We start from the raw sequence: 55,785 nt of genomic DNA, 5'->3' as shown, positions 1-55,785 counted from the left end.
CCCTGGACAGCCAGAAGCTGAACGGCAGTTGGGCCGACTTGCCGAACGCGGCCGCGATGACGCCGGCGGTGATGACCGTGGACCAGGTGCCGGTTGCGTCCGGGAGGTCGTCGAGGGCGAGGGAACCGGCCTGCCCGCTCGCCAGCGCCGCTCCGGCGGCGAGGTAGAGGCCGAGGTCGGCGGCGCGGGTGGTGAGGAAGGCCGTGTTGGCGGCAGCGCCGCGCTCGGGGTCGCGCCACCAGTAGCCGATCAGCGCCCAGGAGGTGGCGCCCATGACCTCCCACGCCATCAGCAGGACCGGCAGTGTGGTCGCGGTGACGGTCGTCAGCATCGCGCCGCCGAACAGCAGCATCAGCCCGAAGAAGCGGGCGCGTGCCTCGCCGGGTCCGATGTCCGCGACGCTGAACAGCAGGACGGCAGCGGTCACCGCCGTGACGGTCACGGCCATGAGGCCCGACAACCCGTCGACCGCGAGCCCGGCGGGAAGCCCTTCGAGCAGCGGCGCCTCGACCCGCGGGTGCTCGAACGCCACGGCGACGGCGAGACCGAGCGCGGCGACGGCCGTACCGACCGCAGCCATCGGGGCGTACCGGTCCGCCGGGCGGCCGACAACCGCGAGCAGCGTCCCCGCGGTCAGCGGCAGCGCGACGAGCGCCCACAGCAGCGCGCTCACTCCTTCAGCTCCGCCGCCATGTCGGTCATGTCGACCTCACGGGACCGGAACAGCGCGGTGACCACGGCGAACCCGATGGCCATCTCCACCGCCATGACCGTGACTGCCAGGACCACCAGCACCTGCCCGTCGGCGGCGGCCGGGGCGATGTAGTGCCAGACGGCGGCGGCGCCGACGATGATGCCGCCCAGCATCAGCTCGAGCCCCATCATGAGCATCACGATCGACTGCTGGGTGAGCGCGCCGAACAGGCCGATACTGAACAGCGCGGCGGCGAGCAGCAGGAACAGCTCCAGGCTCATCGGCCCGTCCCTCCCCGTACCGGGTCGTCGGCCCTGCGCGCTTTCAGGTCGTCGCCGAAGCGGTCGTAGCGGCCCCGGCGGGTGGCCAGGACGACGGTCGCGACGATGGTGGCGAACAGGGCGAGCCCCAGGGTCATCATGGTGAGCATCTGAGGACCCATCAGCGACAGGCCCAGATCCATGGTGGGATCGTCCGGTGGCCTGCCGCGCCGGGACGGCCACGGGGCGAGCAGGATCCCCGCGGCGAGTACGGCGAAGACCACCGCGCTGATCGCGGCCGCACCCTGCTTGTTGTGGACCATGGTCATCGGCATGAGCCCGGCCGGGTTCATCATGTACATCACCATGAATACGGCCATGATGGCCATCTCGATGGTCATCATCAGCACGATCACGACCCCGAGGTAGTCCAGCCCGAGCAGCAGCACCTCGCCGCCCACGCACAGCAGCGAGGTCAGCAGCGCGTACGTGGCCCGGGCCATGGAGTCGAACCGGAACACCATGACGCCACTGGCCACCGCCAGCAGGGCCGGCACCCAGAAGATCACGTCGTCGGGCAGGGCCCTCACCTCCTCATCGATTCAGGACGACGACGGCCACGAACAGCGCCTGAAGCAGCGTCAGCGGCACCAGCACCATCCACGCCAGCTCCATGTACCGCTCCATCCGCAGCGTGGGCAGCAGCCGGCGCCCGGCCACCAGCAGCGCCAGCACCGCCGCGGTCTTCAGCAACGTCCACGCCCAGCCCGGCAGCAGCGGTCCGTGCCCTCCGCCGAGGAACAGCGGCACGCTGAAGCCGGCGGTCACCACGAGCAGCAGCCACCGCCCGCCCAGGAACACCAGCCGGTCCACACCCGCCAGCTCGGCGGCGGCCCCACCGGCCGCGTCCCGCGACAGCGGATGCGCGAACGGCCCCCAGAACGCCATCGCGAGCGCGCTCAGCAGATAGACGACGAACGCGGCCGGCATCCACACCGCGAACCACAGTCCGTCCTGGGCCGCGACCACGTCCCCGACCCGCAGGGACTCGGCGCCGAGGGCCGCGGTGGTGATCGCGAACATGTGCGGAAGTTCGTACGCCAGGCCCTGCGCCAGGAACCGGTACCCGCCGATCAGTGACAGCGCCGAGTTCGCTCCCCAGCCCGCGAGCCACACCGCCGCCCAGGCCAGGGCCTCCATCGCGTTGAACCACACCACGCCGACGGACGGATCGCTCACGGCACGCGAGCCCCACGGCAGTACGGCACCCGCGAGCACGGCGGCCACCGGGACCAGCACCACGCCCAGCCGTCCGAGCAGCCGGTCGGCGGCCGTCGTGCGGCGCGGCTGCTGCACGAGCAGCCGCAGGGCCTCGCGCAACGGACCCGTCGCCCGCAGCCCGGCCTCCCGGAGACTCCCGGCGGGACCGCGCTCGGCCGACCCGGACAGCACCGCGTCGAACCCGGCGGTGACCACGGCGGCCACGGCCAGGGCGACAGGAAGGACGAGGGCCGCCCACAGGGGCGCTGCGTCAGGCATGGGCCGCTCCGGGCTCGGGCGCGAGGGCGAGTTCGTCGAGGTCGGGGTCCAGGCTGGCCAGGATGACCCGTGCGCAGGCGAACTCGGCGCCGGTCAGGAGTTCGGGGAGGACGTCGAGCAGCGCTTGCGACGGCGGCTGTGGTCCGTCCAGCCGGCCACGTGGGCCGGTCCGGTCATCCGGTGCCAACGGCCGTGCGTCGTCGAGCTCTTCGAGGCCGCGCTCGGCCTCGCTCAGCCACATCAGCAGCCGGTCGTACGCGTCCCCGTCCGCGGTGAGCGCCGGTCCGGTCACTCCGGCAGCCCGCGCCCTGTCCGCCGGCAACTCCCCCAGTCCGGCGATCGACCAGCGCAGGGCCCTGGACCGCCCGGCTCTCCGCACCGTCCTGCGCACAGCGCCGCCGATACCCTCGCGCGACGCCCCCGACAGCAGCTCGTCCCGCAGCCGGCGGCACCGCACGGCGGCGTCGTCCCAGCCGGCGACGGCGAGGAGCCGTCCCGCACTGTCCAGATGCGCGGCACAGCGTCGGCGTACCGCGCTGCCCCTGGTGACCTCCTCGCCGTGTGCGGCCCGCAGCCACGGCTCGTCCCAGAACGGCAGTCGATGGCCTGACGCCACGGGGAGGTGGTCCACCTCGACGTCCTGTACGACGTCTCCTTGCAGGGTGAGACGGAGCAGGAGCCCCGCCGGCCAGTCGCTCAGCCCGGGACCGAACGGCACGTGCAGCTGGTCGAGCCGCAACTCGTCGCGGTCGTCCGCCCGTTCGGCCATCGGCAGGCCTGCCACCTCCATGGCGTGCATGTCATGACCCGAGTGATCCAGATGGCCGCCATGCCCTTGGTGATCCGTATGGTCCATGTGCGCCGCTCGGTCAGCGGGTCGGTGGGGTCCGTGCCCCTCGTGGCCGGAGGGAGCGGCATGGCCATCATGGCCGTGGCCCATGCCGTGGTCGTCATGGCCTCGGCCGTCGGCCGCTGCGGGCGGCGAGCTGTCGTGGTGCGCGCCGTGGCCGTGCTCGTCCCCGTGTCCTTCGTGCTCGCCGTGCTCATGGCCGTCGGGCTCGCCCGCCCGGGCTTCCGACGGGTCGTCCCCATGTGCGCCGCGCGGAGTCACCGCCCTGTCGGTCAGGTCCCTGTGCGCCACGCCGAGGGCGTGTGCGACCTGCCCGCTCTCCCCCACCACGATGCGCACGGCGGGCTCCGGCATCGACCGCTCGATGCGGTCCAGCCACTTAGCGTCCTCCGGCGCCGGAACGCCGCAGACCACCAGCAGATCCGCGGCGGCCGGCGCGCCGGCCACGGGCCATCCCCGCCGGCGTACCTCCGCCTCGGCCTCCAACCGGAGTTCCGTCGCTCCGGGCAGCGCGACCGCGAGCACCGCCGGGCGGCTCATCGCCGTACGCCGCACAAGGCCCCTCAGGTCCACCTCAGAGCCCCCTCACGCCAGGCGTACGCCACCGCCGCGAACAGGATGCCGAGGAAGAGGAACATCTCCACGACGGCCGTGGTGCCCACCTCCGAGACGACCTTCACCCACGGGTACATGAAGAGCATCTCCATGTCGAAGGCCAGAAAGATCATGGTGACCGCGTACCAGCGCACATGGAACCGGGACACGGCGTGCTCGCCGGGCTCGAGGCCTCCTACGAAGGGGCCGGTTTCGAGGGGAGCCCGCGCCGCCGCCAGCCACAGGCCCAACCCGTACAGGCCTGCCAGCCCCGCCCCGACCACCCCGAGGAGGACCAGCATCGGCTGCCATGCGTCCATCCCGCCCGACCTCCTTCTCGGCGTCCTACCGCTCATGGTGCGCGACCGGCTGGTTCGGGCCCTGGAGGCGGGGCCCGAACCATCGAGAACCATCCTGCCCAGAGTTCGTGTTACCCCCTAGGGGTATTTTGATGCCTCCCTTCCAGGGCGCCGAAGCCACCCCGCGGCGCCTTGCTCGAAGCCGGATGCCGAGATGGTCGAGACGACGGCCACGCCGATGTCAGCGGGATGGTCCCGGCGGCCGCGACGGCCATACCGGCGACGGCCGTCGGGCGGCTGCCGATCCGGCCGACGAGCCGGGACCCGAGGTGGGCGCCGATGCCGGTGGGCCGCAGCCCTGGGACGGCTCGGGGCGGACGCGGCCCTGAGGGGGCATCGCCCCTGAGCACGTGATCACCGAGGTCATGCCGCAGGACAAAGTCGACGCTGTCAAGCGCCTGCAGAGCGAGGGCCGTTCGGTCGCGATGGTCGGCGACGGCGTCAACGACGCGGCCGCGCTGCCACTGGCCGCCGCCGGCCTGCTCAACCCGGTGATCGCCGGAGCGGCGCAATGAGGGGTGCCATACGATGTGAGGCACCTCGGCGACGGGGAAGAAGAGGGGGAAGGGTGCGACGGCTGGGTGACCTGGAAGCCGAAATCATGGACCGGCTCTGGCGCTGGGGCCGGCCTGCCACGGTCCGGGAGATCGTCGACGACATCAACCACGTGCGTCCCGTCGCCTACACGACGGTGATGACCGTCGCGGACATCCTCCATCGCAAGGGCCTGCTCCGCCGCGAGAAGGCCGGGCGCGCCTGGCTGTACGAACCCGAGCGCAGCCGTGAGGAATACACCGCCGCCCTCATGCAGGACGCACTCGGCAACACCGAGGACCGTCAGGCCGCGCTGCAGCGATTCGTCGAGCACATGTCGCCGGAGGACGTGTCCGCGCTGGATGCCGCACTGCGCGCGATGGGCCGCGTGCCTGGCAGTGCCGAGGAGCCCGGAGCACCCTCGTGACCGTACTCCTCGGCTACTCAGGCGAGTTGCTCGTTCCCGGCCATCATGTGCTGCCGCCGCTGACCATCGCCCTGGTGGTGGGGGTGCTGATGCCGAGGGCGCTCGCCCGCAGCCACTGGGCGCATCGAACACCCCGGCTGGCTGTCACGGTGTGGATCCTGCTCGGGCTGACCCTCATCGCCTCCGTGTCCCTGACGGCCCTGCAACTACTGCTTCCGACAGCAGGCAGCCACCACCTGTCCCGCTTCACCGGGGCCTGCGTCGTCTCCGGCGGCGCGCAGTGCGGGTCCCTCCTTCCGAACGGCCTGGCGGGCGTGGGCACCCGGGTGTGGGCGGCCCTCGTCGCGGCGGCCTCCGTGCCCGCCGCCTTCGCCGTCACGTTCGTACGTGAACTCCTGAGCGCGAGACGTCGGCGCGCACGTCACGCCGGCCTCCTGCGCCTCGTCGGCAGCAGGCGACCGGACCTGGGTGCCACGGTGCTGGAGCATGACACCCCGGCCGTGTACTGCCTGCCGGGCCGCGGACCTCAGGTCGTGGTCAGTTCGGGGGCACTTGAGGTCCTGACCCCGCAGCAAGTGACAGCGGTGCTGGAACACGAGCGGGCGCACATCGCCGGCCGCCACCATCTGCTGGTGGCCGCAGCCGGGGCCTTCGGTGCCGTCTTCCGTGAACTGCCCCTGGCCCGGCTCGCTCGCACCGAGGTACCGCTGTTGCTCGAGATGGCAGCCGACGACCGGGCGTTGCGCCGGTGTTCGCGGGACGCACTCGCCACCGCCCTGTACGCGGTGGCATCCGGTCAGGCACCCGACATGGCCTTCGCGGCGGGCGGACCGTCGGCAGTATTGCGCATGCGCCGCATCCTCACACCGCACGCCGCATGCTCTCCGACACTGCGGACCGTGTTTGTGGCACTCACCGCGGCGGCAGCCCTGACTCCGCTCGTCCTGGCTTGCTGTTCCGTTCCGGGCATCGCGATCGACTGATCACCGTGCCGCCGGGCAGCGGCCGACAGACCGGGTGTTGCGGGCGGCCTGGACCAGCGCGTCGAACAGGCCGTGCTGGGCCCGGTCCTGGTCCGCGGTGTCCTCGGGGTGCCACTGCACCGCCGTGAACCACGCCGCGTGTCCGGGCAGTTCGAGCCCCTCCACCGTGCCGTCGGCGGCCCGCGCGGTGGGCTTGAGCCCGGCACCGACGCGGTCGACGCGCTGGTGGTGGTAGCAGGAAGCGTCCGTCTTCTCGGCGCCGGTGGCCTGTTCGAGCAGGGTGCCGCGCCGGATCGCGACCGGGTGCACGATGTGCCGGTGCTCGCGGTCCGCGCCGCCCATGTCCTGTTCCAGGCTGCCGCCGAGGGCGACGTTCACCACCTGCAACCCACGGCAGATCGCCAGCAGGGGCAGGCCCGAGTCCAGTGTCCGCCGGGCGACTTCGAGGTCGAACACGTCCTGGAGGTCGTCGACGTCGTAGACGCTGTCATGCGCGTCGGTGGCTCCGTAGCGGTGCGGGGCCAGGTCTCCGCCGCCCGGGAGCAGCACGCCGTCGAAGCGGGCGAGCCGCTCGGCCACGTCGGCTCCGGCCGGGTCGGCGGGGTGGATGCTCACCGGCTCACCCCCGGCCCGCCACACGGCCTCGACCAGCGCGCGGGCGTTCACCTCGGCGGCGTAGCGGAGCGCGGACGTGGTCGCGGCGAACCGGGCCGGAATCGCGATCAGGGGTCGCGGGTGCGTGCGGGTCACAGCTGGATCCAGGTGGTCTTCAGTTCGGTGTACTTCTCGATGGCGTGGGCGGACTTGTCGCGGCCGTTGCCGGACTGCTTCATGCCGCCGAAGGGGACGGTCAGGTCGCCCTCCTCGTAGCAGTTGACCCAGACCGTCCCCGCCTTCAGTGCGCGCGAGACCTTGTGGGCGGTGGACAGGTCGGAGGTCCACAGCCCCGCGGCGAGGCCGTACTCGGTGGCGTTGGCCAGGCGTACCGCCTCGTCCAGGTCGTCGAAGGCGAGGACGGACAGGACGGGGCCGAAGATCTCCTCGCGGGCCAGCCGCATGCCGGGGGCGACGCCGTCGAACACGGTGGGCAGCAGGTAGCTGCCGCCGGTCTCGGCCAGGGCGCGGCCCCCGCCCACGCGCAGCCGGGCGCCCTCGTCCAGGCCGGAGGCGACGTGTTCCAGGACCCTGCCGAGGTGGGTGTCACCGACCAGCGCGCCCATCTCCGTGGCCGGATCGAGCGGGTCGCCCACCCGCAGCTCGCGCGCCCGCTCCACGACCGCCTCCGTGACCTGTTCGGCGATGGACGAGTGGACCAGCAGCCGGGAGGGCGCGGTGCACATCTCGCCCTGGTTGAAGAAGATGCCCCAGGCCGCGGTCGCCGCCGCCTTATCCAGGTCCGGGGCGTCGGGCAGCACGATGTTCGGTGACTTGCCGCCCAGTTCGAGCCAGACGCGCTTGAGGTTGGAGTCGGCGGCGTAGCGCAGGAAGTGGCGGCCGACGGCGGTGGATCCGGTGAAGGCCAGGACATCGACGCCGGGGTGGAGGCCGAGCGCCCGGCCGGCCACCGGCCCGTCACCGGTCACGACGTTGAGGACACCCGGCGGCAGTCCGGCGTCGGTGGCGACGCGGCCGAGCAGGAGGGCGGACAGCGGAGAGGACTCCGACGGCTTCAGGACGACCGCGCAGCCGGCGGCGAGCGCGGGAGCGACTTTCCAACTCGCCAGCGTGAGCGGGAAGTTCCACGGCACGACGGCGCCGACGACGCCTGTCGGCTCCCGGGTGACCAGGGCGAGCGAGTCCGGTGCGGTACGGGGAGACTCGTCGGTCAGTTTGTCGGCGAGCTGCCCGTACCAGCGGAAGGTGTTGATCGCGGCGCGCAGCTCGATGGCGTACGCGTCGGTGATCGGTTTGCCCATCTCCAGGCTCACGGTCAGCGCCAGTTCCTCGCGCCGCTCCTCCAGCAGCTCGGCGATCCGCAGCAGGACCCGGCCGCGCTCGACGGGCGCCAGGTGCGGCCACGGCCCTGTGTCGAAGGCGCGGCGCGCCGCCGCGACGGCGAGATCGACCTCCGCCTCCCGCGCGTCGGCGACCTGGACCAGGGTCTGACCGTCGCGAGGGGAGATCACGGCGAACGATCCACCGTCACCGGCTTCGTCCTTGCCGTCGATGTGGTGCTGCGTGGGCAGATCGAGTCCCTTGGCGCGGCGCAGCAGTTCCTCATGGGTGGCGTTCAGCACGCGCTCTCCATCTCCGTTTTATCCGTTTCATCCGTTTCATTCGATGCCGAACGACGCACGCCGTTCGGCAAAGGCCCGATACGGCCGGGGCGCAGGCTCCGGCCGTATCGGTGAGGGATCGCGTGGTCAGTCGGTGGTCTCCGCCCTGGACCGCGTCAGCCGGGCAGCGGCGACGCCGAGGATCAGCACCACCGGAACGGCGGCCTGGAGCCATAGCGCCGTGGTCCGGTCGCCGCCGATGAGCGTCGTGAAGTTGGCGACGATGAGCCAGATGGCACCGGCGATGCCGAGCGCGCCCAGGACGGGGGCGATCAGGGTGTTCCAGGGGCGGGTGTCGGCGCCCGAGCGGCGGAAGAACACGATGACCGAGACCGAGGTCAGGAAGTACAGCAGCATGATGCCCAGGACCGCGACCCCGCTGAACCAGGAGAAGAGGGTCAGCACCGGGTCCTTGCCCAGGACCGCGAAGGGCACCACGAGCAGCACCGCGACCGCGGTCTGCACGGTGCCCGCCACCCAGGGCGAGTGACGCCGGTTGATGGCGGTCAGTCCGTGTGGCAGGAGCCCTTCGCGGCCGAGCGAGAACAGGTAGCGGTTGGCGGAGTTGTGGAAGACCAGGAGGCCGGCGAACAGGGACGTGGCCAGCAGGACCGGCAGCACGTCGTTGACCCAGCCGCCGAACTGGGCGGCGATCGGCGCGAAGACGAACGCCGTGGCGTCGCCGCTCCCCAGGGCCTTGCCCGCCTCGGCCGTCGCCCGGGACGCGCCGTGCGCCGAGACCAGCATCCACGAGGTGAAGGCGAAGAAGCCCGTGATCACAGCCACCGACAGGTAGGTGGCACGGGGGACGGTCTTACGGGGTTCGCGGGCTTCCTCACCGTAGATGGCGGTGGCCTCGAAGCCGAACATCGACGCCACGGCGAACATCAGCGCCACGCCGGGAGCGCCCTGGAGCGCGGCGGACGGCGAGAAGCTGTCGGTGAAGCCGAGTCCCTCGGGCCCGCCGCCCTGGAACAGGGTCACGAGGGCGAAGGCGACCAGGATGCTGAACTCCGCCAGCACGAAGACGGCAAGGATCTTCGCGCCCATCTCGATGCCGGAGGCGCCGAGGACCTGCACGATCGCCATGGTGCCGAGGGCCCAGACCCACCACGCGACGTGCGCACCGGTGTGGTACTCGACAAGGCCGCTCATGATGCTTCCGTACAGCCCGTACATGCAGGCTTGCACGGCACAGTAGGAGAAGAGCGCGACAGCGGCGCTGCCGGAGCCGGTCGAGCGGCCGAGGCCCTTGCCGATGTAGGTGTAGAAGGCGCCGGCGTCCACGACGTGGCGGCCCATGGCGACGAAGCCCACCGAGAACAGCAGGACGATGACGCCGGCCGCGAGATAGGCGGCGGGAGCGCCCGCGCCGTTGCCGATGGCGATGGCGATCGGCACGGCCCCTGCGATGCCGGTCAGCGGCGCCTGGGCGGAGAGAACGAAGAAGAGGATGCCGAGGACGCCGAGGGAGTCGGGCTTGAGTCTGCCTGCCATGGATGCGTCATGAGCGGTCTGCGTGGCGACCGCGGTCTGACTGTCCACTCGAATCACCTGCCGGGGAACGGGGAGGGGCGGAGGTTGTTTTAGGCCAAACGAGTTGCCTCATGCTGGGCCGGAACTATCCGTTTGGCAAGGGGTTGCGGGGAGATCCTTCAGGCGACGGGTTACGCGGCCATCGCCTCCACGCGCCGCATGACGTCCCGGCAGAAGGTCCCGACGCCGTCGGGGTCGTCGATGAACTGGTTCGGCTTGATGCAGAAGGTGGTGAAGCCGAGCTCCATCTGCTCGGGAACGGAGGCGAGGGCGGCGCCGAGGTCGGCCGGTGAGTGGTCGTCGGGGAACACGGCCTGGGTGCCGCCGATCATCTCCAGGTCGGCGATGTCGCGTCCGGCTCCGGTCATGGCGTCCCTGAGCTCCCGCAGGTCTTCGGGTGAGGGCCGTCCGAGCGGGTGGAAGCCGTGGCCGTACCGCACGAGCCGCCGCAGCAGCGGGCCGTGTACGCCCTGTCCGCCGAACCACAGCCGGGGGCCGTCAGGACGGTACGCCTTGGGCTCGAAGTAGACGTCACGGAAGGGATAGTGCTCGCCGTCGTGGGAGATCGGGGACGGTCCCCAGGCCTTCGCCCAGACCTGAAGGTGCTCGTCCAGCAGTCGCCCGCGCTCGGCGAACGGCACGCCCAGGGCCGCGTACTCGTCCCTGCTCCAGCTCACCGTGGGCTGCACCACGAGGCGGCCCTCGCTGAGCAGGTCGAGGGTGCCGAGTTCGCGGGCGAGCAGCAGGGGGTGACGCAGCGGTGCGACGACGGCCGCGGCGGCCAGCCGGAGGCGAGAGGTGACGGAGGCGATGGAGGCGAGCAGGAGCAGGGAGTTGGGCCAGGGCGTGTACGGGTCCTGGTTGCCCGGGAGGGCGTAGTCGCGGGGGTTTCCCATGACACCGGCGGCCCCGGCATCCGGTCCGAGCACGATGTGTTCGCTGACCATGATCGCGTCGAAGCCGGCGTCCTCGGCCTCGCGGGCCCACCGTACGGCGGTGGGCAGGTCCGCCCGGTCGCCGGTCAGCGTCCAGTTCTCGCTCAGGACGAGCAGCATGCGGGGAGGGGTGGGTGCGGGCACGGGCCCGGACGTCATCGGTGACATACCGCGTTCCTCGGGGGATCAGAGAAAACGGACGGGGAGGTGGGTGATCGTGCGCAGGAACTCGGCGTGCGCACAGGCGGGCTCGCCCGCCGGCTCGACACCGGAGCCGGCCGGCGGCGACCGGGCGGGCGTGGTCGAAGGTGTCGGGGTCGGGCCGCAGGATCTCGTCGATGATGCCCGGCCGTGCCTCCGGCTCGTCCCGGTAGGCGGCGAACAGCTCGGGGTGCTGCGTCATCAGCCGGATACCGTGATTGATCAGGTGCTTGACGGGGTCGCGGATCAGCCGGGCGATGTCCTCGTAGCGGGTGGCGGATGCGGGTCCGGCGGTGGTGACGGTCATGTCGTGGCACTCCTCGTATCGGCCGCGAGGCGGAGGCGGAGCTGGGGAGCGGAAGGGGGAGGGCGACCGGTGGCCCCGCACGTCAAGAATTATCCACTCGGATAATTTTGTGGACCTGCTGTTACGGCACGGCCTGCCTGCCTGCCTGCCGTATGGGTGACTACTCGGCGTCCCCACGCTTCCGGGTCAGCAGTGACCGCAGCTCCTTCAGCGCGGCCTCGGTGACGTCCGGCTCGTCGAAGATCAGCTGGTGCAGTACGAGCCCCTCCAGAGCGGCGAAGACGAGCCGGGTCAGGGCAGGGCTGGTGCCTTCGGGCAGGCTGCGGGACAGCTCCCTCTCCGTGGCCTCGAAGTACTCGTCGTACAGCGCGCGGATCTGCGGCAGCAGCTCGGGCCTGCGCCGGGACTCGAGCATGAGCTCGTACTGGAACGTCTGCATGGCCGGCTCGCGGGTGACCATGTCCGCCAGTCCCGCCGCGAAGTCCGCGATGTCGCCCGTACCGGGCTCCAGGGAACTCGTGCTCGCGCTGGTGCGCACAGCGTGTTCGAGTGCTGCCTCGATCAGCGCGTCCCGCGAACCGAAGTGGTGCACCACGAGCCCGTGCGTGACACCCGCTTCCTCCGCGACGGCGCGATAGGTGAGCTTCCGCAGCCCTCCTCGGGCCACGACGCGCACAGCGGCGTTGAGCAGGGCCTCGCGGCCGGTCCCGTAGTCCACGCGCTTGCGGGGCCTGGCGGGGGGCTTCCGGGAGGAATCGCTCATGAGCGCGACCCTACCCGTACCCCGGGACCGGCAGACCGCCGCAAGGCGTCATCGCTGCGGCGGACGGATCCCGCGGAACTCCCAGTCACCGCCGAGCGCGGTGGACAGCACCTCCTCCGATTCGGTGGGCTGGGCGCCGACGTCCGTGCGGATGGGGGTGGGGCCGGTGACGATGTGGTTGGTGAGCCGGCCGAGGCCCTCGACCTCGACCTCGACGACGTCGCCCGGCTGGACGGGACGGGAGTTGGCCGGGGTGCCGGACAGGAGGACGTCGCCGGGGCAGAGGGTGATGGTGCGGGCGATGTCGGCGACGAGGTAGTGCATGTCCCACTTCATCTCGTCGGTCGTGCCGTCCTGGACCACTTCGCCGTTGACGTAGGTGCGCAGGCTCTTGCCGTGGAAGTCCCAGTCGGTGACCAGGCCGGGGCCGAGCGGGCAGAGGGTGTCGGAGCCCTTGACCCGGAGCATGGAGCCCGCGTCGGTGTCGCGGAAGTCGTGGAGGCCGTAGTCGTTGGCGATCGTGTAGCCGGCGATGTACTCCCCCGCTTCGGCCGGGGAGATGTTGCGCGCGGTCCTTCCGATGACGATGGCCACCTCGCCCTCGTAGTTGAGCCACTTGCAGCCCTCGGGGCGGACGATGGCGCCCTGGTGGGAGTTGAGGGCCGAGGTCGGCTTGTGGAAGTAGGTGGGAGTGTCAGGGAGGTCGATCCCGAACTCGTCGACACGGCTGCGGTGGTTGAGGTGGACCGCGATCACCTTGGACGGCACCACCGGGGGCAGGTGCTGGGCGCCCTCGGTCTTGACCCGGCGGCCGTCCGCGGCGACGAGTTCGTCACCGTCGGCGGTGACCTGGACGGCGGCGCCGTCGAGGAGGATGCGGCGGTACTCAGGCATGGGCGGTCTCCCGGGAGGTCGTGGTCGGGCTGCCGGTCCAGCCGCCCTCCGGGCGGTCGAACCAGAGGTGCACCTGGCCGGTGCCGATCGAGTTCTCGTACTCGCCGTACTGACGGGCCTCGGCGACGCAGGCGCGCTCGCCGAGGGCGCCGGCCATCATCAGGTAGTGGAAGAACTTCGCCTCGGGCTTGTACTTCCAGAACTCGTCCATGGTGTCGAGGACCTTGTCGTGGCGGCCCTCCTTGAACCAGGCGATGCGCTCGTGGTCGGCCGCACGGGCCTCGGGTGTGAAGATGTGCACCGGGTCGCCGGCCTCGTGGTCGCGCAGCTCGCGCAGCGGCCAGAAGGTGTGCGAGAGGGCGCCGGAGGCGATCAGCAGGACCCGGCGGCCCGGGGTGGCGGCGATGCCGTCGGCCAGGGCGCGGCCCAGGCGCAGATGGTCCTCCATGTCCCCGGTCTGGCACACGCCGATGGTCACCCACCGCTTGTCCGGCAGGCCCTCTCCGAGGAACTTCCAGAGGTTGACGGTGGCGTAGTAGATCGGCAGGTACTCGTCGTCGATCGCGGTGATCCATGTGCCGTGCTTGTCGGCGAACTTCTCGATGTTGCGGGCGAGTTCGGGATCACCGGGGAAGTCGTACGGCATCCGGCACATCCCGCGCGGCAGTTCCTCGGAGGTGAACAGGCCGGCCCGGCGCTGCTGGGCGGTCACGACGAACTCGACGGTGGTCGCCCAGTGGGAGTCGAGGACGACGACGGTGTCGTAGTCGTCCCGCTCGAAGACGTCCGCGCGGAGCTGCCGGAGCCCGGTGACGAGGGTGATCTCCTTGCCCCCGTTGAGCTCCAGCCGGTCGGCCTCGGGCAGCACGATGGTGGGGACGTGGGCGAGGAGGCCCGCCCCGGTGATCTCACCCATGGTTGGTCCATCCGTTCGGTGCGGTCACGGTGTTCTTGAGGTCGCAGTAGAAGTCGAAGCTCCAGGTGCCGCCCTCGCGGCCGACGCCGGAGAGCCGGGAGCCGCCGAAGGGGGCCCGCAGGTCGCGGACGAAGAAGCAGTTGACCCAGACCGTGCCCGCGACGAGCTGCCCGGTGACGCGTTCGGCGCGCTCGGGGTCGCCGGTGGCGACGGTGGCGGCCAGCCCGAAGCGGGTGCCGTTGGCCAGCCGGACGGCCTCGTCCTCGTCGGCGAAGGTCTGCAGGGTCAGGACCGGGCCGAAGACCTCCTCCTGCACGATCTCCGAATCCTGGCCGACATCGGTGAGCAGGGTGGGCGCGTAGTACTGCCCGTCCTTGCGGTGGCCGCCGATCACCGCACGGGCCCCGGCCGCGACGGCCCGCTGCACGAACCCGTCGATCTTCTCCAGCTGGCGGGGGTGGATGTTCGGCCCGATGTCGGTGGCCTCGTCGCGCGGATCACCCTGCTTCAGCGCGCTCGCCTTCTCGACGAACCGGCGCGTGAACTCCTCGGCGACCGACTGCTCGACCAGCAGCCGGGTGCCCGCCAGGCACACCTGGCCGGCGTTGTCGTACTGCTCCACCGCCAGGTCGACGGCGAGGTCCAGGTCCGCGTCGGCGAACACCAACAGCGGCGACTTGCCGCCCAGTTCGAGACTCAAGGGCGTGAGGTTCGCGGCCGCCGACTCCGCGATGCGCCGGGCCGTGGGCACCGAGCCGGTGAAGCTGATCCGGCGCACGTCGGAATGCGAGGTCAGCGCGTCGCCGATCTCGGAGCCGTAACCCTGGACGACGTTGAGGACACCCGCCGGAAGCCCAGCCTCCGCCGCGATGTCGGCCAGCAGCGAAGCGGTCAGCGGCGACCACTCGGCGGGCTTGAGGACGACCGTGTCACCGGCGGCGAGGGCCGGCGCGACCTTCCAGGTGGCCAGCATCAGCGGGGCGTTCCACGGGGTGATCAGCACGCAGGGGCCCGCCGGGTCCCAGCTGACGTGGTTGGTGTGGCCACGGGTCTCGAAGTCCTCGTGCTCCAGCCGCAGCAGCCAGTCCGCGAAGAAGCGGAAGTTGTGCGCCACGCGCGGCATCACTCCGCGGCGGTGGGAGCGCAGCAGCGCTCCGTTGTCGGTGGTCTCGACGATCGCCAGCTCTTCGATCCGCTTCTCGACCCCGTCGGCGATGGCGTGCAGGATGCGGGCGCGTTCCGCGCGGGAGGTGGCCGCCCAGGCGGGGAACGCGGCCTTCGCGGCGGCCACGGCGGCGGCTGCCTCCATCGCCGTGCCTCGGGAGATGTCGCCGATCGTGCTGCCGTCGATGGGCGAGACGTCCGGGAACGTCTGTGCCGAGGCGACGCGCTCGCCGCCGATCCAGTGCCGGGTGTCGACGGCGACCCCGGCGACGGTGATGGTGTGTTCGCTCATGCTCTGTTCCTCCGGTCTCACGAGGTGGTGGGGTCTACTCGGCGCCGGAGGTGCCGGACTCCAGCAGCCGGCCGCCGTCCCAGACGACGCCGACCTGGCGGTAGTAGGCGGCGATCGGCTCGCGGATCTCCAGGCGGGCCAGTTCTTCGGTGGGCGCCTCGAACAGCTCCAGCTCGGCGTCGCCGCGCCAGGCCTGTCCCGCCTCGAAGGATGCGGCGCCCGACTCGATCAGCTCGTCCAGAGCGAGGCCCTTGCCCTTCTCGATGGAGGGCAGCCAGCGGTGGTGGGCCATCGGGTGGGCGTTGACGAAGCCGTTCGTCTCCGACGGCTCGCGCAGGGTGACCACGGTGTGGGCCAGGCGCCGGTCGGCGGCGGCGAGCGTGGCGCCGAAACGGGCCCCCGCCTCGATGCGCGGCGCGGGGCCGTACGGGTGCGGGCGGGTCTGGTGGATCGAGCCGAGCTTCTTCGGGTAGCCCTGGTGCAGCCCGCGGGCGATGGCGAAGTCCTTGTCGACCCAGATGTGGACGCATCGCGAGTAGGTCTGTCCCCGGTACTTGCAGCGGACGACCGCGAAGGCCTCTTTGTACTGGGAGAGCACGGGATCGAGCAGCTCCTCGCCGGACGCCGAGCAGGACTGCCAGTCGGCCCAGATCAGCGCCACCGCGCCCGGGTCCTCGTCGGCGAGCTGAAGTGGCTCGGGAAGCAGTTCACGCACGCGTGCCGGGTCGGTGCGGTACTCGACGGTGAGCAGGTCCCCGGAGTACCGCCAGGGCGGTGAGGGGATCAGCGACGAGGCTCCGCTCGCCGTCTTGGGGAAGAGGAATCCGCGGACGGTGTTCATGATCAGCAAAGTCCTTGGGTGGTGAGGGCGGGCTGCTTGAGCAGTTGGGCGCGGTATCGGGAGGCGGCGGCCGCCGCGGCCCGACCGCCGAGGGCGACGACACCGGCCGGCCGGCCACCGGCGTGGTAGCCGACGACGACGTCACCGTCGAGGTCGCCGTCCAGGACCCGGACGTCCTCCTTGCCGAGCGCCGGTGCGCCGAAGGACTGCAGGCGGAAGTCGTGCTGGTCGCTCCAGAAGGTGGGCAGCGGCGCGAACGGGGAGGGGTCGTGGCCGGTGCCGGTCAGCTGGGCGACGAGGGTCTTCGCGGCGTGCTTGGCGGTGTCCGTGGGGATGCACCAGTGCTCCACACGGCGCGGTACGCCGTCGTAGCGGGCGTTCGGGAAGCGGGCGACGTCGCCGACGGCCACCACGTCGGGGCGTCCGCCGACGCGCAGGTGCTCGTCAGTGAGCACGCCGTCGCTCAGGTCGAGGCCGTTGCCGTCCAGCCACTCGGTGTTGGCGACCGAGCCGACCGACTCGACCACCACGTCGGCGGGCAGGACGGTGCCGTCGCCGAGGACGACGCCGGTGACGTGGTCGTCGCCGGTGAAGCCGGTCACGCCCGTGCCGAGGGCGAAGCGCACGCCGCGTTCTTCGTGGCGCTTCAGCAGGGCCCCGGCGAGGAGCTCACCCAGGGGGCCGACCATCGGCAGCGGCAGCGGGTCGACGACGGTCACCTCGCGGGCCCCGAGAGCGACGGCGGTGGCGGCGACCTCGCAGCCGATGAAGCCGCCTCCGACGACGACCACGCGGGTTCCGGGCGTGAGAGCCTGCCGCAGGCCCTGCGCGTCGTCGATGGTGCGGACCGTGTGCCGACCCGCGAACGGGCCGGGGCAGCGCAGGCGCCGGGGCCGCATTCCGGTGGCGACGACCAGACCGTCGTACGAGAGTGTCCCGCCGTCGTCGAACTCGACGATGTTCTCCGCGAGCCGCGCGGCGACGACCTTGGTGCCCAGCCGCCACTCCGCGTCGGCCACGCTCGCCCGCGGGCGGAAGGAGAGCGACTCGAAGGCGGCCTTGCCGGCCAGGACCTCCTTGGACAGGGGCGGCCGGTTGTAGGGCATGTGCGGCTCGTCACCGACGAGGGTGATGGCTTCGGTCCAGCCGGCGGCCCGCAGTTGCTCGGCCGCGCGCAGGCCGGCCATGGAGGCGCCGGCCACGACGATGCGTGCACTCCTAGAGGTCATGGTCAGCCCTCGATGCGGATGGCCTGCAGCGGACACACGTCGGCGGCTTCCTCGACCTCGTCGCGCAGCGCGTCGTCGGGGTCGGGGACGTAGGCCAGGTGGCCGCTGTCGTCCATGGAGAAGACATCGGGGGCGGCGAAGACGCACTGGCCGTGGTCCTGGCACTTGCTCATGTCGACGACGACCTTCATGGCCGGTCCTCCTGAAAGTGAGGGGCGTCGGGGCGGGGGCGAAGGAAGGAAGAGGGGCCCGACCGTCGTCGACCGGGCCCCGGCCAGGGACCGGCAACTGACCGGACCCTTACTCATTTGGCTTCAAACAACATAGGAAGCCACCTGACCCTGGTCAATACCTATCCATGCGGATAATTTTTTCCCTGCCCCCTCTTGCGAGGCGCTAGTAGCCCTCATACCGTTTGGCACCAAACAAGCTCGGCCGTGCGCCGCCCGCCACCCGTGCCGACCCTCTGACTCCCCGCACGATTCACACCCCTAGCGCCCGAGGAGACATCGGTGAGCGCAGCCCCAACCCCCAGCCTGCGTCAGCACATGCAGCGGCTCGCCGCCGAGGGCATCGACGTGGTGCGCGTGACCTATCCCGATCTCATCGGCACCGACCGCGCACGCGACGTCCTGCTGGACCACCTGCCGTCGGCCTGCGACCACGGCCTGGCCTTCTGCCGGGCCGTCTACCACACCAGCCCCCAGGGCGACGTGGTCCCCGTCGCCGGCGGTCTCGACGCCGGCCTGCCCGACATCACCGTGCGACCGGACCTGGACACCCTGGTCCCCCTCCCCTGGGAACCCGGCGTCGCCTCCTGCCTCGCCGACGTCACCGCCCCGGCCACCGGCCTGCCCGCGCCCGAGTCACCCCGCGATCTGCTGCGCACCGTCCTCGGCCGGTGTGCCGAACACGGCCTGCGTCCGGTGGTCGGCCCCGAGCTCGAGTACTTCCTCTGCGACGAGGACCCGGTCTCCCCGGGCGGCTGGTCGCGTCACTCGGGTGCCACCGGCGTCGTCTACACCGCCGGCCTGCGCGCCGACGGCGACAACCACCTCCTTCGCACGCTGCGCCTGTTGCGGGACATGAACATCGGCGTGACCAGCGGAAACCACGAGTTCGACGGCGGCCAGTTCGAGATCAACCTCACCCACTCCGACGCCCTGTCCGCCGCGGACCGCGCCTTCCGCTTCAAGTCCGCGGTCAAGGAACTGGCCCGCAAGGAGGGGAAACTCGCCACCTTCATGGCCAAGCCGTTCAACGACGCCGGAGGCTCCGGTTTCCATCTCCACCTGTCCTGCGACAACGACGAGGGCGGTAACGCCTTCGACGATCCTGCCGGGGCGTACGGGCTGTCCGCCACCGCCCGCCATGCCGTCGCCGGCATCCTCGCCCACGCCCCGGCCCTGGCCGCACTGGCCAACCCGACCGTGAACTCCTACAAGCGTTTCGGCCCGGACACCCTCGCGCCGTGGCTGATCGACTGGGGCCTGGACAACCGCAGCGCCATGGTCCGCATCCCGCCCGAGCGCGGCTCCGGCGCCCGGTTCGAACTGCGCCTCGGTGACGCCAGCGCCAACCCGTACCTGCTGATCGCGGGCACGGTCGCCGCCGCGCTGCTCGGGGTTTCGGCGGGCGAGGAGCCCCCCGCCCCCCTGGAGGGATACGGCTACGACACCACCAGGGCGGCCGTGCTGCCCATGAGCCTGCCGGCCGCGCTGGACACCCTGGAAGCGGACACGGAACTGACGGACGTCCTCGGCAAGGACTTCACCGCCTCCTTCCTCTCCTACAAGCGCGACGAGATCGAACGCTTCCAACGGCACGTCACCGACTGGGAGTTCACCGAGTACGCCTACCACCTGTGACGACTGGGAGCCACGCGATGCCGACCGAGACCCCGACCGCCGCCGTGAACGAACCGATGCCACTGGCGGACGTCGACCTCGCCGACCTGGACAACTTCACCGACGGCGTCACCCCATGGCGCATGTTCCACACCCTGCGCCACCAGGACCCGGTGCACTGGCAGCCCGAGGAGGCCCCCAACTCCGGCTTCTGGGCCGTGACCCGCCACGCCGACATCGCCCGCGTCGACCGTGACGCCGAGACCTTCACCTCCACGAAGTTCGTCAACCTCGAAGAAGTCGACGACGACCAGATCAAGACCCGCGCCTCCATCCTGGAGCTGGACGGTGTCCGCCACCGCGCGCTGCGCAGCCTGCTCCAGCGCCAGTTCGGCGCGAGCGTCATCAACAGCTACACCGACTTCCTGCGCGGCCTGACCGCCACCACGCTGGACGCGGCGCTGGCCAAGGGGACCTTCGACTTCGTCAGGGAAGTCTCCGCAGACTTCCCCATCAACGTGCTCGCCCGCCTCCTCGACGTTCCGCCGGAGGACAACCAGCAGCTCATCGACTGGGGCAACCGCATCATCGGCAACACCGACCCCGACTACGCCGACGTCCTGCTGGACAGCGAGGAGAGCGAGCAGTACCGGCACCTGCCCTTCCGCTCCCCCGCCTCGCTGGAGGTCTTCGCATACGGCCGTGAGCTGGCCCGGCAGCGGCGCGGCGGCGACGGCACCGACCTGGTGTCGAAGCTGGTGAACACCACCCCGAAGGACGGTGTGCCGCTCTCGCCGCAGGACTTCGACAACTACTTCCTGCTCCTCGTCGTGGCCGGCAACGAGACCACCCGCCACACCATCACCCACTCCATGCTGGCCCTCCTCCAGCACCCCGACCAACTGGCCCGCCTCAGAGACGACCCGTCCCTGATTCCCGTCGCGGTGGAGGAGTTCCTGCGCTGGGCCTCCCCCGTCTACCACTTCCGCCGCACCGCCACCCGGGACGTCGAACTCGGCGGCAAGCGGATCAAGGAGGGCGACAAGGTCGTCATGTGGTACGCCTCCGGCAACCGCGACGAGACGGCCTTCGGCAACCCGTACGACTTCGACGTCACTCGCGCCGACAACGACCATGTGACCTTCGGCAAGGGCAGCCCCCACCTCTGCCTGGGCAACCTGCTCGCCCGCACCGAGATCCGCATCATGTTCGAGGAGTTGATCCCGCGCCTCGCCGACATCCGCCTCGTCGGCGATGTCCCGCGCGTCCGCTCCAACTTCGTCAACGGCATCAAGAAGCTGCCGGTCGAGGTGACCCTCACCTGAACAACGCCGGGTGGGGAACCGGGCGAAGGCGTGCCGCATCCCACCGCGTGCGGCCGTAAGCACCGGCCGTGCGGCGCCAGATGCACCGCCGTCGAGCCCACCAGCAGCCCCACGAACCGTCGCGGTGACGGCGCTGACGGTTGTCACTCCGGCGCCGGGCGCGGCAACGGCTGCCGCCGCCGAGCACTCGGCGCTCGACCCATCGCGAGAACTGCACCGCGTCACCGACCCACGCCGTCGAGGACGCCCGGCATCGGTGTCCCGTTTCGCCGGGCAGACGGCCGACAACTGCGCGCGCAACCGTGCGATGGACGCGTCCGACGGCCCCCTCGAGTCGGGCAGCCGGAGCTGGCACGACTCATGCGCGAGCAACTCGCCGATCCGGCCGACGAGGTTCTGGACCGTGTCCTTCAGCGCGCAACGGACCCGGGGGGGGAGATCTCCGGCCACACGCCGGCCCGCGCCTTCTCCCATCAACTGATGCTCGCCGTCGCGCTCGTCCGCCCCCTGATGGAGGGCTGTCAGGCCGATGAGGAGTACCTGAAGTCGTTCGTGGACGCCGTGCTGCTTCCCGCCCTGGAACATCCGGTACCCCTGCCGTGACGGGCGCCTGAAGAGTCAGAGCACCTCTGAAGATCTTGCCCCGGCGCGCCCACTCGCCCGGCGGCCAAGCCGCTGTCCTCCCGCACAGTCGGACCCTCGCGTCCTTGATGTGACACGAGGAAGCAGGCAAGCAACTCCCCTGATGAGAGCGCGGGTTGTTCCGTCGCCATGCGGCATTCGTCCGCCCGGTGGCCTGAGGCCTGCCCCTGCCGCCAGACGGAGTTCCGTACGCGCGCTGGCTCCACCCTCGTGCTGAACCGGGGCGACGCCGACCTCGCCATAGAGGACGGCCTGGCCGACGTCATCACCGTCGGCGTGCCGGCACTCGCCAACCCCGACCTGGTCGAGCGCATCCGCGCCGCCCCCCACCCTCACCGCCTCTTCTTGACCACCAGAGGGCGTTCGGGCCGCAGGGCACGCAAGGGGTCGTCGCGGCCGGCCGCGGTATGGGAGACGCGTGACCGGAACTGCTTGTACGCGTGAGCCCTGGCGGTCACCGAGCCGGCCAGGGCTCACACGCCGCCGACCGCCGGCAGCGGGCGCCGGGCCACCTCCCGGGCCTCGTCCAACGGCACGCCCAGCATGCGCAGCGTCATCTCGGCCATGTTCGAAGCGGCCTCCTCCCCGTCGAGGTCGGGGCGGGCGAACCTCAACTCGACCAGGGACAGCAGGACCCCTCCCATGGCGGCCAGCGCACTGAGTGGGTCGGCGTCGGCGAAGCGGCCGGTGGCGATGCCGCGTTCCACGTCGCGCAGGGCGCGAGGGGCGATGCCGAGCTCCGAGTGAATGTGTCGCAGGCCACGGTGGCGGAGGATCTGCACCACCTCCGGGTGCGAGTCGGCCATGCGGGCCGTGAGGCGGAAGCCCGCCGCCACGAGCTCCGCGGGGTCGTCGACCACCCCCTGCAGGCGCTCGTCGATGGCCTGGCCGAACTCGTCCAGCGCATCCGCCACCGCCGCGTCGAACAGCTCCGTCTTGGACTCGAAGTGGTTGTAGAAGGACCCGAAGCCGACATCGGCCCGGTCGGCGATGGACTGGATGCTCGCGCCGGTGTCCCCCTGCTCGGCAAGGAGCTCGCGAGCTGCGCGGATCAGAGCCTGACGGGTCTCGGCGCGGCGTCGTTCGAAGCGGTTGCGGGGCGGGGCGGGTGTCGGCATGGAGTGAGTTTAACAACGCGCCCCACATCTGATGGATCTATCAGTTTTCTTCCTTGCAGCTATTGACGATCCCACGAGCAGTCTTGATGATTTCATCAATCCCGCAGTGCTTGGAGGACACCATGCCCGGAACTCGGGCCCAGGAGGTCGGCCGCAAAGACCTCGGAACGCCCCATCAAGATCTCCACAGCGCGCAGGGCGCCCTGCGCGGCGAGCACCCCGGGCGCTCCCGGAATCCAGTGATCAAGGTGGTGGACCTGGCGTGGCTGGAGTTCGAGAAGCCGGACCTGGACCGGGCCGAGGTGTTCGCGCGGGACTTCGGCTTCGCGATCGCCGCCCGCACCGAGGGAGAGCTGTGGATGCGCGGTACGTTCGCCGGCTCGCCGTGCATGGTGATCCGCAAGGGGCGTGCGTCCCGGTTCATCGGTCCCGTGTTCAAGGCGGCCGACCAGGCTGATCTCGACCGGCTGGCCCGCGTCACCGGCAGCTCGGTCCGGGAGGCCGATGTTCCGGGGGGCGGCCGGGCGGTCGGCCTGCTCGACCCGTCCGGTTTCCCGGTACGGGTCGTGCACTGCGGCGAGGACCTGCCCGCCCTGCCCGAGCAGCGGCCACGGCTCCTCAACACCGGCACTGATCAGCGCCGCGTCAACGCGATGCAGCGTCCCCCGCGCGAGCCGTCCCGCATCCAGAGGCTCGGGCACGTGGTGCTGGAGACCCGCGTGTTCCGAAGGGCCCTGGACTGGTACCTGGACACGCTCGGCATGATCGTCAGCGACTTCCTGTTCCTGGACGGTCAGCGCGACCGGGGTCCGACGATGGCGTTCATCCGCTGCGACCGGGGAAGGCAGCCGGCCGACCACCACACGCTGGCGATGCACCTCGGCCCCGGCACCGGCTACGTCCACTCCGCCTACCAGGTCACCGACCTCGACTCGATCGCCGCCGGCGGGGAGTACCTCGCCGAGCGTGGCTACCAGCGCAGCTGGGGCATCGGCCGGCACATCCAGGGCAGCCAGCTCTTCGACTACTGGCGCGACCCCGACCGCTTCATGCTGGAGCACTTCGCCGACGGCGACCTGTTCTCCTGCGACGTCGAGCCCGGATGGGCACCCATGTCGGCCGGCGGACTCGCGCAGTGGGGGCCGCCCGCCACCCGCGACTTCCTGGGGACCAACGCCTCCCCCGCCAAGCTCCGCGAGGTCATGCGGGCCCTGCGGGGCGACAACGAACTCGACCCGGCACGACTGCTGGGCCTGATGAAAGCGATGAACTCATGAGCGTCAACGTCCTGCGCACCGCCGACGGCTGGTGGGCGGTGAGTGCCGAACGCGCCGTCCGCATCGAGACCGAGGCGACCACCACCGCCGAGCTGCTCGCCGATCGCGACGCGGTCCGCGAGGCCGCCGCTTCCGGGGCTTCGGGCACGCCGGTCACCGACCTGGCGGCACTGTCCCCGGTCACCACCCCCTGCCGGGTGGTCGCCCAGATGGTCAACTACCGTAGCCATGCCCGGGATTCGGGCTTCACCGGCGAGATTCCGCCCACGTTCTTCCGTAAGGCGTCCACCTCCGTGTGCGGTCCGCAGGACACGATCGTGCGGCCCTCGCACGTGGAGTTCCTGGACTACGAGATCGAACTCGGCCTGGTCATGGGCGCGCCGCTGCCGCTGGGCACCATCGTCACGGAGAAGGACCTGCCCCGGTACGTCGCCGGGCTCGTCATCACCAACGACGTCAGCGCCCGCGACGTGCAGCTGACCAAGACACAGTTCTACGAGAGCAAGTCGTACCCGACCTTCACCCCCACCGGGCCCTGCCTCGCGGTGCTGGAGCCGGAGGACTTCGCCCACCTTCTCGACCTGCGGCTGAAGCTGTCGGTCAACGGCGACCTGCGCCAGGACCGCACCCTCGCCGACATGATCGTCCGCCCGGCGCAGGCACTGACCCTGCTGGCCCGCTTCCAGACCCTCGACCCCGGCGACCTGCTGCTCACCGGCACCCCCGGCGGCACGGCCCTGAAGGCCCCGCCCAAGCCGGTCGAGAAGATCGGCGCGCTGCTGCCGCCCGCCGTGAAGTGGAAGGTGTTCTTCAACGGCCAGCGCAGGAACCCCCACTACCTCCACGAGGGCGACCTGATCACCGCCACCATCGCCACCCCCGACGGGCGGATCGATCTCGGCGAGCAGCGCAACCCCGTCAGCCACGCGCAATAGGGGCCTGAGGTGAGCCGCACCATGAGAGCCGACCAGGCCACAGGGCCAGGCACCGCGCCCCGGCCGGCACCCCACGTACCCGTCGTGATCATCGGAGCCGGGCCGGTGGGCGTGACCGCCGCCCTCCTGCTCGCCCGGCACGGTGTCCGCAGCATCGTTCTGGAGCGCCACAGGGACGTCTACCCGCTGCCGCGTGCCGTGGCCACCGACGATGAAGTGCGCAGGATCCTGCAGGCCGTCGGCGTCGATGAGGAGTTCGACGCGATCGCCCGTCCTGCCCGAGGGCTTCGGCTGCTGGACGCCCGGCACCGGGTGATCGCCGAGTTCCCGCGCTCCCCGCTGGGGCGGCACGGCTTCCCGCAGACGAGCATGTTCGACCAGCCCGAGTTGGAGCGGCTGCTGCACGATGCCCTGGCCCGCCGACCCGAGTGCGAGCTCCGGCGCGGGGCGGAGGTCGTCGGCTTGACCCAGGACGGTGACGGCCCCGTCCGGGTGACCTACCGCGGGGAGCGCGGTGAGGAACACCTGTGGGCCGACGCCGTGCTCGGCTGCGACGGTGCGGGCGGCATCACCCGCGACGCCATCGGCGCCGTATGGGAAGACCTGCGCTTCGAAGAGAGCTGGACCGTCATCGACGTCCGCACCCGCGCCCACGTGCGCTGTTGGGAAGGCGTCGACCAGGTCTGCGACCCCGCCCGGCCCGCGACGTTCATGCGGATCGGTGAGGACCGCTACCGCTGGGAGTTCCGGCTGCGGGACGGCGAGGAGCCGAGCCCCGGACGGCTGCGCGAGCTCGTGGCCCCCTGGATCGACGCCCGCGACGGCGACTTCGAGGTGATCCGGCAGGCTCAGTACACCTTCCGCGCCCGTATCGCCGACCGCTGGCGCCAAGGCCGTGTGTTCCTGCTGGGAGACGCCGCCCATCTCACGCCGCCCTTCATCGGGCAGGGCCTGTGCACGGGGATGCGCGACGCCCGCAACCTCGCCTGGAAGCTCGCCCGTGTCCTGCAACAGGGCGCCGACGAACGCTTGTTGGACACGTACGAGGGCGAACGCAAACCCCACGCCCGGCACGTCATCCGGCTCGCGGTGGCGACGGGCTGGGCCATGACCGGTGGACAGGACGAGGCTGCCGCGGTGCGCCGCGGTCTCGTGGCCGCGGCCTGCCGTGTCCCCGGGGTGGTATCGCTGGCCGGCCGTGACCTCAGTCCCACCCTGACCCGAGGGCCCCTGGTACGACGCCGCGTCCGGCCGGGCGGCCTGGCGGGCACGTTCTGCCCGCAGCCGTGGGTGACCGTGGACGACCGGCGAGCCCGTCTGGACGACGTGCTCGGCGACTCCTTCGCCGTCGTGACCGCCGTACCGCCCACGCCCTCGCTGCGCGCCGTCGCCGCAGGTATCGGCGCGCCGATCGTCGCCACCGACACCCTCGCTGACGACGGCGCCCTCGCCGCCTGGCTGCGAGCCGGCCGGGCGGACGCCGTGCTGCTGCGTCCCGACCGGGTCGTCCTGGACGTCGTCCCCGCCGGGGCGGGCGACTTCACCGACACCGCTTCCTGGGCGCCCGTGCTCTGCACCACCCGCCTCACCGAAGGCATCGAACCTCCCGCAAGAAAGCCCCCTCCGAGGAGCGTCACGTCATGACCACGCCACACCCGCGTCCCTTCTGGCTGCCCGATCCGGCTGCCACCAAGACCAGCCGCATCGCGGAGTTCGGGCGCTGGGTGGCCCGCGGCAAGGACGCCGAAGCCACCCATGACCACACCGACTACGGGGCCCTGTACCGCTGGTCCAGAACGAAACGAAACGATTTCGTACTCGCCCTAGACGGCGCACCGGAGAAGCGCAACCGTCCTTTCGAGTGGCGAGCGGTCCGGCCACGCAGACCGCACGCTTGACAGCACCGGAATAACGGCAACACTGTATCCATTATGAGTACCTGGTCTGAACCCCAATCCGACTCGCGGTTCGCGGTCGTCGACGGTCTGCGGGTCCACTACAAACGCGCGGGGGGCGGGCCCCCGGTCGTGCTGCTGCACGGCAGCGCCTCGTCCCTGCACCACTTCGAGCACGTAGCGGCCCTGCTGTCGGCGACGTACGACGTCATCCGGCCCGATCTGCCGGGGTGGGGGCTCACCGGGCCGCGCGCCGACCGGGACTACCGCATCCCCGCCTACGCGGCCACGGTCGCCCGCTTCCTGGACGTACTGGGCGTGCACCGCTGTGCCGTGGTGGGCAACTCGCTGGGCGGGAACATCGCGTGGAACCTCGCCCTGGACCAGCCGGAACGGGTCAGCCGCCTCGTGCTCGTCAACGCCACCGGCTACCCGGAGAAGTCGGTCCCGGCGGGCCTGCGGCTCGCCCGCAATCCGCTGCTGCGGCCCCTGCTGCGCCGGGCGATGCCACGCCGCGCGATCGAGCGGAACCTGCGCTCGGCCGTCGGCCCCCACGCGGACGTCGTCGACGAGGAGATGGTGGAGCGGTCGTACCAGCTCATGAGCCGGCCGGGAAACCGGTCCGCCTTCGTCGACTTCGTCAACACCGACCAGCCCGATCGCAGCGCGGAGATTCCGCGCGTCGCGGTGCCGACGCTGGTGCTGCGCAGCGCGAGCATCGACGGCCAGCACTTCGCCCGGGACATCCGGAGCGCCCAGGAGCTGGTTCACCCCGACGGCGGTCATCTGCTGCCCGAAGAGGACCCGCAGTGGGTCGCCGACGCCATCTCAGAGTTCCTCGGAGGCCGACCGTGAAGTACTTCATCGCCGCCGGCGAGGACCTCCGTCCCGACCCGGCCACGCGGCAGGGTCTGCGCGGCAGCTTCATCGAGTTGTCCGACGGTGTCACCCACTACGAGCTGGCCGGACCCGACGGCGGTGACGTCGTCCTGCTGGCCGGCGGGCTGACCGTCCCGCTGTTCTACTGGGACGGCCTGGCGGCAGAACTGCGGGCCAGAGGGCTGCGCACCCTGGCGTGCAGCGCGTACGGGCGCGGCTACTCCGACCGGGTACGGGCCACGTACGACGAGACACTGTTCGTCCGCCAGCTCGCCGAGCTCAAGGACGCGCTGGACATCAAGGAGCCGGTGCATCTCGTCGGCACCTCCATGGGCGCCCTCGTCGCGATGCGGTTCGCCGGGCGGCACAGGGAGTCCCTGGCGACCCTGACCCTGGCGGGACCAGCGGGACTCATCCGGCAGAAGGCGCCGCCGCACCGGCTGTTCGCCAGTGACCGGCTGACCGGCTTCGTGGCCCGGCGGTTCGGGCGCCGGCTGCTGGAGAGCCACCTGGGGCACAACGTGCGTGATCCGCAACTCTCCGCCGAGCTGGCCGCGATGGTTCTCGACGCCTACCGGTACGAAGGTTCGCTGTACGCGTTCTTCGACACGCTCCAGCACCTGCCGCTGTCCGGCCGCACCGAGCTGTTCCGGCGCACGGGAGCGCTCGGGATACCGACGCTGCTGCTCTGGGGCGACGACGACAAGGTCACTCCCATCGACCAACTCAACACCGCACGCTCCCTGTTGCAGCCGCAGCAGTGCCACGTCATCCCGGACTGCGGCCACATGGCCCCCTATGAACGGCCCCGCGAAGTCGCCGAGCGGATCGCCTCGTTCATGGCAACCCGCACGGAAAGGCACCACTCATGAACCACTCCCAGCCCCTCGACGTCCTGATCGTCGGCGCCGGGCCGACCGGGACCGCGCTGGCGATCGACCTCGCACGCCGCAGCCTCGGCATCCGGATCGTCAACAAGTCGGACCACGCCTTCGACGGCTCACGGGCCAAGGGCATCCAGCCCCGCAGTCTGGAGGTGCTGGAGGATCTCGGAGCACTCGACTCCGTCCTCGCCGGCGGCAGCGTCTATCCGCTCCTCGGGATCCATCTCGGTCCCTTGGCCGCCCCGTGGCGGATGATGCGCAACCGGCAGCCGAGCGCGGACGTTCCGTTCCCCAACACGTGGCTGATACCCCAGTACCGCACCGACCGCGCGCTGCACGACCGCCTCGAACAGCTGGGCCACCGCGTCGAGTTCGCGACGGAACTCGTCGAACTGACCCAGGACACCGACCTGGTCACCGCCAGGGTGGCGGGGCCCGCCGGAATCGAGGAGATCACCGCCCGCTACGTCGTCGGCGCCGACGGCGGTTCGAGCACCGTCCGCAAGCAGCTCGGCATCGGCTTCACCGGATCGACGGACGAACAGGACCGGATGATCATCGTGGATGCCGTCACCACGGGCCTCTCCCGCGACCGATGGCACATGTGGCCCCGCCCCGGAGGACGGTTCACCGGCGCCTGCCCCCTCCCCCACGGCGACCTGTTCCAGTGGATGATCCGGCTGGCGCCCGACGAGGAACCCGTGCTCGACGAGGCACGGCTCAACGAACGGATCCGCTCGGCCACCGGCAACCGGCGCATCACCCTGAGCGACATCCGGTGGACGTCGGTGTTCCGGCCCAACATCCGCCTCGCCGAGAGTTACGGCCGGGGACGGGTCTTCCTCGCCGGCGATGCCGCACATGTGCACACCCCGGCCGGCGCCCAGGGGTTGAACACCGGAATCCAGGACGCCTACAACCTCGGCTGGAAGCTCGCCCAGGTCCTGGCCGGCGCCGACCCCGCGCTCCTGGACACCTACGAGGCCGAACGGATGCCCATCGCGGCCGAAGTGCTCGGCCTGTCCACGAAGAAGTACGACGGCATCGCCAAGCTCGACCCGTCGAGCCTCAAGCGCGGCAAGGACGAACAGCAACTCGCCCTCACCTACTTCGGCGGCCCCCTCGCCCCCGCCGACAGCGACCGCACCAGGGCACTGCGCGTGGGCGACAGGGCACCGGACGCCGTGCTGACGAGCCGCGACGGCCAGCGGGTCAGGCTCTTCGACGTCTTCCGCGGACCGCACTTCACCGCCCTGGCCCACGGCCGCCGTGCCGCCCACGCCCTCGACCGGCTCGAATGGCCCACGGCCGGCGCGCAGGTGAAGCGGATCGCCGTCGGCTCCCCCGCCGAACGCGCGGACCACGTCCTCACCGACTCCGCGGGGACACTCGGGCAGGTCCACGGGCTCACCGAGGACACCCTGCTGCTCGTCCGCCCCGACGGCTACATCGGCCACATCGCGACCGGGGACATCCTCACCAGCACACGCACGGCCGTCCAGGCGTTGACGCCTCCTGCAAGGCGCCGCACCGAGGCCTCTCCCACCGCAGGGGTGTCCGAATGAGCCGTATCCTGCTGCGCGGCGCGCGGGTCATCACCATGACGCCGGGCCGCCCCGACGCCGAGCTCGTCGACGTCCTCGTCGACGGCGACCGCATCGCCGTGATCGACGAGGACCTGGAAGCGCCCGGCGCCGATGAAACCGTCGACCTCACCGGACGCGTACTCCTCCCCGGCCTGGTCAACGCCCACCTGCACACGTGGCAGACCGGACTGCGGTGCGTGGGCGCCGACTGGACGCTCATGGAGTACCTCACCCACCTGCACGGGGGCGCCGTCCAGCACTACGCACCCGACGACATGTACGTCAGCAACCTCGCCGGCGCGCTGAACCAGATCAACTGCGGCACCACCACCCTCGGCGACTGGTGCCACAACAGCCTGACACCCGAGCACGCCGACGCCGCCGTCGAAGGGCTCGCGCGGGCCGGCATCCGCGCCGTCTTCCTGCACGGCACCCCCTACCGGGACCCGGACATCCCCCATCCGCTCGCCGAGATCGACCGCCTGCTGGACGGCCCCGTCCGCGACCATGCCCTCCTCACCCTCGGCATGGCCGTCCAAGGACCGCAGTACTCCTCCCCCGACACCGCGGTGACCGACTTCCGGGCCGCGGCGGAACGCGGACTCGTCGTGTCCCTCCACCAGAGCGGCGGGGAGCTCGCGCCCGGCTGGGCCGCCGTACGCACTGCCGGGCTGTTCGGCCCCCGCACCAACGTCGCGCACGGCTCCGACCTGCCCGACGGCTGGATCAAGACGCTCGTCGACGCCGGCGTCACCTTCACCAGCACACCCGAGAACGAACTCGGCCAGGGCCACGGCACACCCGTCACCGGATCCCTGCTGCGCCACGGCGCCGCCCCCTCGCTCGGCACCGACGTCGACACCGTCGTACCCGGCCAGGTCCTCACAGCCGCCCGTATCGCCCTCGCCCACCAGCGGGGCCTCGATCACGCCCACCACCGGCACCACACCGGCACGCACGCCGACACGCCGTCGGTCACCGCCAAGCAGGCTCTGGCGTGGGCCACCGTCGAAGGGGCGAAGGCGCTCGGCCTCGCCGATCAGGTCGGCCGCATCGAGCCGGGCATGCAGGCCGACCTGATCGCCGTCGACACCCGTGCCCTCAACCTCTGGCCCGCCCACGACCCGATCGCAGCCGTGCTGCACGCCGACATCGCGAACATCGAATCGGTCGTGATCGCCGGCCGCTGGCGCAAGCGCGACCACACTCTGCTCCACCCCGGCCTGGCCGAGGTCATGGACCGACTCCTGGAGTCGGGCGGGCGGCTCCTCCATGCGATGGGCGCCGTATGAGCAGCCAGACCCGGCAGCCCGAGCCCTGACGCATCCCGCCCCCGGCGCGGTGTCGAGTTCCAGGCGACCGCGGTGGCCTTCGGCGATTGCGGGACCGGGAGGGGCGGCGTTCCGTGCGGCAAGGGCGGTGACGCGCTCGTGCGTCCCGGGCGGTCCGCTCCACAGGCGTCGGCACTCACCCGAGCCTCGCCCACCCGGACGTGGACGCGGGTGCCGGACGGCCGAGAACTTCTTGGTGTCCAGGTCATACCACAACAGGTAGTTCTTACCGGGGCCGGCCAGGGTCGAAGTTCATCAGCAGGTTCACCACCCGCGACCTGCGCTCCCAGCCGGACAGCGCCGCTGCCGACGACTGAGTCGGCGGCTCTCGCCGCGCGTTGATGTGAATGGTGAGCGCCTCATCGCCGGGGACGCCGACCACCACAAGACGGCGACGTAAGTCCCTTCACACCCCGGCGTTCCAACTCCCGTCAGTCGCCGTCCCGCAGTTGCCCCAGACCACGCACGAGGAGATCGAGTCCGAACGAGAACTCGTCCTCCAGCGGCACCGGCAAGGAGTGGGCGACCGCTGCGGTCGCGGGGAAGAGAAGAGGATCCACCTCACGGAAGACAGCAGACGCCTGCGTGTCGTCCCGCCCCGTGCTGCCGTGCCCCTCTAGCTGGACCGCGAAGCCCAGGACGTAGCGGGCCAGAGTCGCATAGGCGTGTGCCGCCGTCCGAGGCGGGAAACCGTTGTCGAGCAGAACCGCGATACAGCGTTCGCGCAGCACCATGGCGTGCGGGCCCATCGGGATCTGCTCCACGAGCAGCCGGGCTGCGTTCCGGTGCCGGCGCAGCGTGTCGAACATCGCGTGCGCGATCGTCCGGCAGGCCTGTTCCCAGCCCATGGCGGCGAACTCATCCGCCGCGATCTCGACGGCCCCGAACATACGGTCCACCACCTGGGCGATCAGCGCCGCGCGGTTGCCGAAGTGCCGGTAGAGCGTCGCCGTCCCCGACCCCAGACGCTGAGCCAGGGTCCGCATCGACAGCGCCTCGGCGCCCTCCTCATCCACGATCTCCAACGCCGTGGCGAGGATCCGCTCCAGCGGAACGGGCGGACGCCCCGGCGGGCGCCGAGCCGACGCCCCACCTACCTGCACATCTCCACGCGGCCCTGTCACACGGAAAGTATGACCCGCCCGCACAGGGTGCACGATGTGCGACCGATGCACATCTGATCTCTGCCGCCCTGCTTCGGCATCTCGAGATCGACCGCTCACCGCCGGTTCCTGATGGCTGAAGCCCATGATCGAGGGTCACCAAGCGCCGAACTGGGCAGATCGCTGCGATGGTGTTCTGTGTACCGGCACACCACGTCATGCCGAAGGAATGCGAAACTCGAATTCGGGACGGTCCCACGGCACGGCGGGCGGGCCCGCGAGCGCGGTCCCGGTCCGCACTGCACCGACGCGGTGGTAGAAGTCCTCGGCGGGAAGATGCGACACGACCTTGACACGGTCGAGCCCAGCGGCACGGGCCTCGGACTTCATGTGCGCAACGAGCAGTCGTCCAATACCTTGTCCTTGCGCTTCGTCGGCGACGAACAGCAGATCGAGTTCCGGTGGAGCGAGGACGAGCGAGTAGAACCCGAGGACCCGGCCTCCATGCTCGTCGGCGCCGACGGCTACGAAGGCGCGGTGGGCCTCGATGTAATCAGGGCCGACCCGGTAGCCCGCGACTGCGGCTGCGTACTTACCCTCGTAGGCGCCTGAGCCGCGCACGAGCCGCGTGAGCCGTTTGGCATCCCGCGCGACGGCCCTCCGTATCGTGATCGGCCGACTGCTCGGGGAAGTGCGTGAACTCATGGGGAAAGTATGTCCCACCGAGGTCCCATCAGGATCTTCCCAGGCGGGGCCTCGCCGTCTCACCCGCCCGCGCCTGGGCCGCATCGAACGGTGACCGTCGAGCTCCACCTCGTACCACCACCGCGGCCCGGTCGGCAGCCGCGGCACAAACTCGGCCAGCGCGACGTCGACGGGGGAACTCCACCCCGCCGCCCCCGACCGCCATCGAGCGGCCCGCGCGCCGGACTGCTCCAGCAGGCCCACTCGTGGCAGCCCGAGGCTGCGTTGTACGTTGACCAGCCAGAAGACCAAGGGGTGGGAACATTGGACGTACCGAATGTGATCGGCGACTGGCAGGAGTACCAGTCCGGCGCCCTCGCCGGACTGCGAGTGCGTGTGCACAACCTGAAGAAGGCCACACCGCGACAGGGCCGCGACGACAAAGCCAAAGGGCTCACGTACGTCAGCTTCGAGGTCACGTACGAGAACCGCGGCACCAAGCACCACGAGATAGACCTGGACCGGCGCCCGCAGCATGTCGACGTCCGAGTAGGGCGCGACGGGCACGCGGCCTTCATCGACATCCACTCCTCCGACGTCATCGAGGAGTACAACCTCTTCCCCCAGCGTCGCGTGACAGCGGTCATCTATGCCGCCGCATCTGCCGCGAAACTCAAACAGATCGACATCCAGATCAGCCCGAGCATCGACGACGACCCCACGTTCGGCTACCACTGGGTCGGCGGCCTCGGAGTACACGAGGGTTCCACGCGTGCCGGCTCCCGCGCCTCGACCGCGAAGCCGAGCGTCGCCAATCAGGTCGAACAGTTCCTCAAGGGCACCGCCCCCGACGGAGCCTGACGCCGCCGGAACCCAACTCGTCGCCATGGCGGACGGGGAGCCGGAACGCCGCCCACGGCAGCTACTCCAGCACAATCAGTGCACACTCGGCCGGGAACTCCCGGGAAGGCCAGGGAAGTGGAGGAAGTACTCCGCAACTCCCAGCGCAATTGCCCAGGCCGGCAGCGGCGCAGGTCACGCCCAGGCAGCCACCGGCACGAACGAACTGTCCTGGCGGAACAGGTCCGTCCCGTCCGGGCGTTCCACGCGGAGCTGGTAGGCGTAGTGGCGCAGGTAGTACCCGGGGTAGTTGTACGACTCGAAGCGCACGGAGCCCGAGGCCGCGCCGGTCCGGAGGATGAACGTGGCGTCCTTGGCGAACGTGCTCGTGCCGTCGTTCGGGTCGAAGCGGGCGCGGAAGTCCCAGTGGCGCAGGTAGTTGCCGGCCGCGTCGCGGAAGGAGTAGCCGCTCGCGTCGGCCAGGCCGGCGACGACCGTGAAGGTGGCGGCCTGCTTCTCGGCGGTGCTGCTGGAGCCGCTGACCACGGGCAGGTTGAGGAGCGAGGACTGCTGTTGCCAGTAGCGGGTCGAGTAGTTGGCCGACCGGAAGGAGCGGGTGGTGTTCCGGGCGAGGCTCGGGCCACCGGAGACCGTCTCCTTGACGACCGTGAAGTGCCGGGCCGTGCCGGAGATCCCGGGGAGCGCGGCCGGTGCCGTCCAGGTGGCGAACGTGTCGTAGCTGTCGCTGTAGTAGTAACTGCCGTCACCGTAGCCGTCGAAGAAGATGCGCCAGCCGCCGTTGTCGAGCCGCACCAGCGCCGGGCCCTCGCGGTAGCTGCCCCAGCCCGCCCAGTCGCCCGTCCTGCGCATCGTGTACGGGCCGGTGAGGTTCGAGGCGGTGGCGTACTCGATGTACTTCGTCGTCTCGTTCTTCGGGAAGGCGTGGTAAGTCGAGCCGATCTTCACGATGAACGTGTCGATGTGGTTGGCGCCGATGCCGGAGAGCGCGACAGGTGAAGTCCACGCCGTCAACGCCGAGTTGGCGGCCCGGAGCAGGTACGGCGTGAAGATCCACTCGTCGTTCGTGGTGGAGCAGGACACGATGACGCTGACGCTGCCGTCGCTGTCGACGAACCACTCGGGGGCCCAGGCGCGGGAGAGGTTCGCGACGGGGACGGTGTAGTCGTACAGGAACGTCCAGTTGACGCGGTCGGAGCTGCGGGCGAAGCCGATGGTCCTGCTGGTGTCCTGCCAGGTGCGTGTGGTGTAGGTGACGTAGTAGTAGCCGTCGGTGTGTCTGATGACGCTCGCGTCGCGGATCCGGCCCGCCGGCGGCGTGTAGGCGGAGGAGCGCAGCAGCCGGAAGTCGGTGGCGTCGTCCGACTGGTAGACGTTGACCGTGCCGTCGTTGCTGTTGAGGAACGGCACGATCGTGTACCGGGTGGCGGAGCCGTTCGGCGGTGCGGCGGCCAGAGCGCTGCCGAGCAGTCCGGGCGCCTCGCCCAGCAGCACCGCGGAGGCGGGCAGGGCGGCCAGGGCGCGCAGCAGCGTACGGCGGGACGGGGCGACGGGGTGTGCGGTCACGGGCGGCTCTCCCTGAGACACAATGATCGATATATCGAACAAGGTTCGGAAACTCGATCAGAAGTGGGGGCTCAGAAAGTAAGGGCGGGGCAGGAACGCGTCAATGGTTTGAACAGGAGCGGATGAGTCCAGTGAGGTAGATGTGGTCAGTGGGTGAATTTCCACTCCTGCCGTCGGCGTTCCACCGCCGGCCATCGGACGTTACCGTTCGGTAGAGAGGTTGCCTCCGGAGGTGTCCGTATGACGTTCGACCGAGCCGCAGGCCTGGCGGAGACCGCCCGTGCGCTGGCCGCCGGGGACGTGACGTCCCGGGCGCTCGTCGAGCGGACGCTGGCGCGCATCGAGGCGACACAGGGCAGCATCAACGCCTTCCGGATCGTCCGGGCCGAGGCGGCGCTCGCCGAGGCCGAGGCCGCCGACCGGGAGCTGGCCGCGGGCGTGCGGAGGCCGCTGCTCGGGGTGCCCGTGGCGGTGAAGGACGACATGGACGTGGCCGGCGAGCCGACCGCCTTCGGCTGCTGCGGGGAGTTCCCGCCGGTCGCCGAGGACGGTGAGGCGGTACGGCGGCTGCGCGCGGCCGGGGCCGTGATCGTCGGCAAGACCAACACCTGCGAGTTCGGGCAGTGGCCCTTCACCGAGGGGCCGGCCTTCGGCGCCACCCGCAATCCGTGGAGCACGGCCCATACGCCCGGTGGTTCCTCGGGCGGCTCGGCCGCCGCGGTCGCCGCCGGTCTGGTGCCCGCCGCGCTCGGCTCGGACGGCGCCGGCTCGGTGCGGATCCCGGCCGCGTGGACCCATCTGGTCGGCATCAAGCCGCAGCGCGGCCGCGTCTCCACCTGGCCGCGCGGCGAGTCCTTCCAGGGCATCACCGTCAACGGCACCCTGGCCCGTACGGTCGCCGACGCGGCCCTGCTGCTGGACGCGGCGAGCGGCAACCACCCGCTGGACCCGCACCGGCCCCCGGCCGTGGACGCGTCGGCGGCCGTCGGCCGCGACCCCGGGCGGCTGCGCATCGCGCTCGCCCTCAAGCCGCCGTTCACAGCCGTTCCCGCCCGGCTCCTGCCTCAGGTGCGCACCCGCATCGTCGAACTCGCCGAGCGGCTCGCGGAGCTGGGGCACATCGTCGAGGAGGCGGACCCGCCGTACGGGCAGATCGGGCTGACCTTCGTGCCGCGCGCGACGGCCGGGATCGCCGAGCGGGTGGCCGAGGCGCCCTTCCCTGCGCTGCTGGACCGGCGCACCCGGGACGCGGCCCGGCTGGGCCGGCTGCTCGGCGGGGCACCGCTGCGGGCGGCCCGGCGGGCGGAGACCGTCCTGCACCGCCGCATCGGCGAGTTCTTCACCTCGTACGACGTCGTCCTCGCGCCCACCACCGCCGCTCCCCCGCCCCGTATCGGCGCCCTGCTGGAACTCAGCGGTTTCGCCACCGACCGGGCGATGATCGCCGCCTGCCCGTACGCCTGGCCGTGGAACGTGCTGGGCTGGCCGGGCGTCAACGTGCCCGCCGGTTTCACGGCGGACGGTCTGCCCGTCGGGGCCCAGCTGCTCGGCCCGGCGAACAGCGAACCGCTGCTGGTGCAGGTGGCCGCGCAGTTGGAGGCGGAACTGCGCTGGCACGAGAAGTGGCCCGCCCCGCCGGTCACGGAACGTTCCGCTGCCGCCTGAGCGACCGTGGGCGGTTGCGCGTGGCGACCGGTCGGTGGCCGGGCGCGTGGGAGCAGCCTCTAGGGTGCCCGCGTGACCGCGTTTACCGATGAGAACGTCCCGGGCCGCTCCGGCCCCTCCGCCACCACCCAGGCCGATCCGCGCGAGGTGGGCCGGGTGCGCACCGAGTACTCGCCCGCGCACGACGGCGACCCCGACCCCGGCGAGATCGTCTGGACGTGGGTGCCCTTCGAGGAGAACGACGGGCGCGGCAAGGACCGCCCGGTGCTCGTGGTCGCCCGCGAGCCGGCGGGGACGTTCCTCGCCGTGCAGTTGTCCAGCAAGCGGCACGACGGGGACCGGGAGTGGGTGCCGATCGGCAGCGGACCGTGGGACCGGTCGGACCGCGAGTCGTGGGTCGACGTGGACCGGGTCCTGCGTCTGCACGAGGACGGCATGCGCCGGGAGGCCTGCGCCCTGGACCGTATGCGGTTCAACCTGGTCAGGCACCGGCTGCGGGAGCGCTACGGCTGGAGCTGAAGGCCTCCTCGAAGGCGCCGCGCACGGCGGCGCCCGGCGTCCGGTCCAGCACCCCGAACACCACGTGCTCGAAGGCCTGCGCAAAGCGCCCGCCGGGTTCCAGCAGCGCCCGGAAGGCCCCGGCGACCTGCGCCGGGTCGTTGCGGAAGACGCCGCATCCCCAGGCGCCCAGCACCAGGCGCCGGTAGCCGTGGGCGGCGGCCGTCTCCAGGACCCGTTCGGCGCGGACGGCCAGGGCCGTCGGCAGTTCCGGGACTCGTTCGGGTGCCGTGCGGTGCACCACGCCCGCGTTGGGCGCCGCCGCGGTCAGGAAGCCGGCGGTGTACGGCTCGTCCAGCAGGCGGCCCCGGTCGTCGCGGAAGACGGGCACGGCGGGTGAGTGGATGACACGGTCCGTGTAGAACGGGTCGCGGTGGGCCCGGTGGTGGTCGTAGAACGCGCGGGCCCGGAGCAGGCAGGTGTACAGCGCGGAGGCCCGGCACAGGGCCTCTTCCTGGGCCTGGGCGCCGTTGAGGTATCCGCCGCCGGGGTTGCGAGCCGAGGCGAAGTTCAGCACGGCCACGTTCCCGCCGAGCCGGCGGGCCGCCTCCAGGCTGCTCTCACCCGTGACCTCGACCAGCGTCCGAGTCACCCGGGTGGAGGACACCGGCACCGGTTCCGGGCCGTACATGCGCGTGCCCTCGCGCGCCGCCCGGAGTCCGGCCGCGATGGACACCTCGCGCCCGTCCGGTGCCCGGTAGGCCCCCGCCGCCACGATCTGCTCGGTCTGCTGTGCGACACCGCGCAGGCGCGCGCTCACGGCGCCACCCCCGTGTGCGCCGTGACCGCGTGCCGAACGGCCGGTTTTGTCGTGCTCACGCAGGCATCGTGGGTGATGCCGACCGTGTGGTGCAACGGAGTTTTCGCCACCGGAGAACACCGGGGAAAGCGCCGGGAAACGCCCGGCCGGTCCGGATGACCGTGCCGGAACGCCCCGGTTCGCCCCCTTGTGCCGAGCGACACGAGGGACTTGGGTGGGACGAGTGATCCCGGCCCGGGCCGCCGAAGAGCCCGGACCGGTGGCATGGTGGAATCTCAGGAGGATCCCGACATGTCTGATGCGTCCACTGCCCCGGCGGGTGGCTGTACCGAGCCACACACCGCCCTGTCCGAAGCCGAGGTCGACGCTCTGGTGCGCGGCATCTGCTTCAAGACCGGCCCGCCGCGCCGCCTCGGCGTCGAGGTGGAATGGCTCGTCCACGAACTGCGCGCACCGCAGCTCCCCGTCACACCCGAACGACTCGACGCGGCCTACGCCGCACTGCGGCCCCTGCCCCTGAAATCGGCGCTCACCGTGGAGCCCGGCGGCCAGCTGGAGCTGAGCTCGCCCCCCGCCGCCTCGCTGACGGAAGTCATCGCCACCGTCTCCGCCGACCTCGACGCCGTCCGCGCGGTCCTGCGCGACAACGGCCTCACGCTGGTCGGCCTCGGCCACGATCCCTGGCACGCACCGCGCCGGTTCCTGCGCGAACCGCGCTACGACGCCATGGAGGCCTGCCTCGACCGCACCGGCCCCTCCGGCCGCGCCATGATGTGCACCTCGGCCTCCGTGCAGGTGTGCGTGGACGCCGGCCACGAGGAGCCCGGGCCCCTCGGCCATGTGCGGCGCTGGTGGCTGGCCCATCACCTGGGCGCGGTCCTGGTGGCCGTGTTCGCCAACTCCCCGCTCGCCGGTCACCGGCCGACCGGCTGGCTGTCCACCCGGCAGCTGATGTGGACCCGCATCGGCGCCGGCCGGGCGGGCGGCCCGCCCCTGGACGCCGACCCGCGCGGCGCCTGGGCCCGGCACGTGCTGGACTCCCCCGTGATGTGCGTACGGCGCGACGGCGGGCCCTGGGACGTCCCGGAGGGGCTCACCTTCCGCGAGTGGATCCGCACCGGCGTCCCCCGGCCGCCCACGCGGGAGGACCTCGACTACCACGTCACTACGCTGTTCCCGCCGGTCAGGCCGCGCGGCCACCTCGAACTGCGCATGATCGACGCGCAGCCGGGTGACGACGGCTGGATCGTGCCGCTGGCCGTGACGGCGGCGCTGTTCGACGACCCGGAGGCCGCCGAGACCGCCTACCGGGCCGTGAAGCCGCTGGCGGAGCGCACACTCGGGCTGCCCGCGCCGCACAACCCGCTGTGGGTCGACGCGGCCCGCAGCGGTCTGGCCGACGCCGAACTGCGCGAGGTGGCCGTCACGTGCTTCACGGCCGCGCTGGACGCCCTGCCCCGGCTCGGCGCCGCGCCCGAGGTCGTCGAGGCCGTCACGGCCTATCTGGACCGCTATGTCGTCCTGGGCCGGTGCCCCGCGGACGACCTGCTCGACCGACAGCGCGGCACGGACGGTCGCGCCCACGGGAAGGACCCGCGCCCATGACCGACACCAGCCCCGCCGTCGACACCGGCACCACCGACCCCGAGGTCCTGCGCGAGCGCGCGGTCGCCTCGCTGGTCGTCGCCCGCGACCGCACCACCCTGCTGACGAGCTGTGTCGAGGACCCCGACCTGACCGCGCAGCACTCGCCGCTGATGTCGCCGCTCGTGTGGGACCTGGCGCACATCGGCAACCAGGAGGAGCAGTGGCTGCTGCGGGCCGTCGCCGGGCACGAGGCGATACGGCCCGAGATCGACGGCCTCTACGACGCGTTCGAGCATCCGCGGGCCGAGCGGCCGAAGCTGCCCCTGCTGTCGCCCGCCGAGGCACGCACGTACGCGGCCGATGTGCGCGGCCGCGCCCTGGACGTGCTGGAGAAGGCCGCGTTCCACGGGACACGGCTGACCGAGGCCGGGTTCGCCTTCGGGATGATCGCGCAGCACGAACAGCAGCACGACGAGACCATGCTGATCACCCATCAGCTGCGCCGGGGCCCGCAGGCGCTGACAGCGCCCGACCCGGAGCCGGTGCCGCTGTACACCGGCCCGTCCGAAGTCCTCGTCCCGGGCGGCCCGTTCACGATGGGCACCTCCGACGAGCCGTGGGCCCTGGACAACGAACGGCCCGCGCACCGGCGCGAGGTGGCGCCCTTCCGGATCGACACCACGCCGGTGACGAACGGCGCGTACCAGGCGTTCATCGAGGACGGCGGCTACGACGACCCGCGCTGGTGGACGGCGGACGGCTGGGCCCACATCCGCCGGAACTCCCTCACGGCCCCGCTGTTCTGGCGGCGGGACGGCAGGCAATGGCTGCGGCGGCGCTTCGGCGTCACCGAGGTCGTCCCGCCGGACGAGCCGGTGCTGCACGTGTGCTGGTACGAGGCCGACGCCTACGCCCGCTGGGCGGGACGCCGGCTGCCCACGGAGGCCGAGTGGGAGAAGGCGGCCCGGTACGACCCGGCCGGCGACCGCTCCATGCGCTACCCGTGGGGCGACGCCGACCCGGGGCCCGAGCACGCCAACCTCGGTCAGCGGCATCTGCGTCCGGCGCCCGCCGGGAGCTACCCGGCCGGCGAGTCGCCGCTCGGCGTACGGCAGTTGATCGGCGACGTGTGGGAGTGGACGGCGAGCGACTTCCTGCCGTATCCGGGGTTCAGGGCGTTCCCGTACAAGGAGTACTCGGAGGTCTTCTTCGGGTCCGACTACAAGGTGCTGCGCGGCGGTTCGTTCGCCGTGGACGCGGTGGCCTGCCGGGGCACGTTCCGCAACTGGGACCACCCGATCCGGCGGCAGATCTTCTCCGGGTTCCGCACGGCCCGCTCGGAGGACGTCTGATGTGCCGTCATGTGGCGTACGTGGGACCGGCGGAGCCGCTCGGGGGCCTCCTCGTGGAGCCCCCGCACGGCCTGTACCGGCAGTCATGGGCGCCCCGGCGACAGCGGTACGGGACGGTCAACGCCGACGGTTTCGGCGTGGGCTGGTACGCCGAGGGCGACCCGGTGCCGGCCCGCTACCGCCGGGCGGGGCCGGTCTGGGCGGACCTGTCGTTCGCCGATCTCGCCCGGGTCGTACGGTCCACCGCACTGCTCGCCGCGGTGCGGGACGCGACCCTGTCGGGCGCTGACGCGGAGGCCGCGGCGGCGCCGTTCGCCGCGGGGACCTGGCTGTTCAGCCACAACGGGGCGGTCAAGGGCTGGCCCGGCTCGCTCGCACCGGTGTCCCGCACCCTGCCGCCGGAGGACCTGCTGTCGCTGGAGGCCCGCAACGACTCGGCGCTCGTGTGGGCCCTGGTCCTGGCCCGGCTCAGGAGCGGCGACGAGCAGGGCCAGGCGCTGGCCGACACGGTCCTGGAGGTCGCCGCCGCCGCGCCCGGTTCCCGGCTCAACCTCCTGCTCACCGACGGCGACACCATCACCGCGACCGCCTGGGGCGACACCCTCTGGTATCTCGACCGGCCCGGCGGCGGCACCGTCGTGGCCTCGGAGCCCTACGACGACGATCCGCACTGGCAGGAGGTGCCCGACCGCACGCTGCTCGCGGCGAGCCGCACGGACGTGCTGCTCACGCCGCTGAAGGAGCCGGCCGACGCCTTCGTGCCCGCATCACCCAAGGAGCCCCGTACGTGAGCCCGTTCCACCTCACCCGCACGCTGCCCGACGACGCCACGGACGCCGCGCTGCGCGCCGACGTCCACCGGGGTCTGACCGGTCGTCCCAAGACGCTGCCGCCTAAGTGGTTCTACGACGCGCACGGCAGCGACCTGTTCGAGAAGATCACCGAACTGCCCGAGTACTACCCCACCCGCGCCGAACGGGAGATCCTCGTGGCGCGCTCCGGCGACATCGCCGCGGCGACCAGGGCCCGCACCCTGGTCGAGCTCGGCTCCGGCTCGTCGGAGAAGACGCGGCATCTGCTGGACGCCCTGACGGACCTGCACACCTACGTCCCCGTCGACGTCAGCGAGAGCGCCCTCACCCAGGCCGGGCAGGCGCTCGCCGCCGAGCGGCCGGGACTCGACGTGCACGCGCTCATCGCCGACTTCACCGCGGAGCTGACGCTGCCGGAGACGCCGGGGCCGCGGCTGGTGGCGTTCCTCGGCGGCACGATCGGAAACCTGCTGCCCGTCGAGCGCGCCGCGTTCCTGGCGTCCGTGCGGGGCCTGCTCGCCCCGGGCGACGCGCTGCTGCTGGGCACGGACCTGGTCAAGGACGAACAGGTGCTGGTCCGGGCGTACGACGACGCGGCCGGGGTGACGGCCGCGTTCAACAAGAACGTGCTCACCGTGATCAACCGCGAGCTCGGCGCCGACTTCGAGCCGGCCGCGTTCGACCATGTGGCGCTGTGGGACGCCGAGCACGAGTGGATCGAGATGCGACTGCGCTCCCGTAGCGCGCAGACCGTGAAGGTGCCCGCGCTCGACCTCGCCGTGGACTTCGCGGCGGGTGAGGAACTGCGCACCGAGGTGTCGGCGAAGTTCCGGCAGGAGGGAGTGCGTGGCGAACTGTCCGCGGCGGGGCTGGACCTGGCCCACTGGTGGACGGACGGCGCGGGCCGGTTCGCGCTGTCGCTGAGCGTGGTGCGCTGACACCTGCGGCATCCCTGTGCCCCTGGACGGCGGCGGAGCGGAGACGACGTCTCGCGCTTCGCCGCCGCGTGGGGCACGGTGGAGTGACGTGTGACACCCGTCACTGAAGAGGAGCAGCGGCATGTCGAACCACACCTACCGGGTCACGGAGATCGTCGGCACCTCCCCCGACGGCGTCGACCAGGCCATCCGCAACGGCATCGACCGGGCTTCCCGGACGCTGCGCAACCTGGACTGGTTCGAGGTGACGCAGGTGCGCGGGCAGCTCGAGGCCGGGCAGATCGCGCACTGGCAGGTGGGGCTGAAGGTCGGGTTCCGGCTGGAGGAGTCCGAGTAGTCCGCCGCCCTGCTTCCGTCCGGCTCAGCCCGGCAGGGGTGCCGAGGTGGAGCGGCCCGGCTGCCTGCCCTCCGGCGGGTAGTCGCAGTCGATGCTGCTCACCTCCCGGTCGCCGTCCTCGGAGTCGACGATCGCCACACCCGTGCAGGCCCGGCCGTGTTCGTCCGTCCAGGTGACGATCTCGCTCCGGTCGGGCTTCGCGCAGCCGCTGAGCAGTACGACGCCGACGAGCGCGACTGCCGCGAGCGCGCCCCTACGACTTCCCTTCATGGCATCCCCCGTATGTCCGTTGTCCGCTGTCCGCGCACGAGTGCGCAGGTACGTCCTGGTTCCCGGCAAGGAGATGCCCGGCGGAGGTAAACACTCCGCCAACGCGTGCTCTCAGGTGCGTCCTTCCCGCTCCTGCGCCACCTTCAGCTCGGCGGACCTGGCCGCCCAGTCGGCCCGTACGACGGTGAAGCCCGCCCGCCGGGCGTCCTCGCAGACCATTTCGTCGTCGTCCACGAGCACGCGGATCTCGCGTGTGCGGGCGAGCCGCCGCAGGATCTCCAGCTTCGTGAACCGGGCGGGCCTGCGGTCGGCGTCGCGCCGCATGTACACCCGCCCCTGGGGCAGTCCCTGCGCGGCGAGCCAGTCGAGCGTGTCGCGCCGGCAACGCTCGGGCCGCCCGGTGAGGTAGACGATCTCGCACTCCCGCGCGCTCTCCTTGACCAGCGCGATGCCCTCCGGGAGGGGCGGGTCCTGGGGCGCCGCCGAGAAGAACCCGTCCCAGTCCCGCGGCCTGCGCTCCAGGAACCGCTGCCGGTGCGCGGTGTCGGCGAGGGTGTTGTCCAGGTCGAACACGGCCAGCGGGGCCACACGGCGATCGTCACTCACGCCGCCCACCCTAGGCCGTCCGGCGGTCCCCGTCGCCCTCCCCGGGCAGGCCGACCGCGCGAGTGCCGGGGGCGGTCGGCGACGGCTCCCCGGCCCGAGCCCGGACAGGCGCGAACGCCGAACCGCGCCCGGAGCCGGCACGTCCCCCGGCCCGCGCCGGCAGTACTCACCGATGTCCGCCCCGGTCCGGGGGAACGGGGCTGCGCCCGCGGCCGACCTGCACCCGGGCGGCGGGCCGGCTGCCCGGCTCGCGTCCGCGGGGAACCCCGGGCCGTACCGGAGCCATCCCCCGCCCGCACTGCGGCCCGCAGCCCGCAGCCCGCCAGAACGGAACCCCGCGCACGGCCGGGACGGACACACCAGCGACGAGCCCACTGCCCGGCTCCCCGTCCACGGCCGCGAGACCGAACCCGGAGCTCGTCCCCCGCCCCGCGCCCAACCCCCCGTCCGTGGACACGGGGCTTGCCCACGGCCCGACCGAGAACCGAGCAACGAACCCGCTGCCCAGGCCCCAATCCACGAGAGCGCGAGACCGCCACCAGAGCCCCGTCCCCATACCGCCCCGGCCCAGTCCGCAGGCACAGGGCCGGGGAACGGAGCCCGTCCATAGCCCCGCCCACCGGGCCGCGTCTCGGACCCCGGCAACCTTCACCCCCTTGGCGGTCACTGCTCTGCGACACCCACGCAGGTACAGGCAGGAGGCCGTATGCGTAACGCAGCGATCTGGTCCATGGCGATGGCGGGGGCCGCGGTGGCCATGGCGGTGGGCGGGCCGGCAGGGTCGGCAGCCGCAGCGGGGACGACCCTGGTCGTGGCCGCCGACGGGGACGACTCCGGTCCCGGTACGCTCGAACGGCCGCTGAGGACCATTCAGCGGGCGGTGGACCTGGCGAGGCCCGGTGACACCGTCAGCGTGCGGGGCGGGACGTACGCCCTCACCGACAACATCACCATCGCGGGCTCGGGGACCGCGTCCCAGCCGATCGCCCTCTCGCCCCACCAGGGCGAGCGCGTGGTCATCGACGGGGAGAGGCTGCCCGCCAGCCACACGCCGGTCGGCGGCAGCATCCCGCGTGCCGAGCGCGGGGCGATCCACATGGAGGCGTCGCACTGGCGGATCTCGGGCCTGGAGATCGTGGGCGGCCCGTACGGCCTGTACTGCGACGGTTGCAACAGCAATGTCTTCGCGCGCCTGAGCACGCACGACAACTACGAGTCCGGCTTCCAGCTCCAGGGCGCCTCCAGCAACAACCAGATCCTGAACCTGGACAGTTACGGCAACCGCGACCCCCGCAAGAACGGCGAGAGCGCCGACGGCCTGGCCGTCAAGGAGGGCAGCGGTTCGGGCAACGTGGTGCGCGGCGCCCGGCTGTGGAACAACGTGGACGACGGCTTCGACGCCTGGAAGTTCACCTCACCGATCACGATCGAGAACACGGTGGCGTACGGCAACGGCTTCAACCGCTGGAACTTCCCCGACTTCGCGGGTGACGGGAACGGCTTCAAACTCGGCGGTGGCAGCCCGGCCCCGGCCGTGTCCCACACGGTCCGGGGCAGTGTCGCGTTCAGGAACGCCAAGCACGGGTTCACCGACAACGGCAACCCGGGCTCCCTCGCCCTGAGCCGCAACTCGACGCACGCCAACGCCGGTACGGGCTTCGACGCCGACGTCTCGGGCGGGACCGCCAGACTCACGGGCAACCTCTCCGTCGCGGACCAGCGCCCGGCGGCCGTCGGGTCCGGAACCGTCGCCAGCGGGAATTCCTGGAACATCGGCGGGATTTGGGACGCCGCTTCGGTCCTGAGCACCGACCCGGCTCCGCTCACCGGCCCCCGGGCGGCGGACGGCTCCATGCCGAAGGCGCCGGCGTTCCTCGTCCCCCGGTCCGGCACCGCCGTCGGCGCCCGCTTCTGACGGAGAAATGGTCCGTACTATTCCCGGACGGCCTTCCGATCAAGGCGGCGCAGTATCGCCAACGTTCAACTGTGGCGTGAACGAGCCATGAACAGCCATCAATTGGCCCTCACAGTTGATGGCTCAAGCGTCGCACTGACATACTCCGCATTCAGCCTCGCCACCACCCGTGGGCGGGGCTGATCGGGGATCTCCACACAGAACCCCGAGGCCGCCCGCGTGAATCCGGACAGCGAGTTTTTCGGTTTCACGAGACCCCCACAGAGCCCGCACCCCCACAGTGCGCCCGGCGTCCCTCCACCCTGCTCGAAAGCCGGACGAGACCACTGACTCGAAGGGGTCGAGTGCGGGGCACGATGCAGCGAAGAAGGTGCGCCTGTGCCCGAATTTCCACCGCGACGGGATGACACTCCCACATTCCCACTACCGCACATCGAACATACTCCGCCGTCTCGCATATCCGATCATCCCGAATTTCACTCTCTGCGTCGCGCGCAGCGCCGGTTCGGCACCCGGGCGACGATCCTGTCCGTCGGCGGATTCCTGCTGTATGTGCTGTTGTCGAGTTTCGTGCCCGCGGTGATGAACCAGCCGCTGTTCGGCCACCTCACGATCGGACTCGCCCTCGGCCTCGGCCAGTTCGTCATCATCGGCGTGACCGCGTGGTGCTACGTCCGGCACATGCGCACCCGGGTCGATCCGCTCGCCCGCGGCCTGAGGTCCCGGCGCCACGAGAACGAGACCCGCCGCGCCCGCTCGGCGGCGGCTCCGCCCCAAGGGTCCGGGCAGCCCCTCCAGCACGGCACGAGGGGGTTCCGCACATGGTGACGCTCGCCGCCATCGACGACAGCAGCCTCCAGCTGACGTTCGTCCTGTTCCTGACCGTAGTCGTGATCACCCTGTTCACGGCACTGCTGACGGCGCCCCAGCGCGACGAGATCAGCGAGTTCTACCTCGGCAACCGCGCCATGTCGCCGTTGCGCAACGGCCTCGCCATGTGCGGCGACTACCTGTCCGCCGCCACCCTGCTGGGCAGCACCGGACTGGTCGCCCTGACCGGGTACGACGGACTGATGTACCTCGGCGGCACCACCGTCGCCTGGATGATGGTGCTGCTGCTCATCGCCGAACCCTTGCACCGTACGGGCAAGTTCACCCTGGGCGACACGGTGGCGCTGCGGCTGCCCCGGCAGCAGCGGCCGGTGCGGGTCGCGCTGGCCGTCTGCATCCTGGCCATCGCGACCCTCTACCTGGTGGCGCAACTCGTGGGCAGCGTCACCCTGTTGACCCAGTTCACCGGCGTCCCGAGCGGCACCACCCGTACCCTGTGCGTGGTCGTGATCGGCACCTTCGTGATCCTCTACGCCTCCCTCGGGGGCATGCCGGGAGCGACGGTCATCCAGATCATCAAGGCCGTGATGCTGATCGTGGGCGTGCTGTTCACCGCGGGCTGGGTGCTGTACCACTTCGACTGGAACCCGAACGCGCTGCTCGAGAGGGCGGCCGAGCGCAGCGGAACCGGTCTGACCTTCCTCGAACCCGGGCTGCGCTACGGCGGCACGGTCAGCAACAAGCTGGACTTCCTCAGCCTCGAACTGGCCATCGTGCTCGGCCTCGCCGCCCTTCCGCACGTGCTGATGCGCCTGCTCGCCCCGCGCACCAGCGGCGTGCTGCGTTCCTCCGTCCTGTGGGCCATCGGCCTGGTCGGCGCGGTCTGCTTCGGGGCCGGCATCCTCGGCCTCGGCGCCACCGCGCTCCTCGGCAGGGACGCCATCGAGAGCACGGACCGCACCGGCAACGCCTCCGTCCTGCTGCTCGCGCACGAGCTGGGCGGCAGTGTCCTCACCGCGCTGCTGACCTGCCTGGCGTATCTGACCCTGCTCGCCGTGGCGGTGGGCCTCACCCTGGCCGCGGCCTCGTCCCTCGCGCACGACCTGTACAGCGAGGTGATCCGCAAGGGCCGCGCGAGCGAGACGGAGGAGCTGACCGTCGCCCGGCTGTCCGGCGCCGTCATCGGCATCCTCGGCATCCTGCTCGCACTGGTCGCCTGGGGGGCGAACACCGCGACGCTCGCGTTCCTCGCCTTCGCCATCGCGGCGTCCGCGATTCTGCCGACGATCATCTACACCCTCTTCTGGCGGCGCTTCACGGCGAAGGGAGCACTGCTCAGCCTCTACGGCGGTCTGGCCAGCTCGGTCCTGCTCGCCGCGTTCTCCCCCGTCGTCTCCTCCGCCCCGGCCTCGTTCTACCCCGAGGTCGACTTCGCCTGGTTCCCGCTCCAGAACCCCGGCATCGTCTCCATCCCCCTGGGCTTCCTGCTGGGCTGGCTCGGCACGGTGCTGGACAAGGGCCCGGCCGAGGACAGCACCGCACACGAGGAGTTCGAGGTGCGGATGCTCGTGGGCGCCGACGACTGACACACCGGACCCGCACATCGGCCTCCGGGCACCGGGCACCATCGCGCACCGGGGACGTGAATTGTTAATGGGATCCATTTTCATGTAGCGTCCTCGGTGCCTGCCCACCGAGGAGGAGTCCCATGGCTGTCCCGAAGCGGAAGATGTCCCGCAGCAACACCCGTCACCGCCGCGCCCAGTGGAAGGCCGCCACGCCGACGCTGGTCCCGGTCACCGTCGACGGCGTCCGTCACCTCGTACCGCAGAACCTGGTCAAGGCCTACGAGCGCGGGCTGCTGCGCCCCGAGGGCTGACACCGTGTCCTACGAACGGCTGCCCGTCACCGTGCTCTCCGGATTCCTCGGGGCGGGCAAGACCACCCTGCTCAACCATGTCCTGACCAATCGCGAGGGGCTGCGCGTCGCCGTCATCGTCAACGACATGAGCGAGGTCAACATCGACGCGGCCCTGGTGCGCGGCGGCGAGGCCGCCCTGTCGCGGACCGAGGAACGCCTGGTCGAGATGACCAACGGCTGCATCTGCTGCACGCTCCGCGACGACCTGCTGGAAGAGGTGGACCGGCTGGCCCGCGAGGGCCGGTTCGACCATCTCCTCATCGAGTCGTCCGGGATCTCCGAGCCGATGCCCGTCGCGGCCACCTTCGCCTTCGCCCGCGACGACGGCGCCACCCTCGACGACGTGGCACTGCTGGACACCATGGTCACGGTCGTCGACGCGGCCAACTTCCTCGCCGAGCTGGAGAGCGGCGACGACCTCGTCGAGCGGGGTCTCGCCCCCTACGAGGACGACGAGCGCACGGTCAGCGATCTCCTCGTCGACCAGGTCGAGTTCGCCGACGTCCTGGTCCTCAACAAGCTCGACCTGGTCGACGAGGAGACGGCGACCCGGCTGCGGGCGGCCCTGACCCGGCTGAACCCACTCGCCCGGCTGGTCCCGGCGACGCACGGCCGGGTGGACCTCCCCCAAGTGCTCGGCACCCGGCTGTTCGACCTGGAACGCGCCCAGCAGGCGCCGGGCTGGGTCCGGGAACTCAACGGCGACCACGTGCCCGAGACCGAGGAGTACGGCATCTCCTCCACCGTCTTCCGCTCCGAACTGCCCTTCCACCCGGGGCGGTTGTGGACGTTCGTCACGGAGGAACTGGATGCCGGCACGTACGGGCGGGTCCTGCGCTCCAAGGGCTTCTTCACCCTGGCGAGCCGCCCGCGGGTGACGGGCCTGTGGTCACAGGCCGGCTCCGTCGCCCGCTTCGAGCCCTCCGCGGCGCGGGACGGGGACACCCCGTTCGCGCAGGAGCTGGTGTTCATCGGCACGGGGCTGGACGCTCGGGCTCTGCACTCCGCCCTGACAGGCTGCCTGATGGCACCCGGCGAGCCATTGCCGGCGGACGACCCGTTCCCCGCCTGGGACACCTACGGCATCGACGAGACCTGCGAGCACGAGCACGACGTAGCGGTCCCGGCTGTGTAGAAGAGGCCGCGAACCCGGCGCAGCCACGCCTCGACGGCCGCCTCGTCGGGCCGCTCGGGCAGCACGGTGGGCGTCTCGTCGAAGGCGGCCTCGTAGTGCCTGAGCAGGGGCAACGCGGCCGCCGGGTCGGCGGCCACGCGCTCGCCGAAGGCGTGGTACTCCTCGGGGTCCTCGACGCGGATCTCCAGTCGGCCGGTGGTGTACAGCGACAGGCCCTGGTGGCACAGCCGCTTCAGGTGCCGGGCGTGCTTCGCGGTGCGCTTCCGGGTGTCCGCCGAGAACGAGCCGTCCCCGCGGTTCTCGAGTCGGCGGAACTGCTGGGTGGCGTAGCCGAGATAGGCGTCCCGGACGCGCTTCGCGCACAGGAACGACGTGCGTATGCCGATCAGTTCGTCGCCCAGCGGGGTGCGCACCTCGTACAGCTCGTCCGGGAGCCACACCAGTTCCATGGCGGTCGGATTGCCGCCGAGGGCGAGTCGGCACCACTTGGCGGCCTCGTGCAGGGTGCGGTCCGGTGCCGTGGTGACGTGGGACTCCTTCGGCGTGTGGAGCCCGTGCAGAGCCTCGGTGGGCGCGGCGAACATGCCGAGGCGGTCGATGTCCGAGCCCTGACGGGCCAGGCCGTACGCGGTCGAGCCGACGATGCCGGACAGCAGGATGTTCGCGACGGCCATGGCCGGTCCCCCTCTTCACGCGCTGTACCCGGCGGCGCCGGGCCGTGCCGCTCCATTGTCCTGACGTGCGGGGATGCGGTCACCGGGTTTTCGGCGGGGCGGCACCTGCGGGAATGCCACGATCCGTCACGCGTTGAACCCGGTGTGAGTTCCTCGATCGCCACCACCCGCTTCTCCGTCCTCGACCGCTCCCGCACCCGTGAGGGGCACTCGCATCCCGAGGCGCTGCGTGACACCGTGCGGCTGGCCGGGGAGCTGGAGGGGCTCGGGTTCCACCGGCTGTGGGTCTCGGAGCATCACGGCGTTCCCGGGGTCGCCGGTTCCGCGCCGACCGTGCTGGCGGCCGCCGTCGCCGCCGCGACGCGGACGATCCGGGTCGGCACCGGCGGGGTGATGCTGCCCAACCACCGGCCGCTGGTCGTGGCCGAGCAGTTCGGGGTGCTGGAGTCGCTGTTCCCCGGCCGGATCGACATGGGTCTGGGGCGGTCCGTCGGCTTCACGGACGGGGTGCGCAGGGCCCTGGGCCGTGACAAGGAGGACGCCGAGGACTTCGAGGCCCAGCTGCGGGAGCTGCTCGGCTGGTTCCGGGGCACCTCCCCGACCGGTGTGCACGCCCGTCCCGCCGAGGGACTGACCGTGCCGCCGTTCGTCCTGGCCATGGGCGAGGGCGCCGGCATCGCGGCCCGCCTCGGCCTGCCCATGGTGATCGGCGACCTGCGGAACCGGGACAAAATGCGGCGCGGCATCGATCACTACCGCGATGCTTTCCGCCCCTCGGCCTGGGCGAGCGAGCCCTACGTCGTCATCTCCGGCACGATCGCCGTGGCCGCCACACCCGAGGAGGCCCGGCGGCTGCTGATCCCCGAGGCCTGGTCCATGGCGTACTCCCGCACGCACGGCACCTTCCCTCCCCTGCCGCCCGCCGAGCGCGTCGAGGCGCTCACCATGACCGGCAAGGAACGCGGCTTCTACGAGTCGGGCCTCACCGGGCACATCGCCGGCACCGAGGAGCAGGTCGCGCACGAGCTGGAGACGGTACTGAAGGAGACGGGGGCGCAGGAGGTCCTGGTCACCACCAGCACCTACGACCGCGAGGCGCTGCTGGACTCCTACCGGCGGCTGGCCGCGATCGCCTCCGGTTAGAGTCGTTGCCCATGCACGACCCTCACGGCCCCCACGACCCGTACGTCCGTGTCCGCGGCGCCCGCGAGCACAACCTCAAGGGCGTCGACGTCGACATTCCGCGGGACGTGCTGGCCGTGTTCACCGGCGTGTCCGGCTCGGGCAAGTCGTCGCTGGCGTTCGGCACGATCTACGCGGAGGCGCAGCGGCGTTACTTCGAGTCGGTCGCCCCGTACGCGCGCCGGCTGATCCACCAGGTCGGCGCGCCGAAGGTCGGGGAGATCACCGGTCTGCCGCCGGCCGTCTCGCTCCAGCAGCGCCGCTCGGCACCCACCTCACGCTCCTCGGTCGGCACCGTCACCAACCTCTCGAACTCGCTGCGCATGCTGTTCTCCCGGGCCGGCACCTACCCGCCCGGCGCCGGGCGCCTCGACTCCGACGCCTTCTCGCCCAACACGGCGGCCGGGGCCTGCCCGGAGTGCCACGGGCTCGGCCGGGTGCACCGTACGAGCGAGGAGCTGCTGGTCCCCGACCCGTCGCTGTCGATCCGCGAGGGCGCGATCGCCGCGTGGCCGGGCGCCTGGCAGGGCAAGAATTTGCGGGACGTCCTCGACGCGCTCGGGTACGACGTGGACCGGCCGTGGCAGGAGCTGCCCGCCGGCGAGCGTGTGTGGATCCTGTTCACGGACGAGCAGCCGGTGGTCACCGTGCACCCGGTGCGGGACGCGGACCGTATCCAGCGGCCGTACCAGGGCACGTACATGAGCGCCCGGCGGTACGTGCTGAAGACCTTCTCGGACTCCAAGAGCCCGACCCTGCGGGCGAAGGCCGAGCGGTTCCTCACGAGCACGCCCTGCCCGGCGTGCGGTGGCAGCCGGCTGCGGCCCGAGGCACTGGCGGTGACGTTCGGCGGCCGGACCATCGCCGAGCTGGCGGCGCTGCCGCTGGTGGAGCTGGCCGCCGCGCTCCACGCGACGTCCCAGACGGCCCGGGTCCTCACCGACGATCTCACCTCGCGGATCGCGCCGGTCCTCGAACTCGGCCTCGGCTACCTCAGCCTGGACCGGCCCACCCCCACCCTCTCCGCTGGCGAGCTGCAACGCCTGCGCCTGGCCACCCAGCTGCGCTCCGGCCTGTTCGGTGTCGTCTACGTCCTCGACGAGCCGTCGGCCGGGCTGCACCCGGCGGACACCGAGGCGCTGCTCGTGGTGCTGGAGCGGCTGAAGGCGGCCGGGAACTCGGTGTTCGTGGTGGAGCACCACCTGGATGTCGTACGCGGTGCCGACTGGCTGGTGGAGGTGGGTCCGGGCGCGGGCGAGCACGGCGGGCGGGTGCTGCACAGCGGCCCGGTCGCCGGGCTTGCGGCCGTCGAGGAGTCGGCGACGGCTCGCTACCTGTTCGACCGCTCCCCCGTCCCGGCGCGCGGGGTCCGCGAACCGAGCGGATGGCTGAAGACCGGGCCGGTCACCCGGCACAACCTGCGCGGTGTGTCCCCCGAGTTCCCGCTCAGCGCGTTCACCGCGGTCACCGGGGTGTCCGGCTCCGGCAAGTCGACGCTCATCGGGGAGATCACGCAGGACACGCCCGGGGTGGGGCGGCTGGTCTCGGTGGATCAGAAGCCGATCGGACGCACGCCGCGTTCGAACCTCGCGACGTACACCGGCCTCTTCGACGTCGTACGCAAGGTGTTCGCGGCGACCGACGGGGCGCTCGAGCGGGGCTTCGGTGTCGGCCGGTTCTCCTTCAACGTGGCCGGCGGGCGCTGCGAGACCTGCCAGGGCGAGGGGTTCGTCAGCGTGGAACTGCTGTTCCTGCCGAGCACGTACGCGCCCTGCCCGGACTGCGGCGGGGCCCGGTACAACCCGGGGACACTGGAGGTGACGTACCGGGGGCGGAACATCGCGCAGGTGCTGGATCTGACGGTGGAGAGCGCGGCGGAGTTCTTCTCCGACACCCCGGCCGTGGCCCGCAGCCTCGGCACCCTGCTCGACGTGGGCCTGGGTTACCTCCGCCTCGGTCAGCCCGCGACCGAGCTCTCCGGCGGTGAGGCCCAGCGCATCAAGCTGGCGAGCGAACTCCAGCGCGGCCGGCGCGGGCACACCCTCTACCTCCTCGACGAGCCCACGACCGGCCTGCATCCGGCCGATGTGGACGTCCTGATGCGCCAGTTGCACGGCCTGGTCGACGCCGGGCACACCGTGATCGTCGTCGAGCACGACATGTCCGTCGTCGCGGGCGCGGACTGGGTCGTCGATCTCGGCCCGGGCGGCGGCGACGCGGGCGGCCGGATCGTGGCGGCGGGACCGCCGGCGGAGGTGGCACGCTCGGCGGAGAGCCGGACGGCGCCGTATCTGGCAGGCGTACTGTCCGGCTCCCGCTGAAGCGTCCGGGGCCGCTACGCCACCAGCACCGTGTGCGTCCACGCCGGTGCCGCCGTCTCCTGGGGTTGGGCGGCATGGGCCAGGGCGCGGCGGTCGGAGTGGGTGCCCGGGGCGATGGGGGCGCGGATCTCGACCTCCGCGACCAGGCCGCGGGCCGTCGCCACCCGCCACAGGGAGGCGAGCAGGGTGTCGTCGCCGACGAACGCGGGGGCGGTGGTGGCGGTTCCTCCGGTGAGCCGGTAGCCGATCCGGACCGGCTGGACCGGCACCCCGGCGTCCAGGGCGGCCTGGAAGACGGCCCGGCGGAAGGTGCCCTGGGCCCGGCCGCACCAGGTGCTGCCCTCGGGGAAGGCCGCGACGGCGGCGCCCGCGCGCAGGGCCCGGGCGATACGGGCGACGGTGTCCGGGAGGGCCCGCAGCCGGTCCCGTTCGATGAACAGGGTGCCGCCGCGGGCTGCCAGCGGCCCGGCGACGGGCCACCGCCGTACCTCGGTCTTGGCCAGCATCCGCGCGGGGCGTACGGCGGTGAGCAGCGGGATGTCCAGCCAGGAGACGTGGTTGGCGACCAGCAGCAGTCCGCCGGTGGGGGCGGCGGCGCCGGTGATGCGGACCCGGACCCCGGCGGCCCGCACGATCCACCGGCACCACCGCCGGATCAGGGATGCCGGTATCCGGGCACCCAACGGCGACAGCGCGATCCCCGCGAGCAGCAGCAGGACGACCCCGGTGAGCCGCAGCACGGCGCGCGGCACGGCCCTCGCCGGCACCCCCGCCGGCGCCTCCACACAGGCCTGCGGCGTACAGGGCGCGGTGGGCAGCCAGGCACTCATCAGGCGGGGACGAGGGACAGGAAGTGCCGCAGGTAGCGCGGGTTGACCCGGCTCATCGGCAGCAGTACGTACAGGTCGGCGACACCGAAGTCCGGGTCGTGGGCCGGTTCGCCGCACACCCAGGCGCCCAGGCGCAGGTAGCCGCGCAGCAGGGCGGGCAGTTCGACGCGGGCGGTGGGCGCGGGGCCCGGGACCCACGGCAGCAGCGGCTGGACGCGGTACTCCTGCGGCGACAGGTGCTTGGCGCTCACCCGGTCCCAGGTGGCCGAGGCGAGGGTGCCGCCGTCGGCGAGCGGGACGGAGCAGCAGCCGGCGAGCCACTCGTGGCCCCGGTCGACCATGTAGCGGGCGATCCCGGCCCAGATGAGGCTGATGACCGCGCCGTCGCGGTGGTCGGGGTGCACGCAGGAGCGGCCGACCTCGACGAGCTCGGGCCGGATCCCGGCGAGGGAGCTCAGGTCGAACTCGCTCTCGGAGTACAGCCGCCCGGCGACCGCCGCGCGCTCCGGCGGCAGCAGCCGGTAGGTGCCGACGACCTGGCCGGTGGTCTCCTCGCGGACGAGCAGG

Annotated in this window: 56 protein-coding genes and 1 pseudogene (2 of these 57 running past the window's edge); 30 read left to right on the top strand and 27 right to left on the bottom strand. The window is 71.6% G+C overall.

What is annotated here, in order from left to right; translation table 11 throughout:
* The 6 genes in view from ACH4G3_RS15340 to ACH4G3_RS15315 are tightly spaced (at most 13 nt apart) and all read right to left on the bottom strand, a layout consistent with a single transcriptional unit that may run on beyond the window.
* Nucleotides 1-673, bottom strand: partial view of an NADH-quinone oxidoreductase subunit 5 family protein gene (locus ACH4G3_RS15340; RefSeq protein ID WP_397624906.1) — the 5' end (the start) only. Its footprint begins 1,181 nt before the window's first position; the window shows 673 of its 1,854 coding nt (coding positions 1-673); it begins with the start codon at nt 671-673; its stop codon lies beyond the left edge, outside the window.
* A complete protein-coding gene (gene nuoK / locus ACH4G3_RS15335) occupies nt 670-975 on the bottom strand; it encodes an NADH-quinone oxidoreductase subunit NuoK (RefSeq protein WP_366709796.1) in 306 nt (101 codons plus the stop codon). The genes ACH4G3_RS15340 and nuoK overlap by 4 nt, the downstream gene beginning before the upstream one ends.
* The gene (locus ACH4G3_RS15330) at nt 972-1,535 is read right to left on the bottom strand and encodes an NADH-quinone oxidoreductase subunit J (protein ID WP_397625491.1); all 564 of its coding nucleotides are present in this window, start codon (nt 1,533-1,535) and stop codon (nt 972-974) included. The genes nuoK and ACH4G3_RS15330 overlap by 4 nt, the downstream gene beginning before the upstream one ends.
* A gap of 13 nt (nt 1,536-1,548) precedes the next feature.
* The gene (locus ACH4G3_RS15325; protein WP_397624905.1) at nt 1,549-2,493 is read right to left on the bottom strand and encodes an NADH-quinone oxidoreductase subunit H; all 945 of its coding nucleotides are present in this window, start codon (nt 2,491-2,493) and stop codon (nt 1,549-1,551) included.
* On the bottom strand, nt 2,486-3,916 hold the full coding sequence (locus ACH4G3_RS15320) for a hypothetical protein (protein ID WP_397624904.1): 1,431 nt from the start codon (nt 3,914-3,916) through the stop codon (nt 2,486-2,488). The genes ACH4G3_RS15325 and ACH4G3_RS15320 overlap by 8 nt, the downstream gene beginning before the upstream one ends.
* On the bottom strand, nt 3,907-4,257 hold the full coding sequence (locus ACH4G3_RS15315; RefSeq protein ID WP_397624903.1) for an NADH-quinone oxidoreductase subunit A: 351 nt from the start codon (nt 4,255-4,257) through the stop codon (nt 3,907-3,909). Before ACH4G3_RS15315 ends, ACH4G3_RS15320 begins: the two co-directional genes overlap by 10 nt.
* A 371-nt stretch (nt 4,258-4,628) precedes the next feature.
* On the opposite strand from ACH4G3_RS15315, the pseudogene ACH4G3_RS15310 reads away from it, so the two are divergent.
* The 3 genes and pseudogenes from ACH4G3_RS15310 to ACH4G3_RS15300 all read left to right on the top strand — a co-directional run.
* Nucleotides 4,629-4,778 (top strand): annotated as a pseudogene (locus tag ACH4G3_RS15310) (HAD family hydrolase); the annotation flags it as partial.
* 86 nt (nt 4,779-4,864) lie between these two features.
* A complete protein-coding gene (locus ACH4G3_RS15305) occupies nt 4,865-5,257 on the top strand; it encodes a BlaI/MecI/CopY family transcriptional regulator (RefSeq protein WP_397624902.1) in 393 nt (130 codons plus the stop codon).
* Nucleotides 5,254-6,240, top strand: coding sequence for a M56 family metallopeptidase (locus ACH4G3_RS15300; RefSeq protein ID WP_397624901.1), 987 nt, complete (start codon nt 5,254-5,256; stop codon nt 6,238-6,240). Before ACH4G3_RS15305 ends, ACH4G3_RS15300 begins: the two co-directional genes overlap by 4 nt.
* Here the strand turns inward: ACH4G3_RS15300 and ACH4G3_RS15295 are convergent, their stop codons facing one another.
* From ACH4G3_RS15295 to ACH4G3_RS15245, 11 genes are all read right to left on the bottom strand, one after another.
* Nucleotides 6,241-6,990 (bottom strand): gamma-glutamyl-gamma-aminobutyrate hydrolase family protein, encoded by a 750-nt coding sequence (locus ACH4G3_RS15295; protein ID WP_397624900.1) that lies wholly within the window; start codon nt 6,988-6,990, stop codon nt 6,241-6,243.
* On the bottom strand, nt 6,987-8,477 hold the full coding sequence (locus ACH4G3_RS15290; RefSeq protein ID WP_397624899.1) for an aldehyde dehydrogenase: 1,491 nt from the start codon (nt 8,475-8,477) through the stop codon (nt 6,987-6,989). Before ACH4G3_RS15290 ends, ACH4G3_RS15295 begins: the two co-directional genes overlap by 4 nt.
* 126 nt (nt 8,478-8,603) lie before the next feature.
* Nucleotides 8,604-10,061 carry an APC family permease gene (locus ACH4G3_RS15285; RefSeq protein ID WP_397624898.1) on the bottom strand — a complete coding sequence of 486 codons (1,458 nt, stop codon included), beginning with the start codon at nt 10,059-10,061 and terminating at the stop codon, nt 8,604-8,606.
* A gap of 122 nt (nt 10,062-10,183) precedes the next feature.
* Nucleotides 10,184-11,155 carry a TIGR03619 family F420-dependent LLM class oxidoreductase gene (locus ACH4G3_RS15280; RefSeq protein ID WP_397624897.1) on the bottom strand — a complete coding sequence of 324 codons (972 nt, stop codon included), beginning with the start codon at nt 11,153-11,155 and terminating at the stop codon, nt 10,184-10,186.
* 500 nt (nt 11,156-11,655) lie between these two features.
* The gene (locus ACH4G3_RS15275; RefSeq protein ID WP_397624896.1) at nt 11,656-12,258 is read right to left on the bottom strand and encodes a TetR/AcrR family transcriptional regulator; all 603 of its coding nucleotides are present in this window, start codon (nt 12,256-12,258) and stop codon (nt 11,656-11,658) included.
* A gap of 48 nt (nt 12,259-12,306) precedes the next feature.
* Nucleotides 12,307-13,152, bottom strand: a complete 846-nt coding sequence (locus tag ACH4G3_RS15270) for a fumarylacetoacetate hydrolase family protein (protein ID WP_397624895.1) — start codon at nt 13,150-13,152, stop codon at nt 12,307-12,309.
* Nucleotides 13,145-14,068 carry a 3,4-dihydroxyphenylacetate 2,3-dioxygenase gene (locus ACH4G3_RS15265; RefSeq protein WP_397624894.1) on the bottom strand — a complete coding sequence of 308 codons (924 nt, stop codon included), beginning with the start codon at nt 14,066-14,068 and terminating at the stop codon, nt 13,145-13,147. Before ACH4G3_RS15265 ends, ACH4G3_RS15270 begins: the two co-directional genes overlap by 8 nt.
* The gene (locus tag ACH4G3_RS15260) at nt 14,061-15,524 is read right to left on the bottom strand and encodes an aldehyde dehydrogenase (protein ID WP_397624893.1); all 1,464 of its coding nucleotides are present in this window, start codon (nt 15,522-15,524) and stop codon (nt 14,061-14,063) included. The genes ACH4G3_RS15265 and ACH4G3_RS15260 overlap by 8 nt, the downstream gene beginning before the upstream one ends.
* Before the next feature lie 34 nt (nt 15,525-15,558).
* Complete coding sequence (locus tag ACH4G3_RS15255; RefSeq protein WP_397624892.1) at nt 15,559-16,365, bottom strand: acetoacetate decarboxylase family protein; 807 nt, start codon at nt 16,363-16,365, stop codon at nt 15,559-15,561.
* 2 nt (nt 16,366-16,367) lie between these two features.
* The gene (locus ACH4G3_RS15250) at nt 16,368-17,594 is read right to left on the bottom strand and encodes an NAD(P)/FAD-dependent oxidoreductase (RefSeq protein WP_397624891.1); all 1,227 of its coding nucleotides are present in this window, start codon (nt 17,592-17,594) and stop codon (nt 16,368-16,370) included.
* 2 nt (nt 17,595-17,596) lie between these two features.
* Nucleotides 17,597-17,785: a ferredoxin gene (locus ACH4G3_RS15245; RefSeq protein ID WP_397624890.1), complete on the bottom strand. Its 189-nt coding sequence runs from the start codon at nt 17,783-17,785 to the stop codon at nt 17,597-17,599.
* 357 nt (nt 17,786-18,142) lie between these two features.
* Here ACH4G3_RS15245 and ACH4G3_RS15240 point away from each other — a divergent pair, with 357 nt between their 5' ends.
* From ACH4G3_RS15240 to ACH4G3_RS15225, 4 genes are all read left to right on the top strand, one after another.
* Entirely contained in the window at nt 18,143-19,462 is a 1,320-nt protein-coding gene (locus tag ACH4G3_RS15240; RefSeq protein WP_397625490.1) for a glutamine synthetase family protein, read from the top strand.
* 17 nt (nt 19,463-19,479) lie between these two features.
* On the top strand, nt 19,480-20,766 hold the full coding sequence (locus ACH4G3_RS15235) for a cytochrome P450 (protein WP_397624889.1): 1,287 nt from the start codon (nt 19,480-19,482) through the stop codon (nt 20,764-20,766).
* 360 nt (nt 20,767-21,126) lie between these two features.
* Nucleotides 21,127-21,369: a hypothetical protein gene (locus ACH4G3_RS15230; RefSeq protein WP_397624888.1), complete on the top strand. Its 243-nt coding sequence runs from the start codon at nt 21,127-21,129 to the stop codon at nt 21,367-21,369.
* Nucleotides 21,370-21,618: 249 nt separating this feature from the next.
* Nucleotides 21,619-21,852: a hypothetical protein gene (locus ACH4G3_RS15225; RefSeq protein ID WP_397624887.1), complete on the top strand. Its 234-nt coding sequence runs from the start codon at nt 21,619-21,621 to the stop codon at nt 21,850-21,852.
* 29 nt (nt 21,853-21,881) lie between these two features.
* Here ACH4G3_RS15225 and ACH4G3_RS15220 read toward each other — a convergent pair whose 3' ends face one another.
* On the bottom strand, nt 21,882-22,526 hold the full coding sequence (locus tag ACH4G3_RS15220; RefSeq protein ID WP_397624886.1) for a TetR/AcrR family transcriptional regulator: 645 nt from the start codon (nt 22,524-22,526) through the stop codon (nt 21,882-21,884).
* A 122-nt stretch (nt 22,527-22,648) separates the two neighbouring features.
* Between ACH4G3_RS15220 and ACH4G3_RS15215 the strand changes: the two genes are divergently transcribed.
* The 8 genes from ACH4G3_RS15215 to ACH4G3_RS15180 are packed head-to-tail and all read left to right on the top strand — an operon-like array spanning nt 22,649 to nt 31,274.
* A complete protein-coding gene (locus ACH4G3_RS15215; protein WP_397624885.1) occupies nt 22,649-23,803 on the top strand; it encodes a VOC family protein in 1,155 nt (384 codons plus the stop codon).
* Nucleotides 23,800-24,738: a fumarylacetoacetate hydrolase family protein gene (locus tag ACH4G3_RS15210; protein WP_397624884.1), complete on the top strand. Its 939-nt coding sequence runs from the start codon at nt 23,800-23,802 to the stop codon at nt 24,736-24,738. The genes ACH4G3_RS15215 and ACH4G3_RS15210 overlap by 4 nt, the downstream gene beginning before the upstream one ends.
* A gap of 21 nt (nt 24,739-24,759) precedes the next feature.
* A complete protein-coding gene (gene mhpA / locus ACH4G3_RS15205; RefSeq protein ID WP_397624883.1) occupies nt 24,760-26,382 on the top strand; it encodes a bifunctional 3-(3-hydroxy-phenyl)propionate/3-hydroxycinnamic acid hydroxylase MhpA in 1,623 nt (540 codons plus the stop codon).
* On the top strand, nt 26,379-26,636 hold the full coding sequence (locus ACH4G3_RS15200; protein ID WP_397624882.1) for a hypothetical protein: 258 nt from the start codon (nt 26,379-26,381) through the stop codon (nt 26,634-26,636). The genes mhpA and ACH4G3_RS15200 overlap by 4 nt, the downstream gene beginning before the upstream one ends.
* 33 nt (nt 26,637-26,669) lie before the next feature.
* Nucleotides 26,670-27,488 carry an alpha/beta fold hydrolase gene (locus ACH4G3_RS15195; protein WP_397624881.1) on the top strand — a complete coding sequence of 273 codons (819 nt, stop codon included), beginning with the start codon at nt 26,670-26,672 and terminating at the stop codon, nt 27,486-27,488.
* Nucleotides 27,485-28,384, top strand: coding sequence for an alpha/beta fold hydrolase (locus ACH4G3_RS15190; RefSeq protein WP_397624880.1), 900 nt, complete (start codon nt 27,485-27,487; stop codon nt 28,382-28,384). Before ACH4G3_RS15195 ends, ACH4G3_RS15190 begins: the two co-directional genes overlap by 4 nt.
* On the top strand, nt 28,381-29,961 hold the full coding sequence (locus ACH4G3_RS15185) for an FAD-dependent oxidoreductase (protein ID WP_397624879.1): 1,581 nt from the start codon (nt 28,381-28,383) through the stop codon (nt 29,959-29,961). Before ACH4G3_RS15190 ends, ACH4G3_RS15185 begins: the two co-directional genes overlap by 4 nt.
* Nucleotides 29,958-31,274, top strand: coding sequence for an amidohydrolase family protein (locus tag ACH4G3_RS15180; RefSeq protein WP_397624878.1), 1,317 nt, complete (start codon nt 29,958-29,960; stop codon nt 31,272-31,274). Before ACH4G3_RS15185 ends, ACH4G3_RS15180 begins: the two co-directional genes overlap by 4 nt.
* A 470-nt stretch (nt 31,275-31,744) precedes the next feature.
* Here the strand turns inward: ACH4G3_RS15180 and ACH4G3_RS15175 are convergent, their stop codons facing one another.
* Together ACH4G3_RS15175 and ACH4G3_RS15170 are read right to left on the bottom strand one after the other, a co-directional pair.
* A complete protein-coding gene (locus tag ACH4G3_RS15175; RefSeq protein WP_397625489.1) occupies nt 31,745-32,362 on the bottom strand; it encodes a TetR/AcrR family transcriptional regulator C-terminal domain-containing protein in 618 nt (205 codons plus the stop codon).
* Nucleotides 32,363-32,632: 270 nt separating this feature from the next.
* Nucleotides 32,633-33,121 (bottom strand): GNAT family N-acetyltransferase, encoded by a 489-nt coding sequence (locus ACH4G3_RS15170; RefSeq protein WP_397624877.1) that lies wholly within the window; start codon nt 33,119-33,121, stop codon nt 32,633-32,635.
* 303 nt (nt 33,122-33,424) lie between these two features.
* Between ACH4G3_RS15170 and ACH4G3_RS15165 the strand changes: the two genes are divergently transcribed.
* On the top strand, nt 33,425-33,961 hold the full coding sequence (locus ACH4G3_RS15165) for a hypothetical protein (RefSeq protein WP_397624876.1): 537 nt from the start codon (nt 33,425-33,427) through the stop codon (nt 33,959-33,961).
* Nucleotides 33,962-34,135: 174 nt separating this feature from the next.
* On the opposite strand, the gene ACH4G3_RS15160 is transcribed toward ACH4G3_RS15165, so the two are convergent.
* Entirely contained in the window at nt 34,136-35,524 is a 1,389-nt protein-coding gene (locus tag ACH4G3_RS15160) for a glycoside hydrolase family 43 protein (RefSeq protein WP_397624875.1), read from the bottom strand.
* A gap of 240 nt (nt 35,525-35,764) precedes the next feature.
* Between ACH4G3_RS15160 and ACH4G3_RS15155 the strand changes: the two genes are divergently transcribed.
* Both ACH4G3_RS15155 and ACH4G3_RS15150 read left to right on the top strand, forming a co-directional pair.
* Nucleotides 35,765-37,189: an amidase gene (locus ACH4G3_RS15155; RefSeq protein WP_397624874.1), complete on the top strand. Its 1,425-nt coding sequence runs from the start codon at nt 35,765-35,767 to the stop codon at nt 37,187-37,189.
* Between the two features lie 72 nt (nt 37,190-37,261).
* On the top strand, nt 37,262-37,708 hold the full coding sequence (locus ACH4G3_RS15150) for a type II toxin-antitoxin system PemK/MazF family toxin (RefSeq protein WP_397624873.1): 447 nt from the start codon (nt 37,262-37,264) through the stop codon (nt 37,706-37,708).
* On the opposite strand, the gene ACH4G3_RS15145 is transcribed toward ACH4G3_RS15150, so the two are convergent.
* A complete protein-coding gene (locus tag ACH4G3_RS15145; RefSeq protein WP_397624872.1) occupies nt 37,671-38,507 on the bottom strand; it encodes a TIGR02452 family protein in 837 nt (278 codons plus the stop codon). The two genes, ACH4G3_RS15150 and ACH4G3_RS15145, sit on opposite strands and share 38 nt — an antisense overlap.
* A 291-nt stretch (nt 38,508-38,798) precedes the next feature.
* On the opposite strand from ACH4G3_RS15145, the gene egtA reads away from it, so the two are divergent.
* The 5 genes from egtA (at nt 38,799) to ACH4G3_RS15120 (ending at nt 43,533) form a co-directional block, all read left to right on the top strand.
* Nucleotides 38,799-40,112 (top strand): ergothioneine biosynthesis glutamate--cysteine ligase EgtA, encoded by a 1,314-nt coding sequence (gene egtA / locus ACH4G3_RS15140; protein ID WP_397624871.1) that lies wholly within the window; start codon nt 38,799-38,801, stop codon nt 40,110-40,112.
* Nucleotides 40,109-41,446, top strand: coding sequence for an ergothioneine biosynthesis protein EgtB (gene egtB, locus ACH4G3_RS15135; RefSeq protein ID WP_397624870.1), 1,338 nt, complete (start codon nt 40,109-40,111; stop codon nt 41,444-41,446). The genes egtA and egtB overlap by 4 nt, the downstream gene beginning before the upstream one ends.
* On the top strand, nt 41,446-42,237 hold the full coding sequence (gene egtC, locus ACH4G3_RS15130) for an ergothioneine biosynthesis protein EgtC (RefSeq protein WP_397624869.1): 792 nt from the start codon (nt 41,446-41,448) through the stop codon (nt 42,235-42,237). Before egtB ends, egtC begins: the two co-directional genes overlap by 1 nt.
* Nucleotides 42,234-43,196, top strand: a complete 963-nt coding sequence (gene egtD, locus ACH4G3_RS15125) for an L-histidine N(alpha)-methyltransferase (RefSeq protein WP_397624868.1) — start codon at nt 42,234-42,236, stop codon at nt 43,194-43,196. Before egtC ends, egtD begins: the two co-directional genes overlap by 4 nt.
* A gap of 121 nt (nt 43,197-43,317) precedes the next feature.
* Nucleotides 43,318-43,533 (top strand): dodecin, encoded by a 216-nt coding sequence (locus tag ACH4G3_RS15120; protein WP_397624867.1) that lies wholly within the window; start codon nt 43,318-43,320, stop codon nt 43,531-43,533.
* A gap of 24 nt (nt 43,534-43,557) precedes the next feature.
* On the opposite strand, the gene ACH4G3_RS15115 is transcribed toward ACH4G3_RS15120, so the two are convergent.
* On the bottom strand, nt 43,558-43,803 hold the full coding sequence (locus tag ACH4G3_RS15115) for a hypothetical protein (protein WP_397624866.1): 246 nt from the start codon (nt 43,801-43,803) through the stop codon (nt 43,558-43,560).
* A gap of 111 nt (nt 43,804-43,914) precedes the next feature.
* Nucleotides 43,915-44,409, bottom strand: a complete 495-nt coding sequence (locus tag ACH4G3_RS15110; protein ID WP_397624865.1) for a phosphatase domain-containing protein — start codon at nt 44,407-44,409, stop codon at nt 43,915-43,917.
* Between the two features lie 706 nt (nt 44,410-45,115).
* On the opposite strand from ACH4G3_RS15110, the gene ACH4G3_RS15105 reads away from it, so the two are divergent.
* The 5 genes from ACH4G3_RS15105 to ACH4G3_RS15085 all read left to right on the top strand — a co-directional run bounded on the left by ACH4G3_RS15105 (nt 45,116) and on the right by ACH4G3_RS15085 (nt 50,211).
* Nucleotides 45,116-46,324, top strand: a complete 1,209-nt coding sequence (locus ACH4G3_RS15105) for a right-handed parallel beta-helix repeat-containing protein (RefSeq protein WP_397624864.1) — start codon at nt 45,116-45,118, stop codon at nt 46,322-46,324.
* A 378-nt stretch (nt 46,325-46,702) separates the two neighbouring features.
* Entirely contained in the window at nt 46,703-47,152 is a 450-nt protein-coding gene (locus tag ACH4G3_RS15100) for a DUF485 domain-containing protein (protein ID WP_397624863.1), read from the top strand.
* Nucleotides 47,146-48,741 (top strand): solute symporter family protein, encoded by a 1,596-nt coding sequence (locus ACH4G3_RS15095; RefSeq protein ID WP_397624862.1) that lies wholly within the window; start codon nt 47,146-47,148, stop codon nt 48,739-48,741. Before ACH4G3_RS15100 ends, ACH4G3_RS15095 begins: the two co-directional genes overlap by 7 nt.
* Before the next feature lie 122 nt (nt 48,742-48,863).
* On the top strand, nt 48,864-49,034 hold the full coding sequence (gene rpmF / locus ACH4G3_RS15090) for a 50S ribosomal protein L32 (protein ID WP_010043581.1): 171 nt from the start codon (nt 48,864-48,866) through the stop codon (nt 49,032-49,034).
* A gap of 4 nt (nt 49,035-49,038) precedes the next feature.
* A complete protein-coding gene (locus ACH4G3_RS15085) occupies nt 49,039-50,211 on the top strand; it encodes a GTP-binding protein (protein WP_397624861.1) in 1,173 nt (390 codons plus the stop codon).
* Here ACH4G3_RS15085 and ACH4G3_RS15080 read toward each other — a convergent pair.
* Entirely contained in the window at nt 50,154-50,885 is a 732-nt protein-coding gene (locus ACH4G3_RS15080; RefSeq protein ID WP_397624860.1) for a nucleotidyltransferase domain-containing protein, read from the bottom strand. The genes ACH4G3_RS15085 and ACH4G3_RS15080 overlap by 58 nt on opposite strands.
* A gap of 144 nt (nt 50,886-51,029) precedes the next feature.
* Here ACH4G3_RS15080 and ACH4G3_RS15075 point away from each other — a divergent pair, with 144 nt between their 5' ends.
* Nucleotides 51,030-52,028, top strand: a complete 999-nt coding sequence (locus ACH4G3_RS15075; protein ID WP_397624859.1) for an LLM class flavin-dependent oxidoreductase — start codon at nt 51,030-51,032, stop codon at nt 52,026-52,028.
* An 11-nt stretch (nt 52,029-52,039) separates the two neighbouring features.
* Nucleotides 52,040-54,388, top strand: coding sequence for an ATP-binding cassette domain-containing protein (locus ACH4G3_RS15070; RefSeq protein WP_397624858.1), 2,349 nt, complete (start codon nt 52,040-52,042; stop codon nt 54,386-54,388).
* A 14-nt stretch (nt 54,389-54,402) separates the two neighbouring features.
* Here the strand turns inward: ACH4G3_RS15070 and ACH4G3_RS15065 are convergent, their stop codons facing one another.
* Entirely contained in the window at nt 54,403-55,218 is an 816-nt protein-coding gene (locus ACH4G3_RS15065; RefSeq protein WP_397624857.1) for a lysophospholipid acyltransferase family protein, read from the bottom strand.
* A protein-coding gene (locus ACH4G3_RS15060; protein WP_397624856.1) for a GNAT family N-acetyltransferase crosses the window boundary here: on the bottom strand, nt 55,218-55,785 show its 3' portion. The gene runs 200 nt beyond the window's last position; 568 of the gene's 768 nt are visible here — the last part of the coding sequence; its start codon lies beyond the right edge, outside the window — the gene reads right to left on this strand; it ends in the stop codon at nt 55,218-55,220. The genes ACH4G3_RS15065 and ACH4G3_RS15060 overlap by 1 nt, the downstream gene beginning before the upstream one ends.

This window comes from Streptomyces afghaniensis (genome assembly GCF_044327915.1).
GTDB classification, from domain to species: domain Bacteria; phylum Actinomycetota; class Actinomycetes; order Streptomycetales; family Streptomycetaceae; genus Streptomyces; species Streptomyces afghaniensis.
The sequence above is the reverse complement of the archived record's forward strand: the minus strand, read 5'-3'. Positions and strand labels throughout refer to the sequence as shown.

Bases quoted from the DNA above. Each gene is read 5' to 3' on its own strand.
- nuoK (WP_366709796.1), bottom strand. From the start codon at position 975: ATGAGCCTGGAGCTGTTCCTGCTGCTCGCCGCCGCGCTGTTCAGTATC.
- ACH4G3_RS15325 (WP_397624905.1), bottom strand. From the start codon at position 2,493: ATGCCTGACGCAGCGCCCCTGTGGGCGGCCCTCGTCCTTCCTGTCGCC.
- ACH4G3_RS15315 (WP_397624903.1), bottom strand. From the start codon at position 4,257: ATGGACGCATGGCAGCCGATGCTGGTCCTCCTCGGGGTGGTCGGGGCG.
- ACH4G3_RS15280 (WP_397624897.1), bottom strand. From the start codon at position 11,155: ATGTCACCGATGACGTCCGGGCCCGTGCCCGCACCCACCCCTCCCCGC.
- ACH4G3_RS15275 (WP_397624896.1), bottom strand. From the start codon at position 12,258: ATGAGCGATTCCTCCCGGAAGCCCCCCGCCAGGCCCCGCAAGCGCGTG.
- ACH4G3_RS15270 (WP_397624895.1), bottom strand. From the start codon at position 13,152: ATGCCTGAGTACCGCCGCATCCTCCTCGACGGCGCCGCCGTCCAGGTC.
- ACH4G3_RS15265 (WP_397624894.1), bottom strand. From the start codon at position 14,068: ATGGGTGAGATCACCGGGGCGGGCCTCCTCGCCCACGTCCCCACCATC.
- ACH4G3_RS15260 (WP_397624893.1), bottom strand. From the start codon at position 15,524: ATGAGCGAACACACCATCACCGTCGCCGGGGTCGCCGTCGACACCCGG.
- ACH4G3_RS15255 (WP_397624892.1), bottom strand. From the start codon at position 16,365: ATGAACACCGTCCGCGGATTCCTCTTCCCCAAGACGGCGAGCGGAGCC.
- ACH4G3_RS15250 (WP_397624891.1), bottom strand. From the start codon at position 17,594: ATGACCTCTAGGAGTGCACGCATCGTCGTGGCCGGCGCCTCCATGGCC.
- ACH4G3_RS15245 (WP_397624890.1), bottom strand. From the start codon at position 17,785: ATGAAGGTCGTCGTCGACATGAGCAAGTGCCAGGACCACGGCCAGTGC.
- ACH4G3_RS15240 (WP_397625490.1), top strand. From the start codon at position 18,143: ATGCAGCGGCTCGCCGCCGAGGGCATCGACGTGGTGCGCGTGACCTAT.
- ACH4G3_RS15235 (WP_397624889.1), top strand. From the start codon at position 19,480: ATGCCGACCGAGACCCCGACCGCCGCCGTGAACGAACCGATGCCACTG.
- ACH4G3_RS15230 (WP_397624888.1), top strand. From the start codon at position 21,127: ATGCGCGAGCAACTCGCCGATCCGGCCGACGAGGTTCTGGACCGTGTC.
- ACH4G3_RS15220 (WP_397624886.1), bottom strand. From the start codon at position 22,526: ATGCCGACACCCGCCCCGCCCCGCAACCGCTTCGAACGACGCCGCGCC.
- ACH4G3_RS15215 (WP_397624885.1), top strand. From the start codon at position 22,649: ATGCCCGGAACTCGGGCCCAGGAGGTCGGCCGCAAAGACCTCGGAACG.
- ACH4G3_RS15210 (WP_397624884.1), top strand. From the start codon at position 23,800: ATGAGCGTCAACGTCCTGCGCACCGCCGACGGCTGGTGGGCGGTGAGT.
- mhpA (WP_397624883.1), top strand. From the start codon at position 24,760: ATGAGAGCCGACCAGGCCACAGGGCCAGGCACCGCGCCCCGGCCGGCA.
- ACH4G3_RS15200 (WP_397624882.1), top strand. From the start codon at position 26,379: ATGACCACGCCACACCCGCGTCCCTTCTGGCTGCCCGATCCGGCTGCC.
- ACH4G3_RS15195 (WP_397624881.1), top strand. From the start codon at position 26,670: ATGAGTACCTGGTCTGAACCCCAATCCGACTCGCGGTTCGCGGTCGTC.
- ACH4G3_RS15185 (WP_397624879.1), top strand. From the start codon at position 28,381: ATGAACCACTCCCAGCCCCTCGACGTCCTGATCGTCGGCGCCGGGCCG.
- ACH4G3_RS15180 (WP_397624878.1), top strand. From the start codon at position 29,958: ATGAGCCGTATCCTGCTGCGCGGCGCGCGGGTCATCACCATGACGCCG.
- ACH4G3_RS15170 (WP_397624877.1), bottom strand. From the start codon at position 33,121: ATGAGTTCACGCACTTCCCCGAGCAGTCGGCCGATCACGATACGGAGG.
- ACH4G3_RS15155 (WP_397624874.1), top strand. From the start codon at position 35,765: ATGACGTTCGACCGAGCCGCAGGCCTGGCGGAGACCGCCCGTGCGCTG.
- egtA (WP_397624871.1), top strand. From the start codon at position 38,799: ATGTCTGATGCGTCCACTGCCCCGGCGGGTGGCTGTACCGAGCCACAC.
- egtB (WP_397624870.1), top strand. From the start codon at position 40,109: ATGACCGACACCAGCCCCGCCGTCGACACCGGCACCACCGACCCCGAG.
- egtC (WP_397624869.1), top strand. From the start codon at position 41,446: ATGTGCCGTCATGTGGCGTACGTGGGACCGGCGGAGCCGCTCGGGGGC.
- ACH4G3_RS15120 (WP_397624867.1), top strand. From the start codon at position 43,318: ATGTCGAACCACACCTACCGGGTCACGGAGATCGTCGGCACCTCCCCC.
- ACH4G3_RS15115 (WP_397624866.1), bottom strand. From the start codon at position 43,803: ATGAAGGGAAGTCGTAGGGGCGCGCTCGCGGCAGTCGCGCTCGTCGGC.
- ACH4G3_RS15105 (WP_397624864.1), top strand. From the start codon at position 45,116: ATGCGTAACGCAGCGATCTGGTCCATGGCGATGGCGGGGGCCGCGGTG.
- ACH4G3_RS15095 (WP_397624862.1), top strand. From the start codon at position 47,146: ATGGTGACGCTCGCCGCCATCGACGACAGCAGCCTCCAGCTGACGTTC.
- rpmF (WP_010043581.1), top strand. From the start codon at position 48,864: ATGGCTGTCCCGAAGCGGAAGATGTCCCGCAGCAACACCCGTCACCGC.
- ACH4G3_RS15080 (WP_397624860.1), bottom strand. From the start codon at position 50,885: ATGGCCGTCGCGAACATCCTGCTGTCCGGCATCGTCGGCTCGACCGCG.
- ACH4G3_RS15070 (WP_397624858.1), top strand. From the start codon at position 52,040: ATGCACGACCCTCACGGCCCCCACGACCCGTACGTCCGTGTCCGCGGC.
- ACH4G3_RS15065 (WP_397624857.1), bottom strand. From the start codon at position 55,218: ATGAGTGCCTGGCTGCCCACCGCGCCCTGTACGCCGCAGGCCTGTGTG.